This is a genomic window from Psychrobacter sp. 1Y10 (assembly GCF_052259005.1).
Lineage (GTDB): Bacteria > Pseudomonadota > Gammaproteobacteria > Pseudomonadales > Moraxellaceae > Psychrobacter > Psychrobacter saeujeotis.
In genome coordinates, this window is sequence record NZ_JBQQES010000001.1 from 230,686 (window position 1) to 288,356 (window position 57,671).

Consider the following 57,671-nt stretch of genomic DNA (forward strand, 5'->3'; position numbering starts at 1 on the left):
CGTTGCCAACAAATTTAGCCCAGTACCCAAGCCCAATTCTGCGATGCTAAAGCATTGCCTTGGCGCAAGATTAGTCAGTCGCTCAACCAACTGATTGTGTGCCAAAAACACATGACGCGACTCTGCAAGGCCATCGGCATGCGAAAAATACACATCGCCAAACTCACCTGATACCGGCACTTTATTACCCGTATCGTCCATCTGCCAGTTGATCTTGGCAGGTGTGATAGCTGATGCGTGGATATTCGGTGTGGTAGGGTGCTGCATAGGTGTCGTGGCAGCGCTACTATTTTTTGAAGAGGCGTTAGACATAGGCGATCACATTAGAGAAGGCAATAACAAAGAGCTACCAGCGCTCACGGCGGACAAACACCAGCCATGAGATAAAAATACCGACAAGCAAGCTCATCAAAACAGTAAATGCACCGTATAAAAACAATTGACCTTTGCTCTCATAAACCAAAACGTTTACTTGTGTCTGCAAATCATTTACTTGTCTTTGTAGTTGCGCATTGCGACTAAGTAGCGCTTGATTGGCCTCAGATAAGGCTTTGTCTGAAGGCTGAATCTGTGCGGCTAAAGTATTGCTAGCTGACAATGTTTGGTCTGATGTTGACTGGACAGAAGTGTTTTGATTGGTGGCAGACGACGTTGCTACGGAATCAGTATTGCTCACTGATGGCGCCGCATGCGCTGACATGGCGATGAGCAAAAACGTACTAGCCAGGCCATGTTGATAGCGGCGAGTTTTTGATAAGGATATTCGCTGACTCACGACTTTACTACTTTATTCGAGGCGTTATCATCTGCTTTTGGTAAGGTATGGATAAAGGGTCTGATATCCACGTGACTGTATACGCCATCCCGTAAATACGGCTCATCGTTTGCCCATGCTTGCGCTGCTTCTAAAGAGTCAAAGTCAGCGATAATTAGGCTACCTGACATCGCCTCTAAACCGTGCTCGATAGGCGTAGGGCCTGCGATAATAAGACGGTTTTCTTGAATTAACCGCTGTAAGCGCTCAACATGTTCAGCGCGGGTGATTTGACGCTGTGCTGTACTATTGGCGACGTCGTGACCGATGATGGCAAATAAGGACATGACCCTTCCTTTATGAATAGTAAAAATAAAAAATGATGATTTATAATGATAATGTCAATTTGACAATAAGGGTTGGTTATTATCGCAATACTTTTTTATTTTGCAGACTTATCAGTTAAAGCTGGATTTAAATGCTTTTTTAATACCGCAAATTGAGCGACAACAAACACCAGCATAATCGGAATCCAGCCATAGGTCTTAAAGTTAATCCATGCCTCATCAGACATCGTGAATGCCGTGATATAATGTAAAAAGCCCATAAAGGCAAAGAACAGTGCCCAAGCGATAGTAAGCTTTTTCCAGCCACTCATGGTAAGCGAAAAGACCTCTTTCATGGCAAGCTGCATCAAGGGTTTATTAATCGCAGCACTGATAATCAGCGTTAACGCAAAGATACCGTTGATAATCGGCGATTTCCAACGCAGATAAATATCATCACGCAAAAGTAGCGTACCCCCACAAAATAAAATGGTCAGTATTAATACAACCCATTGCTGTTTATCAAATTTGCCTTTTTGACGCACAAAGTGAATAGCATAAACAACGATAGTTGCAATAAGCAAAGCGCCTGCTGCTGCCAAAATACCACTTTGACGAGCAGTAACAAAAAAAGCAATCAAAGGAATGAAGTCTAGTAATGCTTTCATAACAAGTGGAATGTCCAACAAAAACGTAGTGAGTAGTTTACACGTCTACTGAGGCAAAAAAAAGCAATCAACATCATAAACATATTGATAATAAGTATAAGTGCTAGACAATCTTGTTATTGTTTTCTATTAAGCCATTATTGGCCCTTTATAAACCCATATATTTGATCAACATCTAAGGTTAACGTTATGAAAATCGACTTACATTGTCACAGTACCTGTTCAGACGGTACTTACGCTCCAGCAGATGTTGTACAGCGTGCGCACGCAGCTGGTGTCGATGTACTGGCATTGACGGATCACGATACGCTACTAGGTATTGATGAAGCTAGAGCGACAGCCACAGCGTGCGGAATGACACTTATTAATGGTGTTGAAATCAGCTGCGAACATACGCTAACTGGCGGTTATGGCAAAAATAAATCGACCAACAAGATCATTCACATCGTCGGGCTTGATTTTACCGATTTAGATAGAATGCATGCAACGCTACAGCAGCTACAAGACAGCCGTGCCACTCGTGGTCAACGAATTACCGAAAAGCTGAGTGAACTATTAGATACCGACTATGAGGAGCTATGGCAAGCGATACTCGATAAAGCAGGTGGTAACTCGCAAGCGGTTGGACGAGCGCATATTGGTCAGGTGTTGTTTGAGCGCGGTGATGTCAAGACCGTACAAAAAGCCTTTGATAAATATTTGGCCGACAATAAAGCCGCTTACGTCGCGATTGACGCACTTAGTATGGCGAGAGGTATTGAGCTGATTCATGCATGTGGCGGTAAAGCAGTACTTGCACATCCAACGCGCTATCAGCTGTCAGCCACGCGCGTACGTAAGCTTATCGCTGAGTTCGCTGAGCTTGGCGGCGATGCTTGTGAGTTGCCAGCGACCAGTGAGCCGATCAGTACCCGAAGAATGGTTGATCGTAGTATCGCTGAACATGGACTTGTGGCTTCAATTGGCAGCGACTTTCACGGTAGCAATATGCCATGGCGCCGTATTGGAGACGTGCCAACCTTGTCAACTGAACAGCACGGCGTTTGGCAACTTTTTCAACATAGCAATTATTGATTATTGGACAGTTATTAACCATATGTCGTATATAGAGACCATTGACAACAATAATATTGCCAAATGATTTGAAAGTTGCCAAAATCAATAATAAACATACTAGAATTATATAGGTAAGAATTACGTTCACAAAAACGAGTATAGTGCTGCGTCAATCGACGGCTTATTTAAAATTGTAATGCATATCAAATGTTTAAGATTTAAACCAATAAGTATCGTCATCTGCCATACCCTAAGTTCAGTACTAATGTAGTAATCAAGGCATAAGACCTTTGTTACTTTAAACTCATCTATCAGTCTGTTAGCACCTATTTACAAACCACAACGTTTGTATTGGTCTTGATGACAGAATGAACAAATATGCACGTGGTAACGCGTATATGGTTACACCGATATACCGGGCAGGCTACAAAAAACTCTCTCAGATGATTTTTGAGTGGCAAGCTGCGGATAGAGCATCATTGTTAGCCATATTCATCGTGATGGAAATCACCATGCATTGGTTATGGTGTCTGTTTGTTTGGTTACGACAAGAGGCACTAGAGGGCTATGTGGACATGGCTCTCTTGTATCCCATATGGGCTGTTATAACGCTCATAGGGATATTTTTTTGCTGGATGGTAGGTCACTTATCTCATATTAGAGACGACTCTAAGCGCCTACATAATTGGCAAATCGTACTCATTTGTGTATATGGGTTATATATTGCCGTTGTCGTTTTGGTAATGGGTCACAGCAGTTTAGTCTCAGGTGTATCGCTCGTTGGCGGTACGATGCTTGCGATGATGCTAGTACGCCGGCGTTACATTTGGTATGCGTTCTTGATTCAAGTTTATTTGATTGTCCTGATGGCGATTTTGCCTTATTTGGGTGTGACTTTACCTAGCATGCGCCAACTAAATATCCCCTCATTACCGCTTGGTACGTACAGTTATCAAACCTATAGCGAGATGACAAGTATTGAGAATGCGATAGAAGCCACTATTTTTCAAGATGGTACGCTTAGCTGGGATAGTATCAATGAGATTCGGCGCTCCTCAGTATTCTTTTGGCGTGTGACGCATATGTATTTAGCGTTGCCCAAAGCCATTTTTATGGTATATATTTTTAGTACGCTGCTACTAATTTTGGACAATAGCAAAAAACAAATCGTGCAGCATGCCAATCATGATGAGCTGACAGGTCTGAAAAACCGCCGCTGCGGCCTCACTAAAATGCGTCAAACGCTCGCTAAACTCACTAAAAGCCAAGACTATACTGTTATCTTACTCGATTTAGATTTGTTTAAAGGCATCAATGACAATTACGGTCATGATGTCGGCGATCATGTATTAAAAGAAGTTGCAAATATATTGACAGACAAGCTCACTGAGACTGATATTGTCAGTCGTTACGGAGGTGAGGAATTTTTAATTGTTCTGCCTGATATAGCGCATGATCTAGCGATGGCTATTGCCGAACAGCTGCGTTGCGATATTGCTACCCATGTGTTTCAAATAGACCATAATCTAAGCTTTAAGATAACGGCGAGTCTAGGGCTTTATACCTTGACTCATGCTGAGCGCGCCTGCATCAGACAAAGATATGCATCCATAAAATCCAAAGAAACAGTGGCGACATCATCATTATCGAAGCTGCCGACAATTAAGTCTCGTAAGAGCAAACGCGCATCTATACCAGTGTCAGAGCTGCGATATGCTCAGTTGCCTAGTGATATTTGTCAGCGTTTGATTAGAGTCGCAGACAAAGCATTGTACGAAGCCAAAGATCGTGGTCGCAATCAAGTGGTCAGTGCCAACGAGATGACAGTAGCAAAAGACAGCATTGGGCAGTTATACAGCAGTCAAAAAACCAGCGGCCAAAAAACAGATGCATAATCGGTTATGAACAGGATAACTTAGTACAAAGCTACAAAGCCTTACACCTTCGATGATGAGCTGCTTAGCTGTTGTACCAAACCTGCCAGTACACTAGTAGCAAAGCTGCCAGTCGTCAAAGTAAAATTTAATACGAGCGTTTGCTTACCATCTGTTTGTTCCTCTTGCCACGTCCAACGCATCGCTTCAACGGGTAATCGTAGTGCTCGTCGTTGGGCTTTGACGTCGCGTTTTTCTAGACCCACTGCTAGCTGTGCTAATAATGGATTGCACTGTACTATATCGTTTTCGAGCTGGGCTGCTATGCCGCTGACTTTATCGTTACCTACGCCCCACAGCACACCAGTTGGATGAATATCCCCACTGGCAACACGCGCACGTAGCGACTCGTCTACCTCTTCACTAGCAAATATCGAGCCTGAGCCATCTAAGTTAAATACTTCACCGGCAAGTCCTATATTCCAACTGCCGTCGCGGACTCTGGCTGCCAATATCTCATTGAATAGTAAACTACGCGCGGCAGACAACTCCATCGCATGTTGCTCACGCGGTGCACGTTTACGTTTACTCTTTTTTGTTTGCGGACGATCTTTTGGTGCTGGGCGTGCGAACAGCCTTAACGCCTCTGTTATATTATTACCATGCCATCCAAAACGCTGCGGACCAAAGTAATTGGGTACGCCAGTTGCGCTGATATTTTGCAAATGCTGCTCTACAGACGACTTATCGTTAGCTTCCAATTCAATATCTCGCAAGGTGATAATAAATTGATTAGCCCTATGTGTACCGCGATTAAGCTTTTTATTGTGCCAGTGCTGCGTAAGGATGGTGACTGATTCGTTGTCACCGATATCTATTGGTGCAAATTTAGTCTCTGGCAATTGCTTTTTGGGTATCCGCAGGCTAAACCACTGCGTTGTCAGTGCATGGCGGTCTTTGAGTCCTGAATAACCAACATCACGTAATGGAATCTCTGCCCACTCGGACAGTAATTTGGCTAAATAAGCAGTATTTACACCGGACTTTTTGATATGTAACCATAGATGCTCGCCTTCGCCAGTGAAGTCAATCGGCAATATCTCGTTAACGATAAAGTCTGTGTTATATGTTTTGTAGGTTGCCTGCTTTAAAGGTGGCAGTATGGGCTGAGGGAGCTGCTCGGTATCTGTCGCCGCTTTGATATCGAAACTTGCGATATCAAAGCTTGCGATATCAAGCTGCTCGTTATGAGTTGGCTGACTGTCTAAGTCAGATTGAGCTAAGGCAGATTGAGCATTAAAGTTATCTGTCGTTTTTTTATAGTTATCTTGAGAAGTCATAAAGTGGTCTTGTATTTTAATGGTAAGTTTTGGGTTGAAAGGGTAAGGCCAATTAATTAGAGCTAGTAAATATTAATCAGTTACGTTTTGCAACGCAGCGAACGTACAAATAAACAGCGTACGTTAAGTGGGCTTGTTACTATCAATAGAGCTGTTTTTTAAATGTATAGTCGATACAAACTAAAATGGATACAGGATATTATAGTGCGTTACTGGTACAAATTTTCCTCACTTGTTGTGCCTACGCTGACAGAAGCTTTGTAAAAATCATCTTAGTCACGCTCGGTAGTTCGCAGTAACCTTGTCTCTTTTAAAGTATATCGACCATTACGGTACGTTTTATACAGAACATAATTATAACTGTTAAGGATGACCTATGAGCCAGATGAATAACAACCTAGCCGATAATAAAATTCATACCGAGAATATCGTGACCATCAATAAATCTGATATTCCAAATGGTGGCATGAAGTCATATAAACAAGATGATGATAGTATCATTTTAATCACTCGCGATGAGGATGAGTTTTTTGCCTTTGATGGCAAGTGTCCGCATGCTGGCGCAGATTTGGGCACAGGGTTGCGCTGCGGTAGTCGAGTCGTCTGTCCTTGGCACCATGCAACTTTTGACAATCGTGATGGGACGCTATTAGAGCCAGTTGCCATGCGCGGATTGACTCAATATCAGCTGACAGATGAGGGCGAGAGCTTGAGCGTCGATACCTCAGCAAAAATGAATCAAAACTTGATCAATGACAAGCTGATCGATACTCATACTATTATCGTTGGTGGTGGCGGTGCAGGGTTTATGACGGCCAATCAGCTGCGTCATACGGGCTATGGTGGCAAGATTACCTTGATCAGCAAAGAGAATAAAGCCCCTTATAATCGTCCTTTATTATCAAAAGCCTTTTTAGCGGGGAATATGGAGGAAGACAAGCTGTTACTAGGCGGTGCAAAATGGGCCAATGATAACGATATCGATTTACGCCTCAATCAAACGGTTAGCGAAGTACTACCCAATGAGTCTACCGTCGTTATCACCAATGATAGCGGCAATAGTGAGCGACAGACTGCAGATTTTTTAGTGGTAGCGACAGGTGCTGAGCCAAACATACCGCCTATCACAGGAGCTGATTTGGATGGCGTTTATACCTTGCGTAGCATGGAGGATGCCAAGTTGATTAAAGCGGCCAGTCATGACCAGCGTGTGGTGATTGTAGGTACAGGCTTTATCGGTATGGAGGTCGCTTCTGCATTGGCACAAGCAGGTACGCCCGCTTCGATTACGGTGATTGGACAGGACGATCGGGTAATGGGCAATATCGTATCAGAAACTGTGAGCAATGCGTTGATTAAGCTGCATAAAGACAACGGCATAAACTTTGTGTTTAATGCCACTGTCAATAAAATCACTCAAGTTGAAAGTAAGGCTGAGCATCCTAAACATGATAAAACCTTTTCACAAGTAGGCGGTGTGACGCTTGCCAATGGCGAGCATATCGATGCCGATATTGTGATTCTGGGTACGGGCGTGGCACCGCGTACAGAGGTTTTAAACGAGGTGAATGATCCAGATGGTGTGCAAGTCGACAGTCATCTGCAGCTGCGCGATGGGGTTTATGCGCTTGGCGACATTGCAAAAGCATCCGGTCAGATGGGACGTATGCGTATCGAACATTGGCGCGTGGCTTTGCAGCATGGCATGGTCACAGCGGCAGCGATATTAAACGATGATAATGTCAATTCGTTAGAAGCGCGCATTCCTTTCTTCTGGACGATGCAATATGGCAAGAGCCTACGCTACAGCGGACATGCAGCTTCACCAGATAATAATATCTTACTTGGCTCGCCTGACACGCTCGATTATATCGAGTACTACTTCGATGATGAGGGAGAAGATACTCGTGCAAGTGCTGCAAGTACTTTAGGGCGTGATAAAGAGTTGGTCGCTTTTAGTGAGCTGCTGCGTCGTGGTCACGCACCGACGCGCGCGCAGATCAATACTGGATTCGATATTATCGAGCAGGCCCAAGCATTATCGCGCTAGCATTTAAAGGCACATAAGGTTTACTATTAAAGCTGGCTTGGTTATCCAAGTCAGCTTTTTTATATAGCAATAATAAAAGGACACCTTATAAAATGGATAATAACCTTCTAAACAAAGACGCTGTGTTTTTACGGCAAGCAAAAGCGGATGATGTTGGCGCACTTGAGCAGTTATTAAATCGCTGTTATCGAGAAACAGCAGGCTGGACCAATGAAGCCGACTTGGTCGGTGGCATTCGTATTACTCAGTCTGAGCTGGCGAGCATCATCGATAATCCAAAACATTATCTTTTCGTTTATCCAAAAACGACGACTGGCGCTCAGGATGGCGATGAAACTGACGAGCTGTTGGGTTGTATTGCCGTTGATATGAAAATCGACGCTGACGCAAATGAAAAAGCCTATATTGGTATGTTTGCGGTACATCCAGACTTGCAAGGTTGCGGTGTGGGAAATGTGATATTAGAGGCAGCTGAGACTTTTGCAGAGCGGCATCTACAAGGTAATGATCAACCAAGTCGTCTGACCATGTCTATTTTAAGTCATCGCCCCGAGCTATTGGCTTATTATCAGCGCCGCGGCTATCAGTTGAATGGTAACGAGATGCCGTTCCCAGATGACGGCAATAATGGCGAACCAAAGCGTCAAGACTTAGCGTTATTAGAATTAGAGAAAATCGTTAGCTCATAAAGGTTGGCTTTAATTGTATCAGACTTGAGCTAACCCCAAAAATGCCCAAAGGTCATAAACAGCCCAACGCTTAGTAGAATAAATGCCACAATAATTAAACGCTTAAACCAGTTAAAAGCTGGCAGACGCGTGGCATTGTCATCCGACATGAGGTATGCAAACAAGCCCAGCAAGCTTGCCGCTAACGTCATAATCCCAAGGCCAATTGGTAAAATATAGAGGTATACTTGCCACACAGTCATCTCACAAACGGCTTCTATTAAGCGCATCATAGCAGTATCATGATTGTGCTGTCTGTATCTGACACTACACGAAATCAAAAATAGGCAATAAAAAAGGCTATTCCGTCAAGAATAGCCTTTTCATCAATATTATCTATCAAATTAACGCATATATCAGCGCATGGTCACAAACTCTTCTGAACCAGTAGGATGAATAGCGACCGTATTGTCAAAGTCAGCCTTGGTCGCGCCCATCTTGATCGCCACCGCAAAGCCTTGAATCATCTCATCGACACCAAAGCCGATGCCGTGCAAGCCGATGACTTTTTCATCTTCGCCTAAGCACACCAGCTTCATCACGCACTTTTGACGATGCTGCGTCACTGCGCTATACATAGAAGTAAATGTTGAGGTATAGCATTTAATGTTGTCTTTACCAAAGTGATTGACCGCATCAATCTCAGACAAGCCAATCGTGCCAATAGGCGGATGGGTAAAGATAACCGTCGGTATCAAGTCATAAACCAAATGCTCATCGGTTTTGTCATTAAACAAGCGCTCAGATAGTCTACGACCCGCCGCGATAGCAACAGGGGTCAAATCAATGCTGTTTTCGATAATGTCACCGACTGCGTAAATGCCGTCAACATTAGTATTTTGGAACTTATCGACTTTGATTTTACCGTTATCAGTCGTCTCTACACCTGTCACTTCCAAGTTAATACCGTCAGTAGAAGGCGCGCGACCAATCGCCCAAATCAAACAATCTACGGTATCAAGAGCGCCGTCTTTGATAAACAACTCTAAACAGCCATCTTCTTTTTTATGGACTTCCGTTAGTGTGGTATCGGTGTGCAATTGAATGCCATCCTGCTCCATCTCTATCAGCAAGGTCTCCACGATGGTATGGTCAAAGGAGCGTAGCGGCGAGTGTTGACGGACATACAGATGCACCTCAGCACCCAAGCTGTTGAGCACGCCAGCGATTTCAACGGCGATATATCCTGCCCCGACGATGGCTACCCGTTTTGGCAAAGCATTTAAGGCAAAAAAACCGTCAGAATCAATACCGTATTCTGCACCTTTAATATTTGGTTTAATAGGATGACCGCCCGTTGCGATCAAAATATGATCAGCCGTGATATGCTCGCCATTGACTTCGACCGTATTGGTATCGACAAACTTGGCAAAGCCTTTTATCACTTCCACGCCATTTTTGGCCAAGTTATTATCATAAGCGCGGTGAATGTTTTGGATATATTGTTGGCGACTGTTGACTAGCTTTTGAAAATCAAAGCCCTTTAACTCGACATCAAAACCGTAATCAGGCGCATATTTTTCGATGGCTTCGGCCACTTGCGCGCCGTACCACATGACCTTTTTGGGCACACAGCCCCAATTGACGCAAGTACCGCCTAACTGCTCCGCTTCGATAATGGCGCATTTTTTGCCATAGCTTGCCGCGCGATTGATGGAGGCAATGCCGCCGCTACCGCCACCAATGGCGATATAGTCATAATGTTTTGTCATGGTTGAGTCTCTTTAGTCAATGCTTGTGATGAATAATATGAATGCGATTGTTGTTTAGTTTTATTGTGAACTTTACTGTAATGGGTATGAGAGTATATCTTACAAGTTTTTTCATGCTTAAGACGTGCCAAGTAGTATTAATAATCCAATCTCAATTATTTATTTTTCTTGGCGTAGGCTGGGTTTTTAGCCCAGCATTTTACCTAAGTTGAGAGCCAAGGATCAATTTATAAAAGTCTTTAAGTAAAATAGTCACCATTTAAACCCACTTAAACAATGGCGCGCCGTCTATAAAATAATAGCCCGGGAATGGATAAGCCCAGTACCAATCCTGAGGTCACAAATAAGGCTTCAAACAAATACACCATCATTTGGCTAAATAACTCGTCCGAAAAGCCAAAATAGCCAATCTGTACCATGCTGACCATCGCCTTATAAGCGGCGATACCTGGCATCATACAGATGACGCTTGGTGAAATTAACGCTTTGGGCGGTAGGGTATATTTTTTAGAAAAGTAGACGCCCAAAAAGCTGGCAAGCATCGCCCCAAAAAAGCTGGCTACCACCAGATGGATATGTTGATAGACAAGCGCTGTTTTTAGCCCAAAGCCAAACGCAGTCATCAGCAAACACGGCAAAATATAGCGTTTGGGTACGCTGAACATCAGCGTCCAACCAAGGGTAATGATGCATGACAATACTACGGTTTCAATAAACCACATATCAAAACCCCCAGTGCTGTATTTGCAGTAAAACCAGTGCCATCACGATGCCAACGCAGGCGGACAAGGTCAACATATATGTAAACACCGCACGTCCAACCCCAATATTGACATAGCCTTTTAGAATGTCTGAGAAAGAGTTAATCAAAGGAAAGCTTGGCACCAGTAATAGCACGCTCGAGGCAACTGCAATATCAGCATTATTACCAATATCAAAATAGTAAGTCGTTGCCCCAATCAAAGAGGCGATAAAAGCCGTTACGATGACCGTGATAAAGGGATTGAAGTGGTGCTTGGCTAAATAAATGCGGGTAAACATCGCTACCATGCCAGCGATAAAGGTTACGGCGGTAATCGACCAACTGCCACCATTAAGATTTGCAAACGCAGCACAAGATGCACCAACGAATATGCCTACCAGCCACGTTGGATATACTGTCTTATCTAACTCATCAAAGGCACGGGTGGTGCGGTCAGTCAGCTCAGACTGTAGCTTGTCAATATTTCTATCGGCTTCGGTTTTATTAACGATTTGCTGGATTTGTACCAATAAATTGACATTAATGCTTTGATTGATCGTGTCTCTGGTAGTGGTGATACAGCGTTCATTACAGATGGTCGTCAAGGTAATGGCATTAAAATTAAGCGAACATTCGACGCTACTCATGCCCAAAGCAAATCCCAAACGTTTAGACAAGTCAACCACCACGGCAGACTCAGCGCCGTATTGCATAAGAAGTAATCCGCAGCGCACGCATAGTCGAGTGATGCGCTGCTGCTGTACGTAGCTGATAGAGGTCATGGGCGAGATACGTATGTTTGTTGGTATTGGTACGCTATTATAAAGGGTCTAGATGCTGACACGCAGGCATTATCGGACATTATATTTGATGCTACTATAAAGTATAAACTTTTTTGGTAAGGAGTATAAAATGCATATCGCTATCTTAACGCTGACTTTTGCGCTACCGGGCTGTAGCTCATTAAAAGAAAAACGCCAACGCATGGGCGGCTTGCATGCGCGCTTTGGCAATACACCAAGCGTCGCTGTCTGTGAGAGCGATGAGCGTGATCGGCATGATGCCAGCGAGTGGACGTTTGTGATCGTCGGATTATCCAAACGTGAAGTGGAGTCACAATGCAGCCAAATTGAGGAGAAAATAGAACGGACGGTAGATGCGCGGATGATGAATGTTGAGAGAGAGTTTATTTAGGTGGAGTGGTTTTATGTTTGGAGCTAATCTCGCTTTTCGCTTCTATCTGCTCATTGATACGAGGCGAGGGCTACGGTTTGTCCTGTCTCTTGCTCCGCGTAGCCAAGCCAAAACCTAGTCCTCGCAACTCCTCCAATTGAGCAGGATAGCCGCTACAATCGGGGCTAAACCGCTTCTAAAGACTAGTATTTAACTGAAGGCTATAGTTAATATGATTAGGAAAGATTTTCTGTCAAATCATTAGTGCTCTTTAACCACATTCTAATAGGAACTTCACTTCCTGAGCTTTCTTCTATTTTCTCATTTAAAAGCTCTAGTATCCACATCCTCACTTCCTCCTTCTTACCTTCAACTTCGTTAAGTACAGGATGTAGCAAAATAGAGTGAATAAATTGTCTACGATACCTTTCATCTTCAATTTCTGTCCAAATTACTTCTCTTAAAGTGCTTTTATCAATTGATGTAAGAATATCTTCATCATCACCATTCGAAATTCTGTCTTTATAGTATCGTAAAAAAACAGAAGAAATAATATGAGAGTTAACATTGATGGGTCGATAGTTTTCTATACTTTCAACAATAAATTCACGAAATCTTTCATAAGGCTCTATCTTAAAGCGATACCAGTCACCAATAGTTGGCCTTGATTGTGATGTGTTTATCTCTCGTTCAATAAACTGCTTAACGTGATTTTCCAGCTGTTGCGCTAAACCTTTTCTACCACAGTTTTCAAAGATATTACAATAAAAGCTAATATTATTTAGCTCAGACCTTTGAATCTTAGCACATGCTGAATAATATAGGCGTTCACAGAAATTAGGCTGAAGCTTTAGGCTATGAAACTCATTTATAACCTGTTGATGAAATAGGTCATCTTGAAGATTTACTTCTGATAGAATATCTTTTTCTATTAAATATTTTATAGACTCTTCTGATATGTCATGATTATGCAGCATACTTATAATATGCATAGCCCAGTCATCAAATGAGAATAAAGGGTAAAACGGTTCCAAGTGATTTCTGAAGGCTTTAATCTCTTCAGTTTGCATCAAAAAACGATCATCAGACATTTTGATAAAACTTTTGTTTTTATCAAGAAATAAGTCTAAGGTAGCTTTAAAGGAACTCTGCTCGTTATCTAAAATTATTTCTGGTTGAAACTCGTCTATCCAGCGAACAATTAAAAGGTTTTTTAGTATGTACTCTCTACTGGTTTTGCTTAGTGATGTGATGGAAGTAGTAATTTGCTGATAATTATTAAGTACCTTATTATAAAACCTTAAGTTTTTGACGTTCATTGTACGATAGAATAGTTGCATGACATCTAATGCAATATCATCTGTGATAAAAGTCTGTAATATAGCTAAATTATCATCAAGAACAAGAACTTCATCAAGGACCTTTTCTTTATATTCTTGGAATTGCTTGTTTGCTTTAGCGTCATGTAGGATTACAATAACTTGGCAGTTTTTTTCCAACTTTAAATCGTTAATTAAGCCCATAACGTCTTTAATCGGTAAATTGTCTGAGACTCTTTCAATATCATCAATACAGATAACAGTTTTAGATACTAGACTAGATAACATGCTAGTTATAAAGCTTTTTCCTATATTTAGGCTTAAACCATTACCTCCCATTTTAGAAAAATCAACAGTATCTAAAGCTTTATTGAATAATGATTTAGCTCCTTGTAATCTGTCCTCTAGCTGATTAATTGCATGAGTTTTGACAGCAATTTCATATTTTAAAGAATCTAGTGAGTCAATACCAAATAAAGATACATAGGCATACTTTTGCAGCTTAAATTTATTGAGGTTCTTCTGTTTAAAATATTTCCAAAAATATGTTTTTCCAACACCCCACTCACCAGTCAGCGCAATAGCGAAAGAATCGTCAGTATTTATTAGCTCTAAAAGCTTCTTTTCAAGATTTGCTACATTTGCCATCGCTGTTTACCTTACATATGTTCTTAAGCTGATAATGATATTAACACTAAAATAAAACCACAACCCAACAAAAAAGGCCACCCTATAAAGAGTGGCCTTTTATCAATGATCATCTAACAAATACCAGTTATTAGTGACGACCTTGGCCTGCAGGCTTTTCAAACCCTTTCGCACTTAGACACGCATCTATTTTTTTCATATCGCTTTTACTTGGACGACTCTCTTTATTCATTTTTACGCCCGCTTTTTTAGCACAGTCATCCATAGCTTGCTTCATATCGGCGGACATCGCAGGTCTTTGATGGTTGCGATCGCTTGTGCCATTTGATGAGTCGCTTGACGCACAGGCGCTAACGCCAACAGTAGATGCCAAGATAATGAACAATAATTTTTTCATAAAAAGTCCTTAAAGGTTTTAGGGGTGGTATAGGGGTTAGCAGTGTCAATTTGTACGTGTTACCACTTGCTACCGGGTTCTTAACCGGTTATTTATATCTCGTATGCGTCTACGCATCATATTCAACCCTTTAAATATTAATACATTCAATATTTAAGTATCTTTAATAAACATTAAGAAAGGTAACGCAGTGCGCTATAGGTCTTGATACCTATTAATCAATACCTACAGTGTGCAGGTTAGACAAAGCCTGATTCCACCCAAGAAAAAGGCCACCTTATAAAGAGTGGCCTTTTATCAATCATAACTAACGGTATTAACTCACTTCTTTCATCGCTTGCTTAAGCATCGGCTTCAAAAACTCACCTGTATATGAGCCTTTCACTTCCGCGACTTCTTCAGGCGTACCTTCCGCGATGATCAGTCCACCACCTTTACCGCCTTCAGGGCCAAGATCAATCACCCAATCCGCGGTCTTGATGACGTCCAAGTTATGCTCGATGACGACGATAGTATTGCCTTTATCACGTAGCGCATGCAGGATATTGAGCAGTTTATCGATATCATGAAAATGCAGACCCGTGGTCGGCTCGTCCAAGATATACAGCGTCTGTCCGGTATCGCGTTTGGCAAGCTCACGCGCCAGTTTGACCCGCTGTGCTTCACCACCAGACAGCGTCGGCGCAGACTGACCCAAGCGAATATAACCAAGACCGACATCCATGAGTGCTTGCAGACGGCGATAGATCGCTGGGATCGCTGAGAAGAACTCAGTGGCATCTTCAACGGTCATATCGAGCACTTCAGCGATGCTTTTGCCTTTATAGTGAATCTCTAAAGTTTCGCGATTATAGCGTTTGCCTTCGCAGGTATCACACGGCACATACATATCAGGCAAAAAGTGCATCTCAACTTTGATCAGGCCATCGCCCTGACACATCTCACAGCGACCGCCTTTGACGTTGAAGCTAAAGCGACCTGGCTTATAACCACGTGCGCGGGCTTCTTGCGTTTGGGCGAACATTTCACGTACAGGGGTAAAGACACCTGTATAGGTTGCAGGGTTTGAGCGCGGCGTACGACCGATTGGACTTTGATCGATATCGACCATTTTGTCCAAATGCTCAAGGCCGCTGATACTTTCATGCTTATCTGCAATAAGGGTAGAAGCATTATTTAACTGCGTGGCGGCGATCGGCATTAAAGTACGGTTGATCAAGGTTGATTTGCCTGAGCCTGAGACACCAGTGACACAAGTCATAATGCCAACGGGTATGGTCAAATCTACATCATGTAGGTTGTTGCCGGATGCGCCTTTTAGCTCAATCGTCATCGGGACTTGCTTGGGCTTGGCTTTACCTTTAACTTCCATATCGATGGTTTTAGCTTTATGACGAATGCTTGGAATCTCGATTTTTTTCTTACCAGACATATATTGTCCAGTTAGTGATTCTTTATTGGCCATGATGTCATCGACCGTACCCTGAGCGATAATATGACCACCATGGACGCCCGCACCGATACCGATATCGATGACATGGTCGGCTTGACGTATCGCATCCTCATCGTGCTCGACGACAAGGACAGTATTGCCCAAATCTCGCAAACGAGTTAAGGTTTTGAGCAAGCGATCATTGTCACGCTGATGCAGACCAATAGACGGCTCATCAAGTACATACATCACGCCCATAAGCCCCGCACCGATTTGGCTGGCAAGACGGATACGCTGCGCTTCACCGCCTGATAGCGTCTCGGCAGAGCGGGCAAGGGTCAGATAGTCAAGTCCGACGCTAACAAGGAAGTTTAAGCGCTCATTAATCTCTTTAAAGATCTTTTCTGCGACTTCCCCTTTATGGCCGCCAATCTTCAGCGTTTTATAATAGTCAGCGGCATCACCGATAGAAAGCTTAACGATTTCAGCGATAGTATGCTCGTCAACGCGGACATTACGTGAGATCTCATTCAAACGCGCACCATCGCAGACGTTACAGGTAGTATCAGCCAGATACTTTGCCAGCTCATCACGCACAAGGTTACTTTGGGTTTTGGCATAACGGCGCTCTAGATAAGGCAGCACGCCTTCAAATGGAACAGTTTTGTTGGTCTTACGACCACGCTCATCGGTAAAGTTAAAGGAGAGCTTTTCCTTACCTGAGCCATGCATAATAAGGTCCTGTTGCGCTTTGCTCAGGTCTTGCCAAGGCGTATCCATATCAATGTCAAAATGCTTGCAGACAGTAGAGAGCAGACCAAAATAATATGCATGACGCTTGTCCCAACCGTTAATTGCGCCTTGGTTGAGCGATTTTTCATGATGGGTAATCAGTTTTTCAGCGGCGAAATATTGACGTTTACCCAAACCATCACAGCTTGGGCAAGCACCGTATGGATTGTTAAAACTAAACATCCGCGGCTCAAGCTCAGGCACTGCTCGATCACAGACAGGGCATGAATGCTTGGACGACATGACTTGATTTTTATCGCCACCTTCTTTTGGATTGCCATCCATAAAGTGCAGCGTAACCAAACCTTGACCCAAGCGCAGGGCAGTCTCGAGACTTTCAGCGACGCGGTTACCTAAGTCATCACGGACTTTAAAGCGATCAACCACAACCTCAATAGTATGTTTTTTCTTTTTATCAAGCGTTGGTAGCTCGTCTGTATCATAGACATCACCATCGACTCGCACGCGCACAAAACCTTGCCCAATCAGCTGCTCAAGCAATACGGTATGCTCGCCTTTACGCTCACGAACCACTGGCGCTAAAATCATTAGCTTGGTATCGTTTGGCAGTGCCATGACTTGATCGACCATTTCTGTCACCGATTGTGCGACCATCGGCTCACCATGTTCAGGACAGTATGGCGTACCGATACGCGCATAGAGCAGGCGTAGATAATCGTAGATCTCAGTAATCGTACCGACTGTTGAGCGTGGGTTATGGTTGGTTGATTTTTGCTCAATGGCAATAGCAGGAGAGAGTCCCTCAATGCTATCGACTTCTGGTTTTTCCATTTGTGAGAGGAACTGACGGGCGTAGGCGGACAGACTCTCGACATAGCGACGCTGTCCTTCAGCATATAGTGTATCAAAAGCCAAAGATGACTTTCCTGAGCCGGATAAGCCAGTAATTACCACGAATTTGTCACGTGGAATATCGAGATCAACGTTTTTTAGATTGTGAGTGCGTGCGCCGCGTATTGCAATGTGGTCATTTGCCATCGGTTACAGGTTTCCTATTTACTAAAAGCGTTATTAAAAAAACTATGTGCGTATGGTTATAAAATCTAAAGTAAGTGATATATAGTAAGCTTTAAATGAAATCGGTATGTTAATAGCCATAGGCTACTTCATTTAAATACAATACGTTTAATGATAAGTTATAAAGTTTTATAGTGGTTGTTCATAAAAACAGCTGTATCAACTGTGCATTCACATGTTATGTCATTCTATTTATAAAACCATTAATGTTAAAAATTGACAAAAGTCTAGATTAAATAAAATTAATGAAACAGTTACTTGTTGGCTAAGTTTTTGTTATTTTCTGATATTTATGTCAGTTTTAAAAACAGTATCAGGTAATCAGTTAATATTTTAAAAAATAGACTTGCGTTAAAGATATATGAGTAAATTCATTCATCAGTAGATCGCATCTATGTTTTTAAGCCTTTTTTAAGCGCTGGGCAATACAGATTACGATAACATTGCTTACATATATGAAGTTTTTCTATTTAGGGAGTTTTTTATCATATTTTGTATGACGTTTTACTTTATTGTCATTCAGATGACATTATTCAAGGTATGACTGCGCATTAGATGCACTTAGTAACAAAACTGTCTAGTAAAATAAGCAAGTTGCAAATAGCAGCCTATAGTTGATTGTCTTTTGAAGAGGGTTAACTATAGGGCACGTTATTGAAAAGGTAAAAGTTTCGGCAACCAAGTAGCGAATGTTTTATACTGTGGGGCTTGATTGACAAGTGAAGCTGATCGCATGAGCCTGTATCAATGGCGCTACATAATCGACAGTCAGATAAAAAGGTCAGATCAGCGATGATAATATCAGTGAGGCAAGTATGAATAGCGTAGAAAAACGAGCAATTCTCGGGGTCGGTGGTATATTTGCCTTGCGGATGATTGGCTTGTTTATGATTGTGCCTGTTTTCTCTGTATATGGTGACAACTATGCGCATGCCACGCCGTTTTTGATTGGTTTGGCCGTTGGTATTTATGGGCTTGGGCAAGCGATTTTTCAGATACCGATGAGCCTTGCTGCCGATAAATTCCCGCGTAAGCCGATTATCTTTTTGGGTCTGATATTATTTGCTTTGGGCGGTATCATCGCGGCCAACGCGACAGATATTTATGAGGTTATTATCGGCCGGGCGCTGGCAGGGAGCGGTGCGGTCTCGGCGGTGCTGATGGCATTGTTAGCTGATGTGACACGAGAAGAGATGCGCACCAAAGCAATGGCAACGATGGGATTGACCATCGCCACCTCCATTATGCTCGCTTTTGCCTTTGGCCCACTACTGGTGGGTTCGCTTGGTATTTCAGGCCTGTTTTGGCTGACATCGGGTTTTGCGGTTTTAGCAATGATGCTACTTTTTGTCATACCGACGCCGCTACGTGTGCTCAAGCATAATTTAGACAATAAATCGATTGGTCAGCAGTTGGTAAGCGTGTTAAAAATTGGCGATTTAAACCGTTTGCATATCGGTATCTTTGCCCTACATTTGACCATGACAGCGATCTTTGTGATTTTACCGCACCAGCTCTCTGACGTATTAGGTCTATCAGTACGTCAGCAGGGCTTGGTGTATTTGCCGCTATTATTTATCGGCTTTGCCGTGGCCATTCCCTTTATTATCATCGCCGAAAAAAAACGTAAAATGCGTCAAGTATTTTTGGGCGCGATTGTCTTGATGACGGCGGCGCTTGCATTATTGGCCTTGGGCAGTCAACTGGGAGTCGGGATTATCCTAGGTTTGTTGTTCTACTTCATGGGTTTTAATTTACTTGAGGCTACCATTCCGTCTTGGATATCTAAGCGCGCGCCAGTGGCAAATAAAGCGACGGCAATGGGACTTAATTCGTCCAGTCAGTTTTTTGGAGCTTTTGTTGGCGGGGCCATGGGCGGCTTACTATTGACACAGCCAAATTTATTGGCGTGGGGCATACTAGCACTTATTATGGGCGCAGCTCTGCTGATCATTATTCCGATTGCGCAGCCGCCTTACTTGTCGAGTACGACCGTTACCATCCCCAAAAATATCGACATACAAAATTGGTCGCGGCAGGTGTTGGCAGTAGATGGTGTCGATGAGCTGGTCGTGATGGCAAAGGAGCAAGTAGCGTATCTTAAGCTAGACAAGACCCAGCTGACAGATACTTCGCGACAAGAGCTGTCGCATTTGGCACAAAGCCCCCTAGATATTTAAACAAAAATTGGTTAAAGTAAAATCAAATTACTGATAGTATGAATTGGTTTCAATCAATAATAGCTTGTACGATTCATTAAATTATTCATAAGTAAAAGGACGGTATCATGCGCGGAGTTAATAAAGTTATCATTATCGGTAACCTTGGAGCAGACCCTGAGGCACGTCAATTTAACAATGGCGGTAGCGTGACCAATATTTCGGTTGCAACGTCAGAGCAATGGACAGACAAACAAAGCGGTGAAAAAAGAGAAGCGACAGAGTGGCACCGTATTGCTTTATTTAACCGTTTAGGAGAGATTGCCGCGCAATATCTTCGTAAAGGCAGTAAGGTCTATATTGAGGGCAGTTTGCGTACGCGTAAATATCAAGATCAAAATGGCCAAGATCGCTACATTACTGAAATTCGTGCTGAACAAATGCAAATGTTAGATGGCGCAAGTGGTGGTCAAGATAACAATAACTTTGGTGGTCAAAACCAAGGTGGCGGCTATGGTAATCAGGGCGGACAAAACAACCAAAACAACTTTGGTCAACAAGCCAATAATCAACAAGGTGGTTATAATCAGGCGGGCGGCGTAGCAGCCCAAGGTGGCCAACAAAACAGCTTTAACAATCAAAGTGCACCTGCTCAGCAAAACCAGTTTAATCAACCAAATCAAGCGCCAACACAAAAACCTACGGCAATGCCAGATGGTCCTGTCGATGATGACATTCCATTCTAGGATATACCTGAACTAATAGGGTAGAAAAACAATAAAAAGAGCCTATATCGATAGGCTCTTTTTAATGTGCGATGTTTTTTATAGGTGTTTCAATTTTAAAAGAAAATAGTGTCACTTTAATGAAGCTTTTATATCATCACGAAGTGTAAGGTATAGATTAGCCAAGAAAAAATAATACAAATAAAATATCATGACTAAATGATTAAATGTCTAACGCATGGCCTTATCTCAAACCAATCGTTTAAACCTGATATCAAAACTCACTGTTTATATGAGAAATAGTAAGAATACAGAATTACTATCCTAAATAAACTTATGTCTATAAAAAATTTTTTATGTAAGATATAGTTATTGTATAAAAATACGACTTTTCATGTCTTCATGACAATGTCATACCTAACTATTAAAAAACTTGAACAATATTATTGATATTTATTTATTCATTAAACAATAAAATTATGTTAATCTCGCACAGTTGCTATCGCTAGTTAATCAGACAGCGAAAATTATCACATAAATCAAATCGATCTATTTTGTTTCTGGTTTGATGGGTAATTTCAAAAGACAATAATAGTGTTAAAGCAGTATTGCTAAATACCTATCCTTCGCTTAATAGGTTGTAAAACCATATTGAGCTTATCTCTATTTTTAAGACTGAGGTTATTATGAATAAGAACAAGACAATTGATTTAGATAATCTAGATGTAGACGAGCTACGTGCTATCACTGAGAATGCCCAACAACTTATTACCCAAAAACAGCATCAGCGTTTATATGATGCGTATATGCAGTTTGAAAAAATCGCGGAAGATAGTAATAGTACAATTGAAGAAGTCTTAAAAGCTGGTGAGAAGTTAGAAAAGAAACGTAGTATTAAATATCGTAATACTGACAATCATCAAGAAACTTGGACTGGCCGTGGTCGTAAGCCTACATGGTTGGTGGATGCATTGGCAGCGGGTCGTGATCTTGAAGATTTTGCTGTATAAATCTACTTTAATCTGACCATGTGTTTATAGTGAATGTGATTATTATATTGCATTAATTGTACGAGCTATTTATAAACGAGTTATATAGTAGAGCGATAATACCACTCAGCTGATTAGATTCTAAAAACCAGTATCTTTGCTTAAAGATACTGGTTTTTTTGCTGTCATCTATAGGTAATAGTTTGTTATCATAATATCATTTTTACCTCCAAGAAGAGTAATCTAACTGTGTCCAAAGCATCTGCCTCGTCTCATAAGCGTCCCCGTAAGCTGTGGTGGCTGGTTGGATTTGTTTTGTTTGCTCTATTTGCGTTGTTGCAAATGCCAGCATCTTGGGTCGTTGAGAAGTACGCTCCTGATTCAACTTATGTACAACATGTTTCAGGTAATCTGTGGCAAGGTTCAGCCATTTGGCAACTACCAGTAGCGACTGTGCCACTGACGGGGTCTGCTAAGTGGTCTTGGCAGCCGTGGCAACTATTACTGGGTAAAATAGGCGCTGATGTTAATATTACTACGGGACAAACCCGTCTTGATGGCCAAGTCAACATAGGGCGTCACTCTTGGCAGGTTGATGATATGAGCGGCAAGATTGCTTCTGATACGCTATCTAGTGTGGTTGATTGGCAGCTGCCAAATACGCCCATTCAAGTAAATGCCGTCTCATTGCACCGCCAATCAAGCTCAAAAATGACTGGCTTTACAACAGCAGATGGTCAGCTCACTTGGGTAGGCGGCGAAGTTGGTTATCCAAGTGGTGGCAAGGTGTTTTATATTACGATGCCAGCAACACGTGCTGAGCTAAATACAGAACAGAAAAACGATAAAAATTTGCTGCATATTAACCTATTAGACAATCAAGATAAGCGCTTAGGGGATCTATATCTCGATGGTGATAACATGTTAGATGTGAGCCTGACGCAGCGATTGTTAGAAAATATGCCTGAATACCAAGGGCAAGCACCAAAAGATACAGCGGTAGTAAGTGTTCGCCAACCACTGCTGACAGGTTTGGGGGCGCGTTAAATGACAAGTATTCCAGCACGCCTAAAGCCAGTGGTAGACAACTTAAACCGATTTTCGGTATGGCTACTATTATTGGCACTTGGTTGGCTAGCTTGGACTGCCGCGCGCCTATTATGGTTGATATTAGCGCCACCTACTGCGCCTGCATTGCAGGTACAGCCATTGCAGAATAATGCCGCATCCAATATCGATAACAGCAGTTTGTTTGCAATATTCGCCGATCCTGAGCCTGTTGTCGCTGCTACAAAGCCGCCGCCTAATGTAAATTTAAAAGGGGTGCTATTGGCGATACCAGAGAGTATGTCATCTGCATTATTGGATGTAGAGGGCGAAGTTAAAAATTACCGTATTAATGAAAGCTTGCAAGACAGCGGGTATATACTGGTTGCTGTCGATTGGAACGCTGTCGTTATTGCTGATGCTAGTGGCAGGGAGACAGTCATTAGCATGGAAGATGCAATGCCACTTGATCAAAGCGATATGATAGCAGGGAATGTAAGCAATCAGCGCTTGCCAAGTAATGAACCGGTCGATGACTTGCAGCCGATGCCATTACCTAATGCAATACCGAATGACAATGTTGTCAATGCGGCTACTAGCTTCAATGATGGCTCTGACAGTGACTCAACAGACAGTGATTCTACAGATGATAGCAATGGTGCCAGCCCAAGCTCAGCTATTGATGAAGCTGTCACTGCATTACAAGACAGCCCAGCCAGTTATTTGAGTCGCATGGGGGTGATGGCAGCTGGTGAAGGCTATCAAGTCACCGCTGCAATGCCAGCTGGAATACGTAATCGATTGGGGTTAGAGCCGGGCGATCGAGTACTTAAGGTAAATGGCCAAAACATCGGTAGTGATCCTACACAAGACGCTGGTTTGTTGAAGCAGGTACAACAATCAGGCGAAGCTCAGATTGAAGTAAAACGTGGAGAGCAAGTGATTACGATTCGTCAGCAGTTCTAAGGGATTTGATGGTATTTAAATAATACGGTTTGCTCTAACCACCATTATCTCGACCATATAACAATATTGTTAGCGCTATATTAGCAACGTTTCAGTTTACAGTGAGTGATATCACAATGGGTAATGATAACCATGATAAGTTTTTATAAATTTTCAGTAACACCTCTACGTCATTCACTGCAGCGTTTGCTGTATATATGTCGGCCATTGTGTCTAGCACTGCCGTTATGGGCGGCAACGTTTGGGTTTGCCAGTGCTGAAAGCTGGAAGGTAAATTTGCAAGACGCAGACATTAAAGCTTTTATTAACGAAGTGGCAACGATTACCGATCAAAACTTTGTCCTTGATCCGCGTATCAATGGCAACGTCACTGTGATTTCTAACAAGGCGTTGTCTCGTGATGAGATTTATCAGCTATTTTTGAGTGTCATGCAGGTCAATGGCATTGCAGCGATCGACTCAGGAACGACGATCAAGCTCGTTCCTGATAATATCGCAAAGCAGTCTGGTGTCGAAGTTGATCTGCGTGGTGATAGCGTGGGTGAAGCCTTGGCAACTCGCGTTATTTATTTGACCAACACGCAGGCCGCTGAAGTACTAGGCGTTATTCGACCACTGATGCCGCAGTCTGCTCATGCGGCTGCCGTGCCTGGTGTCAATGCACTGGTATTATCTGATCGCGCTGATAGTTTGAATCAGTTAACCACCCTAATTCGTGATTTGGACAACAATGTCAATGATAGCTTACAAGTCATACCACTGCGCCATGTAGACGCTGAGCGTATGATGGATCTCATCAGTGCTTTGGTTTTAAGTGCAGGTGAACAGGCACAAGGAGGCGGCAATCAGCTCAAAGTGATCGCTGATACTTCTAGTGACAGACTGCTGGTCAAAGGTAGTCCTGAGATGATTGCTAAAGTGCAAGAAATGGTCAATCAGCTTGATACCACGCCGTCACGTCGCTTAAGTGGCTTACGAGTCTTTCGCTTAAAGTATGCAAGTGCTGGTCATATCGCAGAGATGTTACGCGGCTTACTTGCCAATCAGTCTATTAATAGTACTGGGGCGACATCGACCTTAGAGTCAGCCTCACTAGATAGTGCTAGCAGTACAGGTAGTACGCTGGGCAATAATAGCAATGATACATTAAATGGCAATAGTTCAACTGGAGCTAATAACTCGGTGTCAGCTTCTGCGTCCAGCTCAGGCGGGACAGGCACCAGTACTGGCGGTCGACCCTTTAGCATTATCGCTGATGAGACGCAAAACTCCGTTATTGTCAATGCAGCTCCCGAGCTTATGTTTGAGATTGAGACGGCCGTCAATCAGCTCGATAATCGCCGTGCGCAAGTGCTTATTCAAGCGGCTATCGTTGAGGTCTCAGGGGATGATGCCGCCCAACTCGGTGTACAGTGGGCGCTTGGCAATGCGAACAGCGGCTATGGAGTGGTGAACTTCAATAACGTTGGCGCAAGCGCGGCATCACTTGCAGGCGCGGTACTGTCTGGAGGCGCGTCAGGTATTAGCTCTGCGGCAGGCTCTATTGCTGGTGCGTTACTTGGTATTGGGGATAGTAGTACAGACAGTGATGGAAATACACAGTTCTACGGCGCTATTTTACAAGCATTAGACTCTTCTACCAGTGCTAACTTATTGTCCATGCCTTCTATTTTGACTTTGGATAATGAAAAGGCCAGTATTTTGGTTGGTCAAAACGTACCATTTGTAACAGGCTCTTATACAACCAGCGGTAACTCGTCTGAAAATCCATTTCAAACCATCGACCGCCAAGATATTGGTATCAATCTTAATGTCATTCCACATATTGGTGACAATGGCACGGTACGCTTGGAAGTCTCGCAAGAAGTATCTTCGGTCGTACCCGGTAGTGTCGGTAATGCCAGTGGGCTTATCACCAATAAAAGTTTAATCAACACCACTATTTTAGCGGATGATCAACAGACCATCGCGCTTGGGGGTTTGATGCGCGACAACACGACCAGCAACCAACAAAAAGTCCCAGGTTTAGGTAACGTGCCTATTATCGGGCGGCTATTCCGCTCTGATAGTGATAGCACTCAAAAGAGCAATTTGATTATATTTTTACAGCCAACTATCCTACGTGATGGTGGTGCAGTTGCAAGTGTCACTGAGCGCAAATACAATCAGATGCGCGTACTACAGTTGGTCATCGATAAAAATGGGACGATCAAACAGCTGCCACTTAGCGGCACTGAAGGCTGGGATGGTAAGGTTGATGCTAACTATGAATTGATGCCACTAAACCCACTTGTACCCAAGCGCGATCAAAAGTCAAAACCTACAGCGCAAGGGTTTACTAAGGTAGATGCTCCAAGTGCAGGCATTAAGACATATCCGTTAAAGCGTTAGAATATAGCGGTTAAGTTTGTCGTTTGGCTATCTACAACTGCGATAGACAGACATAAAAGTGGCGGGAGTAAAAACGATGAATAAACAAAAATGGCTGACATTAGGCATTGTCGGGACGGCTTTATTGCTACTACCAAGACGTAGCAGCTGGCAACAGACTCCCCATGCCAAAGAATTATCAAAAAAAGACTATTCAAAAACCATCAATCCTCAGCATACAGACTTGCAATATCAAAACTGTGACAAGGATTAATAAAGGGTTAAGAAACAACTTTTATACTTGTACGATTTTGATACTTGCACGCTCTTTATACTTGCATATTATGCTCAATATAATGCACCTAATAGACAGTTTAGCGGCGCAACATACTTCACCAAAGCGGTACATCACACGCTGTATTACAGTTTTGTATCAGCATATAGATACAAAGCTGCTAAACATTCAAAATTAAAATACTCTATTATCATAATCACCTAACTGCTTACGCAGCACATATTTACCAACCATTAAGAATCAACTATAAAGACGGATTATGTTTCATACAAATTCACATCTAGCGCTAGATCATACCCCACTGCCTGCTATATATCCTCTGATCGATACTCATACTCATTTTGATGCGCCAGTCTTTGATGGTGATAGACAGTCACAGACGCAGCAGGCTTATATGCAGGGTGTTCGGCACTTGGTGTTAGTGGGTTATTTGCAGCGATATTTTTCTAGACTCTATGAGACGCAGCAGACAATCGAGCAGATGCATCTGTCTAAGGATAAGGATAAAACTGATCGTAGAGACGTGTATCCTGTAGCGCACATTGCACTTGGCTTACATCCTTTTTATATCGAACAGCATACCGACGCGCATCTATCTAGCATGGCGCAAATGGTCCAAGAGCAGCGCCCGTTAGCAATTGGCGAGATAGGGTTAGATACTTATACGGATGCCATGAAACGACCTGAGGTTTTTGCTAAGCAAGCGCGTTTTTTTACAGCGCAACTGGATATTGCTGTGTTACATAAGCTTCCTGTCATGCTGCACATTCGTAAGGCTCATGCAGAGGCATTGGCGTTATTAAAGGCACATAGCTATGATGCGCATAAATTAGGCGGTATTGCCCATAGCTTTAGTGGCGGTGAGCAAGAGGCCAAAGCTTTTGTTAAATTGGGCTTTAAGCTTGGTATTACTGGCCAAATTACCAACCATAACGCCAAAAAGCTACGCCGTGCTATCAAAGCTGCTGTTGATAGTTATGGCATAGAGTGTTTAGTCCTAGAGACTGATTGTCCTGATATGATGCCTATGATGTGTCAAAAAGCAAAAGACACTCAACTAGACAGTCAATCAGCCAATCAATCAACAGCGGGACAAAGTCCAGATAACGAATGGTACGGCGCAGACGGACACAATCGTAACGTACCTGCTAATTTGCCTTGGGTATTGAAAGGTCTAAGTGAGTTGCTTTCTGTAGAACCTGCAGTACTTGCACCTCAATTGTGGCAAAATAGTTGCAATGCCTTGCAAACTTCTTGGCCTTACCCTAAATAAGACATGAGCAATTAAAAACGTCAAGAATATCAAAAGACTATTGACCATAGTGTCATCAATCATCAGAGCTTCTCATTCATTATGAATCAACAAATGCAACTCACAAAAACCGAGCAAAAATCGGCCAATACTGAATCGACTTTAGAACATGGCACACTAAATGCAACGACTCATACAGTAAGTGAGGTTGTCAATACAGATTTACAATATGAGCGACGCTTTCAGGGGACGCAGACATTGTATGGTATGGCAGCATTCGATGTCTTTGCTGCAGCACATGTTTATGTGATTGGAGTGGGCGGCGTAGGCTCTTGGGCTGCTGAAGCATTAGCGCGTACCGCAGTAGGCAATATTACGTTAGTTGATTTAGATGTATTGGTGGCTTCCAATGTCAATCGGCAGCTACCTGCGCTTGATAGTACCTTTGGGCAAAGTAAGATAGCAGCACTGGGCGCACGTTTGCAAGAGATTAACCCAAAGCTCACTTTGCACTTGGTAGATGACTTTTTAACAGTTGAGAATGTCTCTACATTATTACCCAATCGGAGTGAGGCAAAAGCTGCCGCAGCTGAGCAAAGGCCGATTGTGATATTGGACTGCGTAGATGATATGAGTGCCAAACTGGCTATTGCATTACATTGCCGTTTTAATAAGCTAAAGCTCGTTTGTGCAGGTGGGGCAGGGGGCAAGATAGACCCTTCTCAGATTACAGTCAGCGATCTAAAGGACAGTTATCAAGATCCATTGTTAGCGCGGTTACGTAACAAGCTGCGCCATGAAAAAGGCATCAATAGCGCTCTAAAAGATAAATTCGGTATTAGGTGCGTATACTCAACTGAGCCGCCGCGCGTAGACAAAAGCTGTCAGACAGGCGGGTTACAATGTGGCGGCTATGGCTCTGCAGTCGCGGTAACCTCTGTAGTGGCAATGATTATGGTTAGTGAGGCATTACAAATGCTGAGCAAACAAGCTGGGGTCTGACCCATTACTTCTTATTAACTTGGAGACGGTTTTGTCTATTCATACTTATCCGCTGGCGTTAGATGAGCATTTACGTATCGCTAAGCTACATGAATACGACGTGCTTAACACTTGTAATGAGCCTGCATTTTCGCGTTTGACTGAACTGGTTAAATTGTTCTTTGGTGTGCCCATGGTGGCTATTACTTTCATGGATGAACACGTACAGTATCTAAAATCGCCGCATGGATTCGGTGATTTATGTACGACCAAGCGCGGCGTGGCGATTTGTAATTACACAGTATTATCTAATAGTGTTTTTACTATACCAGATCTATCACTTGATGAGCGTTTCGTCGACAATCCATTAGTGACAGAAGACCCTCATCTACGTTTCTATGCAGGCGCGCCAATTACTCTAACAGAGGAGAACAAGACGTATCATTTAGGATCACTTTGTTTGTTCGATACCAAGCCCAACAATACATTTGATGACGATAAGGCTAGACTGCTTTTACAGTTCGCTGAAATGGCGGCAGATGCATTGCAGTTACAAAAGAATCAACATCGCGCCAAACATGCCAATCAAATGAAGTCTGAATTTTTGGCAAACATGAGCCATGAAATACGCACTCCCATGAATGGTATTATTGGTATGGTTGAGATGCTTGACGATACTGATTTGAACGTTGAGCAAAAAGTCTATGTCGACAACATAAAACTGTCAACAGAGCATTTGCTTGCGATTATTAATGGCATCCTAGACTTATCTAAAGTTGAGTCAGGCAAGATGACTGTTGATGACATACCTATGGACTTGTCATTATTATGTGATGAAGTTGTCAGTTTATTTGCGGTCAAAGCTCGTCAGCGTGGACTCATACTGGACTACAATTATAGTGAAAAACTATCGCCTTATATGCAAGGTGATCCTGTAAGGCTAAAACAGATTTTGGCTAATCTAGTTAATAATGCGATTAAGTTCACTCGTGAAGGTGGGCATGTCAGTATTAATGTCACTCATGCGCCGCATTGTAAAAAGGGTGGGTGTAGAAGCTTAGGTGCAAAAACAGATGAGATCATTTGCCATGATATGACGGTCTGTATTGATATCAAAGATACAGGCGTTGGTATTAAGCCTGAATCACTGGATGCTATTTTCGACGCTTATAACCAAGCAGACAAATCTACCCATCGCTTATACGGTGGTACAGGTCTGGGTCTGTCTGTTTGCAAGTCTTTGGTTAATTTGATGGGCGGACATGTTTGGGCAAACAGTGTCGTGGGAGAGGGAACGACGTTTAAGGTATTGTTACCTCTAAGGTCTATAAGCCAAGAAAAGTATGATGACTGGCAACGCTCAAACATCATAGAGATTAGTCCCAATTCTGAGTATTCTGGTCATATATTATTGGTTGAAGATGATAATGTTAACGCTATGATTGCCAAAAAAGCATTGTGTAATAATGGGCACAAGGTCACTCACGTGACTGACGGACAAAAAGCCATTGATCAGTTTTCAGCACACCCGCGGCGCTTTGATGTGATACTTATGGATCACCATATGCCGATCATGGATGGGATACAAGCAACGATCAAGCTGCATGAGATTTATGACCCAAAAACATTACCACCAATCATTGCGCTAACGGCAAATGCTATGGATGGCGAGCGCGAAAAATATCTGAAAGTTGGCATGCAAGACTATTGCACCAAACCTTTTAAAAAAGAACAGCTCAACGCGTTGGTACAGTATTGGCTTATGCACCAACAAGCAACAAAAAAACAGGTCAGTAGTAGAGACCTAAAAGAGTCATCATAGCAGATAGCTGCCGGTATCAAGTATCGAATAGCAAGTAAAAATCTGATAGTAATAATAAAAAAGCTCGACCATTGTTATGATGGTCGAGCTTTTTTTATAGGTCTGACGGTATCAGCTAACTCGAGTTTGATAGTCACCTGTGCGCGTATCAACGCGAACGATTTCACCTTGCTGGACGAATAAGGGTACACGTACGACTGCACCTGTCTCTAAAGTTGCAGGCTTACCACCGCCGCCTGAAGTATCACCGCGTACACCAGGATCGGTTTCGGTAATCTGCAATTCAACGAAGTTTGGCGGTGTGACTGACAATGGCACCCCATTAAACAAGGTAATCACGCAAAGCTCGTTACTGTTGTCTTTTAACCATTTTGGCGCATCGCCAATAGCCGCTTTGTCCGCTTGTAGCTGCTCAAAGCTTTCAGGGTGCATAAAATGCCAAAACTCACCATCATTATATAGATAGTTCATTTCAGTATCCAACACGTCGGCCGCTTCTAAGCTATCACCTGATTTAAAGGTTTGCTCGAGTACTTTACCACTACGAAGGTTGCGCAGTCTAACGCGGTTAAAAGCTTGGCCTTTACCAGGTTTGACAAACTCATTTTCAAGAATGGCACAAGGGTTGCCATCAAGCATGACTTTTAAACCGGCTTTAAATTCATTGGTAGAAAAACTTGCCACAAGAGACTCCTAAGGGTTGTAGTAATTATATTGATAGGTTACTGATTGATTATCGACGCGTTGCCAAACCTGACACGGTGTTACTTATACTGGAATACCTATCATATGGGCCAAAGTCTATGAATGGCAAGGGTAAATAGGTATAAACCATAATGTTTGCTTGGCATGCTTTGATAGTACGCTGATTTACAGCGTATAATGTCGGTTTTTAGGCACACGCATTAGGTTGTCATGATAAACCATTTAATCACACAAAAAAACTGGCAAACACAACTATCTGAAGCAATCACATCGATAGATGAGTTACTAGAGATACTCAACCTTGAGACGATTAAAGCGCAAGTTTATGCCCCAGCGCACTTTCCTTTACGTGTCCCGCGTGCCTTTGTCGCCAAAATGGCGGTGGGTGATGTGCACGATCCTTTATTAAAGCAAGTGTTACCAGACAGACAAGAACAAATCGCTGTGACAGGTTATATCACTGACCCCTTGGCTGAAAACGACCAAAATCCAATTAAAGGTCTGCTACATAAGTATCAATCTAGGATACTATTAACTGTGACGGGTGCGTGCGCCATCCATTGTCGTTACTGCTTTCGTCAGCACTTTGATTATAACGCCAATATGCCAACTTCCACCGAACACTTAGCGATTGCCTCCTACATTAAAGAGCACCCTGAGGTCAATGAGGTTATCTTAAGTGGTGGCGACCCATTGAGTGTTTCTAATCGGCGACTATTTGCTTGGCTTGATACCTTGGAGGCGATACCGCAACTGACCACTATTCGCTTGCATACACGCTTGCCGTTAGTGATTCCTGAGCGCTTAGATGATGCTTTGCTAGATCGCTTTAGTCAAAGTCGCTGCAACATCGTGATGGTTGTTCATTGCAACCATGCCAATGAAATTGATACGAACACGGCTCAATATTTGCAGCGTGCACGGGTCGCTGGTATTGTGCTGTTAAACCAAGCCGTATTATTAAAGGGTATCAATGACAGTGTCGCGACTCAAACTGCCCTCAGTCAGCGTTTGTTTGCAGCAGGTGTTTTGCCTTATTATTTACACGTACTCGATAAGGTCTTAGGCGCCGCTCATTTTGATAACGATGAGCAGTCCGCTGTTGACTTATATTGGTCGTTGTTGGCTAAGCTTCCTGGGTATCTTGTGCCAAAATTGGTAAAAGAGTTGCCAAACAGACCATTTAAGGTGCCAATTGATATTTATAAAGACAGTCAAGGTATGCAGGATAGTAAGTTGTGGTAATATGTTTTGCTGAACATTAGTAGCGCTCTGTAACGCACATACACACAAGTAATATCGCGACTGTTCATTTGAGAATAGAGGTTTTACTAAAGAGGGCTTATGATAACGTTGTCAGATTTTCAGGATCATCTATCACATAAAGCACCACTAAAACACTCTTCGCGTAAATATGGGGATGGACAAGAACAGCAGCTGCGTCGATGGGCAGCAAGTTTACCAACACAAACTGAAACTCAGCAGGCCGTGCAAATAGAGCAGGTGTTGACTGAGCTTGCCGCAGCAGACTTAGATGACAAACTACGTCTTAAGCTTTTGACCATTGTTGCTTGTGCATCCGAGCGCTTGATCACCTCTTTGCACAAGCATTATCATTATGAGTTAGGAGCGCTTAGCAAGACGCAGCGAGTATATGTGGATCAAGTCAAATCACTATACTACTCGACCATACTGGCCTACGACAATATCATACAACGCAAGAGTCTGACTTTAACTAATCAGAAAAGCCCAGCGACAGGCCGAGGTTGGACGCGTTTTTTGACGTTAGCTAAAACATCACCGCTTGTTTTGGCCGCAGCTATTTACCAGTCACTCACCATTTATGAAAAATTATTGAGTGAGCACAACGTATCTTACCAACCATCACCACCACACTTATGGGCTGCGTTTAATGAGCTATATGACCTAGCTTGTCAGATAAATGTGGCACATACTGATTTGAGCACGCAAGTAATTGCCAAGCAGGCACATAGTATTCACGGCTTATATGTACAGATTTGCTTGCAGAGTTTATTGAATGTCCGTGCCATGCGCCGCTCCAATATGCTATTAATCCAGCGTCTACTACCGTTATGGGCAACTCATGTCCATGCTGCTATCGAGCCGCAGACTGAGACGCGTATCTTTGTAGACTTACAAAGCGGCAGTCCGCCTGATTATCTCACTGCCAGCTCCGCTATCAATCCCTATGAAGCGCACCATCGTTGTCTATTTATCGAACTTGGACCATTGATAACATACTTACAGCAGCGCAAGCAGGCGTTGGTTGATAGTAATAACGCTGCGATTGAATATCAGCTGGTTAATAAAGTATTAATGGCCATGAAACATCGTTATGTCGAGCGAGCAATGACATTACCGACCAAGTATCATACAAGACAGCGTGCAACTGTCATTGGTGGTTTTAATAACATTCATTATAAAGTGGCTGGTGCAAAGAGCTTAGTAGACTTGATAGCTGCTAGAGAGTTGGCAGTTGAGCAGCTGCCACGCTATGATACACAGCCCAAGAAGGGCGATACACAAGGTGTCCTTGAAGTAGAGGTAATTGATAGCACAGACATAGCATCACAGATGAGAGTCTTACATTTATTGTCTCCAGAATATTTAGTGGTGCCACTGTCAAAGACAGATGATGAGGCGACAGGACAACGATCAAGCTTGCTCAAAGCGGACATATTAGACGCCGAGACGGACAGTAGCGACACACTTAATACAGCACCGCCACCACTTAGTTTTATGAGTCTGTTATTGTTGCAATATTCATATAATGACAGCAAGTGTAAATGGTCAATGGGTATGGTACGCTGGCTCAATCTCGATAATAAACCTATTGAGGTTGAATGGCAGGTACTTGGGCATGTACTGACAGCTTGCGCTTTACGTTTGGATATTAGAGACCATCGTGGCCAAGGCTTTATGCCAGCTTTTATGGTGGCTGGCGATGAGAGCTTACAGACAGAGTTTAGCATTATAGTGCCTTCTCATCATTTCCAAACCAATGACAAAGTCATGCTGCGTATTAATGACAAACAAAAAACACTCTGTTTACAGCAATGCTTACTAAATAGTGAAGAGTTTAGTCAGTATAAAGTGATACAGATTTAGCTGGATAAGATTGCTACAATCAATACTTTTATACAAAATTAAGCATTGCTCAAGACCAATCGTAATCTAGTATACTGTCACGACGGTTATAAGAATAAAAAGGCCTATTATGCGTACCAAATCTGTCCTAAATCTCCTAGTTATAGACGAAGATCAGCTTTATGCCGAGCGTTTAGTCAGCTTATTATCTGCTTACTACGATGAAGTTAATCTTGGGTTTTTGGATGATAGAGAGGAGCTACTAAAGTCACTACGTCAACAGTGGGACGTCTTGGTATTTGGGCGCGCCTATGACTTAAGCTTCACCGATGTCGTTGGTATCGTGCAAGAGCAAAACCTTGATCTCCCCATCATTGGTCTGATGAGTGATGAGATGGCGAGTACTGGTCGTAATGACGATGGTTTGCCCTCAGTCATAGATGGAGTGATGGTAAAGGCTTTACTAGCAGATAAAGAAGTACAAGTGGTAATGGCAATCTGCCTACAACATGCCAATTTGCGTAGCCTACGACAGCTTAATAGCTTGCGTCATGTACTCTCCGAAGCCGAGCAGCGTGCCAATATTTTAATCAAAAACTCTAAGAGTGCGGTTGCTTATATCGATCAAGGCATTCATATTTTTGCCAACGAGCCCTATTTAAAGTTGTTTAACTTTGAGTCGATGGACGATATTATTGGTCTGCCAGTTATTGACTTTATTGCCGGTAAAGATAATGTCAAAGGTTTTAAGGAGTTTTTACGTCAGTTCGATAAAGGCCACCGTGAGCAAGTTGAATTTAACTTTGACAGTAAGCGTATGGACGGTAGTACTTTTGAGGCAAAGCTACAACTCGCTGTCGCTACGCTAGATGGTGAACCAGTCACCCAGATTATCATTCAACAAAACAATAATAACAGCGCTGAGATTGCCAAGCGTTTGGCAGCAGCAGAGCGTCAGGACAGCTTGACAGGACTATACAACCGCCGCGGCTTTGAAGAGCGTTTTGAAGCCTTGCACCAATCGGTAGTAGCAGGCAAAGCGCATGCAGCCTTATTATATATCCAGTTAGATAATATCGGTAAAATCAGTAGTAGCTTAGGCTTGCAAGGGGTGGATACGACCATTCAGCAAGTGGCTCGTATGCTTGAGCAAACGGTAGCAGAGGGGCACATTAGCCGCTTTAGTGACACAGCATTTACAGTGTTAATTGAAGATTTGTCCTCTAAAGCGCTGGTCGATCTTGCTGAGAGTATCCGCCAGCATATCAGCGATATGCTTATCGAAGTCGATAAACGCACAACCAGTACGACTGTGAGTATTGGTATCGTCAAAATAGAATCCAATGCTGCTGAACCGCAAGTCTTGTTTGATCGTGCAGTTGATGCGATCAACCATATCAGAGTTGAAACGGCAAATCAGGGCAACGCTTATCACTTGTATGATCCAAGTGAGCATGCAAACAGTGATGATAGCGCTTTAGCTGAATATCTAGTCAGCGCGATCACCCACAATCGCTTTGAGCTATTTTTTCAGCCAATCTATGATATTAATCAAGATCGTAGTGACTTCTTTGAAGTTTACCTGCGTCTACCATTAGCCGATGCTGAAAATACGGTACTGACACCTGACAAGTTTATGACAGTCGCCAAGACGCACCACTTACGCGAAAAAATAGATCGCTGGATATTAATCAATGCCTGCAAACAATTAAATGAGGTGCGCAAGACTCATCCTGAAGCGCGCGTGTTGATACAATTGACCAGCGCGTCATTAGTTGATAAAAAGCTACCAAGTGTGGCCGGCCAGTTGATAAAAGCGGTGGGGGGCGTATCTGGGGCATTGACACTACAGTTTAATGAGCAAGATGTGGCCAATCATCTGACGATTGCCAAATCTCAGTTTGCTGCTTTAAGCGATATAGGTTGCAAAATAGGTATTCATAACTTTGGTACTTCTGCAAAATCGATTGAGATTGCTGAATTTGTAGCGCCTGATATGACGCGCCTTGCACGCGATTATGTAAATGAGATTAATAAACCTGACAATTTAGAGGCGATCAAATCTTTAATCGTACGCACTAATGAGCTTAATATTGATGTATTGATGCCTTATATTGAGGAGGCTGCTACGATGTCGGTATCTTGGAGTGTCGGTGCGCGTTATTTGCAAGGGTATTATCTAGAAATGCCAAGTAAAGCAATGAATGTCGTCTAAAAGCTCTCTATGTATCTTAAGCCATTTACTATTTGCTTAAGATAACGGCGGTACGTTCAACAAAGATCTTTTTTGAGATAAACTTTTTTACCTTACTGCTATCATAGCTTTGCAAGGAATGTATCCTAGCCGCACTATATCGATTTTAAAATAAATCGAGGATGGCTTATTACTCAGTAATTAAGTACTCATGTAATGTATCAATCTACGCTTGTAAGCATACCACCATTTCTAAAATACCATCGTACATCTGCTATTATTTCGTTAGGCTGACCAAACCTTTTCAATCCATAGATATAAAGAATATATAAACATGCCGATCAACGCCAATATTTCATTCAGTGGTACATTAATTGCAGGGCTTGTGTTGACGATCCTGACAGTGCTTACTGCTTGTGAGCGCACCCCGCCTGATTATCGTGATCCTGTTACCCTGCCAGTGTATAGCGCAGGAGACGCTGATAATGGTGCTATCATCTATGAAGAAGCTTGCGGCCAATGCCATCAGTTAAGTCCAGGAAGCAATAAAAAAGGCCCACAATTGATGAATATATATGGGGCACCAGCAGCTGAACTAGAAGACTATGACTACGGTGCAGCGCTAACTAAATCAGGCTGGGTATGGGATGCAAAAACTTTAGACCCTTATATTGCTGATGCTCAAAAAGCAATGCCGGAGTCAAAAATGCTGTCAGACCCGATGCCAGATGCTAGTGAACGCGCTGATATTATCGCTTACCTATCTACTTTGCGTATGGCTGCTCCTGCTATCGATAGCGATGGAAAACCCATAGATACTGAGCATACACAAATGAGTGATGAGCCAGTTGAGATAGAAGACGGCGTAGAAAATCAACCTGCAGCCAGTTTCTAATCACAGCAATTATTCAAGCTTGGTTTGTTTTCAACTTTATTGCTTTTTATAGTTACTATATTTAATAGAGCGTTTTTACTTGTCGTTTTTATCTTATTAAAATAGGTGTATTGGCTATTACTGACCACTCCAAACGAGTCAATGTGTCAATATTTCAGTACGCACTAATACAGTCGGTAGTTTATTATGCACCAAAGCCATGCTTACGATGTCGCATCTCACACAGATACTGTATCTCCATTAGAGTCAGACGCTGTCTTAAAGGATTCAAACGATGTTACTGGCGATTATTTAGCCAATCAGCGTCAAGTGGCACAATTGCTTGTTCAATTAAATCAAATCGTGCTTGATAAGCCGCAAGTGGTCAAGCTGGCACTGAGCTGCGTGCTGGCAGATGGACACCTGCTCTTACAAGATCTACCTGGTATGGGCAAAACCACATTGGCTCAAGGGCTGGCACAGTTACTGGGCTTGTCATACAATCGTGTGCAGTTTACCAATGATATGCTGCCAGCAGATATTTTAGGTATGAGTATCTATAACCAGACTACGCAGAGTTTTGAGTTCCGTAAAGGGGCGATCTTTACTCAGTTGTTACTTGCTGATGAAATCAACCGTTCTAGTCCAAAGACCCAAAGTGCGTTACTAGAAGCGATGGAGGAGCATCAAGTCACCCAAGATGGGCAGACTTACCGTTTACCTCAACCATTCTTCGTCATAGCTACCCAAAACCCAATGCAACAAGCAGGCGTATATCCTTTACCTGAATCTCAGTTGGATCGATTTTTGATGTGTCTGTCGCTTGGTTATCCTTCACCAGCTGCCGAGCGAGAACTACTACGAGGTCAGGATCGTCGTGAGTTGCTTGCAAGCTTACATGCGGTGCTTGAGACAGATGCTGTATTACTTGCACGCCAAAGTGTTCAACAGGTGTATGTAGCAGATGTCGTATTGGATTATCTACAGCGATTGGTTGCAAAGACTCGAGTTAGCCAAGAATACCATGGACTGTCACCTCGCGGTGTATTGTCGCTACAGCGTGCCGCTCAGGCTCATGCCTATGTCTCAGGTCACCAAGAGGTCACACCAGAAGACATTCAAGCTGTTTTTGCTGCGGTTACAGATCATAGGTTAGGCCAACGATTTGTGCCATCGCACATCGTTGGCGGGCAAGGCTCACAGACTATTGCTCAGCGAATTATGCATGAGGTACCAGTAATTGTTTAAACTAAGGTTTGAGCGCACGCTATAGTGTAACCATAATGATAAGACAGTTATGACTTTATTACCACGTACCTTATTACCACGTACTTTGACTCAGCCAATAACGCAAGCCTTGGCGCGCTGGTTTGCCAAACGTGCTCCTAAAAGTGACAGTGCTACTCTTAATTTGCGCAACGTCTATATTTTTTTCCGACGTGAAGGGCTACTTTTTGCCATACTATTGATAATTACCTTTATTGCTGGTATCAATTACGGTAATAACTTGGTTTTGGGGCTTTGTTTTTACCTTATTAGTATATGGCTGATTAGCTTTCATGTGACCTTTTTGCACATATCTGGCCTGCATGTTCAATTGTTAGAAGTCACTATGGCAGAAGTAGGGGCGCCAGTCTGGGTGACCCTGCAAGTGCGTAGTGAGAGTCGCCAACCAAGACGACAATTGATGTTTAGGTTTGAGCAACATCAATTGGACAATCAAGAAAATAGCGAGCATGAATATAAGCGCAACAGCAAGCGTAGCCGTAAATTGCTCAACAACGATCCCAAGCTGCAGGTACTGCTACCACGCGTACAAGATGAACAAATTATTCGTTTACCTATTATGACCTATAAACGTGGTCAGCTTGAGCTTCCTAAATTAACAGTCAGTACGGTTTATCCACTTGGTATTATGCGTGCCTGGTCGTACATCTATTTTGCGCGTACTGCTTGGGTCTATCCAAAACCATTGGCTTTTGACTGGCAGACGCAATATGTAACTGCAAGTTTAGACGACTTGCCGACAGGTGGGCAATATAGTCAGCACATTCAAGGCCAAGACGATTTTGAACGTCTTGATAGTTATATTGAAGGTGAATCACTAGCCAGAGTCTCGTGGGCGCATGTGGCACGTGGGCAGGGGATGCTTACCAAGCATTTTGCCGATTCTATCGGTCATGAGCAGAGCCTCAATTATGCCGATATGCCAGCTGCCTATCATGAACAAAAGCTTGCGCAACTGGCTCATGGCGCGATCACGCTTGGCAGTCTTGGAGTGCCCTTTACCATGCAACTGCCTAACGAGAGCCATACAGAGTCAACGATTGGACACAGTGAGGCTTTTGCGCAGGCGTGTTTACTACGATTGGCACAGTCATCATGATTGACTCTAAGCACGCTCGCAACCCTTCTTCTAGCCTATCTTTGCCTAACTCATCTGCTTTTGCAGCGGTAACCTCGCCTGCAAGTTTTGAGAATCTGGCATTGGGAAATACTGCTAACAATAGCCATGACCCAAACAGAAAATGGTACAGCAAACTGCTAGCGCTACCGGCTTATTATTGGGTGTTGCTGACTCAAATTCTCGTTATATTTCCCCATGCTGTTCATCTGCCGTTATGGTTAATGCTCTTTGCTTTAATCACTATCATTGCCCAATTGCCTCACATTAAAGCCAAGTTTAGACAGAGGTTTAAGCAGCTTCGCCATCTCAAACGCATGTATCAAAGCATACAAATGCTTGGGTTTTTATTAGGATTGGTAGGCTTGTGGTTGACCTATAACACAAGCTTTGGTCTGGATATGGGTGTGGCTTTTTTAGTGCTGTGCTTGATTAGTAAGCTTTGGGAATTGTATAAACGCCGTGATGCTTATGTAGTGTTGAATTTATCACTGTTTGTGCTCGCTGCACTATTTTTAATGGATCAAGGATTGGTCACTACTTTAGAGGTCATCATAGGTACGATTGTCATCTTGCTAGCATTTATTGCGCTCAATGATGACGGCAATATACGCGGTGATGGACGCCTGCGTACACTTGGTATATTAGGGGTAGGGGCATTACCGTTATTAGTGGTGCTGTTTTTGTTCTTTCCGCGTCTGCCGCCACTATGGTCAGTGCAATTATCAGGACAACAAGCAACTACTGGTGTCTCAGACAGCATGTCACCTGGCGATTTTGCCAGTCTGAGCCAATCCACTGCACTGGCTTTTAGAGTTGAATTTGCAGATAAACGTCCACCGCAAAGCGATCTGTATTGGCGCGGCTTGGTATTTAGCGATTTTGACGGTGTGACATGGCAACCGAATCGTAGTAGCCGGCAGCAGTGGCAGCCAGCGCGACAAATTCCTGTATGGATTGAGCGTGCGATTGCTACTGTTCCTAATAGTGTGCAGCTTGCACCCGATAAGTATGAGATACTTTTAGAGCCAACCCAGCAAAACTGGCTATTTGGGCTTGATTATCCATTTACCCAGCGTACAGATGTCAGTATCACATCGGAATTTACTTTATTAAAAGACAGTCCGGTGACCCAGCAGCTACGTTACAACGTCCTGCGTTTTGCACCCATGCGTATCGATCCTGTACTTGATGAGGATTCACGTCGTATTAACGTGACACTACCTAAAGATGGCAACCCACAAGCACGTGCACTTGCTCAGCAGCTGTTTGCGCAATCGGGTTCAGATCCTGTGCGCTATATGCAAGCACTTGAGCGCTGGATTAATCAAACAGATTTTCGTTATACATTATCGCCGCCACGGCTAAATGATAACCGCATCGACGAGTTTTTGTTTGATACCAAAGCTGGGTTTTGTGAGCATTATTCTTCAAGCTTTGCTTTTATGATGCGGGCGGCTGGCATTCCTGCGCGCATTGTGGCTGGTTATCAAGGCGGCGAACCAAGTCGCAGCGGTGACGTGTGGGAAGTACGTCAGATGGATGCTCATGCATGGACTGAAGTGTGGCTTGAGGGACAAGGATGGGTACGTATTGATCCGACTGCATTTGTGGCACCAGAGCGTGTCGAGCAAGGAATGGACGCACTGTCTCAATCTCAAGGAGCAGCGTTGTTTGGCGATGGAGCAGGGGCGCAGATTAGCTATCAGCAGTATCAGATGTTACAAACGTTGAGGCGGTTTTCTGACCAAGCCAGTTATTACTGGCAAAAAGACATTGTCGGCTATGATCAAGACAAGCAAGCAGGCTCATTATTAAAATGGTTCAACATCAGCTCAGTTATGCAACAAATCGTTTGGTTAGCTGCTGGTGCCATCACAGTGATATCTATAGTGACATTTATACTATGGCAACGACGACGGAAGCGTTGGCACCCAGCAGACTTGCCTTTAATCAAGTTATCTAAACGACTAGGTAAAAAGGACAAGGCACTCGCTCGCCATGATTATGAAGGACAACTAGCGTGGCTTGAGCGGCTAGTAGATAGCCTTACAGAGACTGATAGTCGGCTTGTCACCGACAATCTCAAACTAACTCAACAGTATGTCAACGATATTAAACAGGACTATCGGCAACTACGTTATGGGCGACTGAGTACGCTTGATGTAAGTCATGCTAAATATCAGCAAGTACTTAAAAAGCTTAAAGAGAATACGCGCAGATTGTCATAAATATGAGTATTGCTATGGTTTTAGATACAGAACTAAGAACCATAAAAAGAATTTGACGATGAAATAGTGCTTATTTAAAAATAACTTCTGGTTTAGAGAGAAAACACTTGCAAAGTCTCAAAAACTTGCTAAAATGCTCAACCTAAATAGGCGTATAGCTCAGTTGGTTAGAGCGCTACCTTGACATGGTAGAGGTCGCTAGTTCGAATCTAGTTACGCCTACCAGATTCGAAAACCCCAATCTTTTTGATTGGGGCTTTTTTTATGCCTGTAGTATAAGGGCTGTAGCGAAAAGATAACATTTGGAATCTCTATTATTACTCTTGTTGAGCCCTCTATTAAAATGATCAGAAAATTGATGGTGACCAAAACGTGACTAGAGCTCAAAGGCTATTAGAATTAAATCTCTCTTTTTGACCTCTACTCTAAATTCTGAATGAAGGTCTATTTCTTAAAGCTTTCTGCTTTATTTTCTTCTACATATTCAAAAATATCTCCTACCCCTACTTCAAGATATTCACAAAGCTTATCTATAGTGTCGAAATCAATTCTTGATGACTGATCATTATATATCATATGCAAAGTTGTTTTGCTCACTCCTGTCGCTCGTACGGCATCCGCTACTTTTAACCTTCTTTCAGCTAATAAAGTAGGGAGATGGTTAACTATGACCCTAAAACTCCAACTATCTTCTATATCATATCAATGAGTATTTTTCCCACTACACTAATATTTACTACTGGCTCAAAAGTAACAGTCATAACTTGGTTACCTTTCAATAAATTTCATATCTGTTCATAACGACATATAATAAATGCGTATCTGAGTAACTGTTATTGGCACAGTACACTGTTGCTCTTTTAGCATCTCGTGCTCACCCTCATCAACTTTAAGATGAAGTTTTAGAAGCCTCACTTCTTCATGTGTACTCATAACTTCAGGATCATACTACTTTGTTCATACGAGTTTGTCTTGATTGACCTTATTATTCCAGTTGGATAGAGTCTGGATGACGATGCTAAGCTACTTTGAAGTAGCTAGAGTAATGGGTGTTCTGACTTTATTAATTATATTGAAGTCCGATTAATCTACTTAGCTTAACAAGTTTAACTCTACGGTTTTTTCAGTATAGCTTATACGACATTTTGCTGTAGCTGACGTATAAGTATGATTTTACTTATGTCACACACAAGCTGACTGAGATATTAAAATAGATAAAAAATCTCATCGATGAGAAGGCCAAATAAACTTACTGTAATCAGTCCGATGACATCAGAGCTCAGCTACTATTTAATTTAATGATATTGCTCGATGAATAAGGCTATCCACCTATTAATTCGAAAGTGGTGGACATAAGGATATTGAACAGGCTAAGAGCTTTAATAAGAGCTGGATCATTTATACTCATGCATAACTTAGTATGATTTTTTCAGCTTAAAAATGCGGTAACAGTGACTTAACGATAATATCAGGGATGTCTACTTAGCTTGAGTAAATCGTTGTTGAATATAGTCGGGGCGGTTTATTTTTTTCAGTATAGTCCCCTCAAGACGTTAACCATATTTTAATAATTTAAATTTCTCAAAATACTAAGAAATAAGAGAACCCTCTATATGGCTCTCTTATTTCTTTAAATGATTTGACTATTAATTATTATTTTGATTGTATTTAAAGTTAAACTAAATCAATCTTTTTAAATATTACTGAGTACTTTTGGTTTGTCTGATGAGCTTGTAGGCATTTTGAATTCAATACCAGCTTTTTTAAACAGTTTTGGATATGCCACCAAAGCCATTGTTGAGTTTTTAGCAATACCAGTGATATCTCCTACTACTCCTTTAGCCTCAACCAAAGACATTCCTGTATTAGTCAGGCTTCTTGGGTTTGCTATTAAACTCCTACCTACTTGTTTAGCGCCTACCGCCAATTCACGAGCGGTTAAGCTTGCGATTACAAAGTTTGTCGCAGAGTCCAACAAATGCTGCTTCTGCTTCGCATCCAAGGCTGACAGCTTAGCTACTGTTCCTGCTTCATCTTTTTGAGAGGCTTCTAAAACTGTATTAGTTAATACATCAATTTGTTTTTGATAGGCTTCTTTTTCTTTTAGATCAGAGGTCATATTCAGGCTGTTCTGTTTTGCTTTTAATTCATCTGAATCTTGTTTACTTGCGAGCAATGAAGCTAAAGCAGTACGGCTTTGAGTAAACATTTCATTGGTTACTTTAGCCTGCGTGAAGAAACCATTGATATCCATATTTGAAGACGATACGCCAGTCACAGATTCAGATAATGACGAGGCCATACTACTCAGTGACCCAAAACCTGCATAGACGCTTGATGCTCCCATTGAAGCTGCTACTGCTAAAACAATTGCAATTTTTTTCATACCTTGTTATCCCTATTGTGAATAATCGGCTTTTTGCACGATTTGATTTAAAATTTTTGGTAAAGCCTCAAACATCTGAATGTTATACATCTCATTACGATGCTGATGGTCTATACCCTTTAACCTAACTTCTTGTTGCAAACCATAAGCCCCTATTTTTTCAGACCTCTGGTTGAATATGCGTGTCCCACTGGCCATAACCAATGTAGCCTCGCAATTACTTTTGTCTGCATTACATTGCACACTATCTGTCTTCAATTCAATCTTAAGTACTGGCTGTAAACATTCATCTGTCGGAGTATAAAAGTTAACTTTCATATCTTTTTTAAACCCAGCATTTTCAGTCATATTAACGACTGAGTCTTTCAGTAGGGTTTGTCCTTTAAAACCTGAACCTGTCGCATAGAATGGTCGTTTCGACTGACTAGCAAAAGTGTGATAAATCAAAGGGCCGAAACCATAAAACGGAATTTCACCAGCTTGTTCGGTATGTAAGCTTGGGCATAAAACACGCGCTTGCTTTGAGTCTCCCACTGGCGCAGAACTATCAAGCAAAATTCTGTCTCCAGAACGCACGGGTAGACGATCATTACTATTGACAGGGAAATCGAGTTGCGCGGTAACGCTCCTACCTTGACGTGCCAAAATAGTCGCTTCCCATGTTGGAATCAGAATATTACGTCCGGCGGCCTTATCTGAATGATATACATGGACTTTCATTCCTGTACTTAAGCGCTCCCCTGCATCATCAATGGTGATTTTATGATTATTGGAACTTAAGACTTTCAGATCAGAACGAGTAAATTCAACCCCTTTTTGAAATTGTTGACCTAATTTCAAAAGTGCGTTTTTCAACACAACTTCTTTACGCGCTTCTAGAGAAAACCCCATACCGTCTGAAACCATGTCTTTGATATCATCTGTTGCTCGTGCTGAGTAGATCACGCGACCAGAACGATCAATCATTTCAGCAAAAACCTCACTATGAAAAACCTGTTGCTGGGTGATTTTCCCAATTCTCTGTTGATAAGCGATTACTGGAATGACGTTAATCCGAATAAAAAATTCAGGTAACTCACGTTGGTTGATGTCTTCACTTTGTGCTAATGCCGTCTGTTCACCAATACTTTGCGCCATAGCACTATAACGTCGATTGACTGGCGTCAAAGTAAAGGAGGCTTGCTCACCTACGGCATCAGAAAAAACTTGTTCAATTAAATCTTTTGATTCGCCTTGATAAGTCAGTACATCAACCACTAATGCTTTAGGCTTATTCATAGCCTGACGGGTATCAGTTGATATTTTACTAAAGCGCTTAGTACGACCCTGCATCAATATCGGCACAGCCACAGCATAATCACTATCCGCATGTACCACACGAATCAGATCACCTTCTGTTGAACTCAGTTCATCTTGTACAGTAATTCCTTGTTTAAAGCCTTTATCTAGAACCAAGTAAGATTTCCATCGATCAATCACTTGAGTCTCAATCTCAGAAATTTTCAACTTTGACTTTAACTCTCTAGTTAATTGCGTAGTCAATGTCAGAAACGTGCTTTGAAACTTTTGTTTTATGGCGGCTTTTGTTGCAGGGGAATCAATATCGGTAGCCAGTACTTGAATAGGCTGCGATAATGTTGCACTGTCACTATAAATGACCTCGCCTGACAACACATTCGTAAGCTTTAAACTCAAGGTGACTGGCAAAAAAACCTCTGCTGTCGAATCCTTTTTTACTATATATTCGCTCGCGCGTAAAACGTCTAAAGAGGCTACATAAGTACGATGTTTAGTGTTTTGTAAAATGCTATCGACAACTTGGTCACCGAAACCTTGTGTTAAACCTTGTACAAAAAGCTGCTCGGCTTGTTTGCGAATACTTTCATTGCCAATTGCTTGGCTAAAATCACAAACAATAGAAGAACCATTTGCTTCATACTTGCTAGAATCAGCACGACAACCTTGCTCCAACCCAAAAATACCTTTTGATGGGTAGATTTGAATATTCGCATTTGCCCATGCCGATACAAGCATCGGTATCGCCAAACATAACGCTTTGAATTTTATTTGCACTGAATACCACCCATGCACAGTGTTATCGTATTTCCAGCTTGTAGGCGCTCGGCGCTCGATAGCGTCGGGCTTACTTTACGTAGCGCTTTCGCCAATTCTCCACTGATTGGCTTTTTACCTTTATAGGTCAGGGTCATCTCAACCAACTTGCCATTTTGAGTACGAATATCAATATTTTCAGCGCCACTCATCTCGTCCAAAGCAATATACAAATCATCCCCGAGACGTGAAGTCACAATGCCAGAAGCACTTTTGAGGAAAACAGTAATTTCTTTACCATACATGACTCGATTTTTTGCATACCCTAAAATCTGTGGTCCAACTTGGCTAACTGCTAATTCACCCAATTTTTTTGCTACATTGGTACGGCAGGAATCTGTGGTCGCACCTGTCGAAGACTCTGTACGAGTTTCCCCGCCCATTAGCGTTGAATCATCTACTGAGTAAATCTTAAAACTTACAGCACCATCGCAGACAAATTGACCGGTGGCAGATGAGCGACCACGATCATAAATATAAGAGCTACCCGCCATAAACCAGTCGGCTTTTTCTTTACGCGCGGCGATGACTAGCTTATTAAGCTCTGCATCACTCATGAGTTGTTGAATGGTCATACTACGACCGTTTAAGTACTGACTTCTAAAACGATCAGAATCAAGCAACCGCAAATCATAGCGAGAGGCCGCACTTGCTATAGCGTTTAATGTTTGATTATTTCGCTCAGCTTTAGTAGTGGGTGTTTGATATTCCACATATTTCACAAAATTTTGAATATCATTTTGGCGTTCAGATTGGCTATATTTTGCCGACTCATTGGCATCGTAACTGCTTGAAGAGGCTGATCTACCTGAATTATTATGGCTCGATGAACGGCCAGCAACACCTACGCCTGCTCCGTAATAATTACCATAGGCATAACCCGAGGCGGCAGATGAACGTCCTTTTGAAGCATAAGAATCTGACGCCTTAGCTTTTGCACTCTCACTGGATTTATAACTTGCATTTTCATCATAGCTATAGCTGCCATCTGAAAAATAAGAGGTGAACTCTTTGACTGGCTTAGAATTGTCTTTTGGTACGCCAAAGTATTCATCCATCACAATCATAATCGGACTGGTTCGACTGTTTTTCTTCGCCAATCCTAAATCATTGAGAATTGAGCGAAATTCTTGGTCATCTATTTCCAGACTCACTTGAGTGACCAATTCATTATTGGTATTAGTATTACTGCCTCTGTTTAGCACATAACTACTGTCAACTTGTTTAACAATGTCATCTAAATACCGACCTGCCTCATCCATCGCCTGCGGACCATTGATACGCTTAATGAGAGCAGTGACCGCATCTGTTTTTGCATTCCTGAAGGCTTGATTACGCGTGCCATTTAGATTTTTTTTCATAATCGGTGCAGCACCTTCCCCATTCGCTTTAATGGTTTCAGCATGACCAACTTGAGTAGCTAACAAAAACAAAAGCGTCAATATAGCCTTTTTCATAATCCATCCTCTTAATTAGAATCTCTAGCTGCTTTTATAATTTTTTATTAAATTTCAAATTTAGGACTTACTCGACAACTGTTTTTGTTATGGATTAAAATCGGTTGCTATGCCGCCTTCGTAAGTTATAAAACTAGAACATTATATACAAAAAAATAAACTTTCAGCAAACTATTGTTAACATTAAAATCTGCAAATAGTTCTAATTTGTTGATTTTTAATAAAATTCTTTTAAATATCCAATAGTTTGTTCATAGTACGAGGTTATGGCGATATTGTATAAGCCGTACACATTATCTTAGTCAGCGAAATATATTCACAATAAATTGTTTATATATCTCGACTTAATACAATAGACTTAACGCCATTATGGATACTTGCTAGAGGATAAGGAGGCTATATTAGGTGAGCAAAGGAGGATAGTTCATTCGTTGTAATTTTTTGAGAATCAAGAAGATGTAGATCAGGAAAATTTTTATGGTATTCCCCATAAAATTTTACAGAAGTTAGAACATAACTTAGTTAGTAGTGACGTCATTACTTATCTGCAAACTTAGAGCTTGAGTAAATGAAATACCATTATAATTAAAGCTCAATCTCATAACTCGTACTACGCCCAGAAGCCTCAGACTTTTGCAGCATGCCCTTCTCTACCAAATCATTGATATCACGCAGTGCTGTATCGGCTGAGCACTTCATCATTGTCGCCCATTTCTTAGTCGTGAGCTTGCCATAAAAGTCAGTCAGTAAAATATTGAGCATTTTTACTTGGCGCACGTTCAAGGCTTGCTCTCTATGTATCTGCCAAAATTTTGCTTTGCTGAGTATCTTATCTGTCGTCTCAAGCGCTGATAGCAATGCTTGCTCTAGCGTTTGCAGAAACCAAGCTAACCATTTAGTTATATCAGTATCGCCTTTTTGTGTACGTTCCAATATCTTATAGTAATCATTGCGCTGTTTGAGAATTTGTGCGGACATGCTATAGAAGCGTTGATAACTCTCATCACTTTGCGCTAACACTCTTTCCGTAATAGCGCGTGTTAGCCTCCCATTGCCATCATCGAAGGGATGCAAGGTGACAAACCACAAATGAGCGATACCTGCTTTAATAACTAGATCTATAGTCTCATGCTCATTTGATGATGTATTGAACCATGATAAAAATCTTTCGAGCTCATCTTTTAGCTTATCGGCACTTGGCGCGACAAAATGCACTTGCTCACGACCATAGCCTCCAGAGATGACTTGCATAGGCCCTTGACTATCATCACGAAGCGAGCCTGCTTTAATACGATAAAGCCCACTATAGCCGTCTGGGAAAAGCGCTCGATGCCACCCTAGTAAATCATCTAATAATAACGGCTTCTCATAGTGATAGGTTGATTCAAACATCATTTTCACCACTGCATCTATTTCACGAGAAGCAGCAGGCAGATTGCTATTGTCTACACCTAAATGCCGGGCAACAGAAGAGCGTACTTGCTCGATATTTAATTCCTCGCCCTCTATCTCAGAGGTTTTGACGATCTCCAAGGTCACTGCATCAAGCTGAGCTTCGACATTTAAGTCAAAGCCTAAAGTTGAGAGTTTGCCGAGCAGTCTTCCTTGTAATATCCGCACACGACTAACGAGAGGCAATAGCGTTTTGTCCGACCACTGCCATTGAGTCCAGTCTGATTTTTCATGAATATAGGTAGTATGCTTCATTATCTTCTCAAAAGTATGCGGTGATTAATGCATTTATTCTCCGCATATTATGCATGGATTAAACAATCTATTCAACGCATTTTGCTTTTGCATTCGTTTATTCAATCAAGTTTAGTCCTATTAAAATATGCAAATACGATTGGGTAATCTACTATAAACTGTTTTATTGATAGTAGAGTAGAGGTAAAAACACTAAAAAAATATAGTGACTAAAATCGTGTTAAATTTTAATTTACATCAATAATTATTGCTTTATAATAAACATACAATACTTGCAACCCTTTAAAATTAGTAGATACAAGTTAATAGTCATTTATAGCAGTTCGTTGACCTACTTTGACATGGTAGAGGTCAGCAGTTCGAATCTGCTTATGCCTACCAAATTCGAAAGTCCCAATCTTATGATTGGGACTTTTTTTGTCTGTAAGATATGGGGTGTAGTGGGAGAGCTTCTACTTTTATAAAGAAGATAATGTATGGTGCTACGGCTAACGCAATCTTGATAAGAATAAAGTTACCAATATAGTGTCGTTTGCTGTTGTACTTACATTGCTGGATTTGATAATTGGGAGACGATTGTCCCTTCTTAAGGCCATACAGTGGTTATATTAGGGATATGTTATTTATAAGATATACAATAACTCAGCCTAGAAAAATGATGGCCATACTAAAAGTACAACCACCATAGCAAAATATTTCAAGAAAAGTAGCAAAACCTAAACGGCTGGTCTAAATTTTCTGCGATAGAGTTTACGTATTATTGGCATAAATACCATCAAGATAGCCAATATCCATAGCACTATCGAAATATTACTACTCCATAGGATACTCAGCTCGCCTTGAGATATAGACAAAGCGCGTCTTAGATTATCTTCCATCAACTCGCCTAGTACATAGCCCAAAATAAGCGCTGACAATGGGAAGTTTGTTTTGCGTAAAAAGTAACCGAACACGCCTAGCGCTACCATAAATACTAGGTCGAAAGTTGTGCTGTTGATAGAATAAACACCAATGAAACTAACCGCTGCGATAGACGGTATCAATATATAGTTTGGCACATCAAGTAGTTTGGCAAAAAAGCGTACTAAAGGGATGTTCATTACGAGCAAAATAACGTTACAGATAAATAAAGAGGCAATTAAGCCCCAAACGATATCAGGCTGCTCAGTAAATAACTGTGGACCTGGCGTAATATTATATAAGGTTAGTGCACCCATCATAACGGCTGTCGTACCAGAACCTGGCACACCCAAAGTCAGCATCGGTACAAATGAACCACAGGCTGAAGCATTGTTCGCAGCCTCTGGAGATGCCAAACCTCGAAGATCACCTTCACCAAATTTACCAGTTTCGCCAGCAATTTTACGTTCACTGGTATAAGTCATAGCACTAGCGATAGTCGCGCCTGCGCCTGGCAGAATACCAACAACAAAGCCCATAACACCACTACGCAACATCGCACCTAAGCTGAATAACAGCTCTTTTAAGTTAAATAAACTACGCTTACCTTGCTCGACAACTTTTTGCCCAGTAGAGGTTCTTTCAAGCAAGATTAGAATCTCACTGACACTAAAAAAGCCAATCACAATCGTGGTAAATTGAATACCATCAGACAGATTCACCGAGTCAAAAGTGAAGCGGTACACGCCAGTAACGGCGTCAACCCCAACCGTAGCAAGACCCAAACCAATGAGCGCTGAAACGGCTGTTTTAATAGGTTGATCACCAACTAAGCCACTCAAGCAAGTGATGGCAAATACCATGAGTACAAAATATTCAGCAGGACCAAAAGATACTGCCCAGTTAGCTAATAGTGGTGCAAACAGCACTACACCGATAGTAGCAATAGTAGCCCCAACGAATGAAGCCACGGCTGATATTGATAATGCAATACCTGCTTTGCCTTGTAAAGCGAGAGGGTTACCATCCAATGACGTCATGACAGCAGCAGCAGATCCTGGGACGTTTAGCAAAATCGCAGAAATACGCCCCCCATATTCACAACCCAAATAAACTGCCGATAGCAAAATTAGCGCACTCTCTGGAGGTAAGCCAAGCGCAAAGGCAAAGGGAAGTAATATCGCCACGCCATTAATAGGACCAAGTCCAGGCAACATACCGACCACGGTACCTATAAAAGCACCGACCAGGGCTATCATCAAGTTTTCGGGTGTAGAGGCGACAGCGAAGCCATGCATTAAAAAATTAAAGGTTTCCATAATAGCTATCCCATTATCCCTGATAATAATCCAAGTGGTAACACGACATCTAATACCATGTCGAACAAAACGTATAAGGCGATACTGATCACAATTGAAAAAATCAGGCTCTTAATAGGATTACCAGCAAATAATAGACCGACTGCGAAACACATGAGTATGGTTGCAAGGATAAAACCTAAAAATTCAAATATCAGACTATAAACAGTCAATGCAATGATGCACAAAATTAGATTTCTAATAACGGTTTTGTCGTAACCTAAAATAATTTTTTTGGTAAAACGAGCGGGGCGAAAAGCAATCACTAAAGTCAGAAACGCCATAAGGGAGAAAATCAGAATAGGATAAGGGCGAGGTCCTATAGGATCATAAGCGATAGGGGCAACATAACTCATAGCCAAATAGATTAAAAATAAGCTAAATAATGCCATTAGCCCAGAAAATAAACGTTCCATCGTCATAAGGAACACTCCTTGCGTTTTGAGGCAAAAAGGCTAACAACTGCATACATTGTTAGCCTTTGAAAAATACTATAAATGCTTAGTATTTAGTCCATGGTTATTGGGCTTCAACAAGACCGTATTCAGCCGACAACTCGCGCAGCTCACCAGTACGCTTGTATACGTACTCTTGTAGTTCCTCACCAGTCATAGAGAATGGTAGTAACTCTTGCTGCTCGCGTATTTCAGCAAATTTTGGATCAGCAAGGACATTATCAAAAGTCTCTTTCCACCAGTTATAAGCGCTAGGGCTCACATCCGGACCCATATAGTAACCACGAACCACCGGCCAAGTGACATCGTAGCCTTGCTCTTTGGCAGTAGCAATATCGCTCATACTGCCATCTAGTCTCTCATCTGCAAACACAGCCAACACGCGTAGTTTACCAGCACTAGCTTGTGGCATTAGCTCTGCAATACCGGCACTAACCGCAGTGATATGATTACCCATGACCGCTGTAATTGCCTCACCGCCACCTTCCATTGCGACATAAGTCATATCACTAGGATTGACCCCAACTGCTTTGGCTAACATAGCAGTTTGCATCCAGTCCTGACCACCAACACTACCGCCTGCACCGAAGCTGACTGACTTTGGATCTGTTTTTAGAACTTCAACCAAATCGTCTAAAGACTTGATGTCTGAGTCAGCATTTACAGCAACAGCGCCATAATCGGTACCAACACCTGCAAGCCATTTCACGTCTTTTTCCGTAAATTTACCAAATTTACCTTGCGATAAATTCAGAATAGAACCAGTAGAGAAGGCAATAATGGCATCTTCATTGTCGCGATCATTAGCCACAATCTTGTTATACGCAACAGCGCCTACGCCGCCTGGCATATAGGTCACGCGCATAGGATCTTCTAGAATACCAGTCTCTTTTAAGCCCGCTTGAGCAAGCTTACAAGTCAAATCAAAACCGCCACCTGGTTTTGCTGGGGCAATACACTCTGGACGTGAAGGCCCAGTAAACTCGCCCGAGCCATCTGTCGCAGCTGCATCTGTGCTAGCCGTTTCGTTTGCGTTGTTACAGGCTGCCAGGGATAGAATAGATAGGCCAAGAGCCAGATAGGAAAGCTTTTTCACACGACACTCCTTGTGTGTATTTGCACACTCAAAATTCAATAGAATTCTGATCAAAATAATCAATTATTAACGCTTGAAATTATGATCAGATTAGAAAAGTTACTAGGCTTCATCAAAATATGTTTTTTTAACACTGCATAAAAGTAACAGAATACTTTAGAAATGACAAGAAACATATGTATGTCTGTATGAATTTTATTGTATTATAGAGAGGCGTAAAGCTATTTACTATCGTTTTCATCAATACCTTGCAGTAAGATATAGAAAAAATTTTGATAGGTGTTCTTGTTTATAAGCCTTTAGAATATGAGCTGGATTACTAAAATGGCTATTATTCCAACGCTAATATCTAGAGGTACAGCCTTAAATAGTAGGGAACTAAAAAGCTTGTTTTTTTCTATAACGACTTGCGAGGCGCCTAACATTAGACTACCTCCTGATGAGAAAGGAGAAAGTGATGAGCTTTGTGCGCCCACAACAATACAGGTAAATAGTAATAAAGGGCTTAGTCCAGAGGCAACGGCTAAGGGAAGCACTATAGGAAATAGAGTAGGAGCAACGACGCCAAGTGTACTAGCAAATACCGACATAATAGCGCTGATAACGAAGACCAACATCGGTATTAACCAGATAGGAACGTTGGTACTGAGCCATTCTGTCAGCTCGTAAATGACACCGACTTCTACGCCGAGGCGAATCAACATACCGACGCCACAAATCATAATGAGCGTGTTCCAAGGTATGAGTGCAATCACTGCTTTTTCATCACCCAACTTTAAAAATAGGCTGATCAAAGCAAAAATAACAGCGATAAAACCAATATCAATCCGAGCATTCAAAAACTCAATCGCCGATACTTGCGGCATGAGTAGATTGAGAATGGGCACAATAAGCACAGTAGCTATCATGATAAAAATAAGCACAATAGATTTTTTTTGTTTACTATCAAAAGGCTCTGGCACCGTCGTTTGAATCGCGATTTTACTATTTTTGGCATTGAACAAGCTATAGCCGCCCAGTAGAATCACAGGTATTACAAAAGTAGCGGCAAACACTCCTAAAACATAAGTAAAGCTATTGTCATTGGCAACCCCTGCATCGCGCATCAGCTCCCTGAAGATAACCCCACTTTGTGAAGTGATAAAGTTAGCACCAGCGAGCGCGCCATAATTCACAGATAAGGTCGCAATGACAAGATTTAGGTTAGTGCGTTTAGACAATAGCAGAATCATAGGTGCCATCGTGGCCAAGACAGTGTAATAACCGGCGCCTAAGCCTGCCACGATCGTAGCAACAAAGAATATAACTAAAGGCAAGAATTCTGGAAAATGGCGACACCTATAAATTAGATGACTAGACAGCTTTTCTAAAGCGCCGTTAGCAAGAGGAAAGTTATAAAAGAGGGTCACAGCAAAGATCACAAAGAAGATTTTGAGTGGCCATAGCTCAATAATCTCATAGGCCTTTAGTCCCATACCAAAACAACCGATCAGGTAGGAAAATGCAATAGCAAACAGACCAATATTGATCTTAGTGGTATAGCCCAAAATAATACATATCACTATGGCTGCTAGAATATAGAGAGTCACGGCTTTTCCTTGGTCCTAACAGTAGATGTAGATCTATATAAAGTTTATAGATTAAAGAACATGACCAAGTATCGGTAAATAGCTTTCTACACTAGAAAACCGTCCATCTTCAGAATCATATCTAATCGCATAGAATGATAACAAAAAAGGTAACGTGAATTAGATAAGATTGACTGAAAAATTTAGCTTAGCGCTAATATCAAAGTGATTAACATGAAAATGGTTTAGAGCTTAAAAAATAACTGCGCACATTCTTCTTTTTAAAGTAATAAAAACGTTTTAAAAAGTTGAGAAATTTAATAAAAATTCCATAATGGTGAATAAATGATAGATAATTTCAAGAATTTTAAAATGCCACGATATGAGCAGGTAAGATGGCACATACAAACGTTACTAACAGAGAGTAAATGGGACGAAAACACTCCTTTACCTAGTGAACAGGAATTCGCTGATAAGTACCAAGTATCGGTAGGAACCGTGCGTAAAGCGGTTGAAAAACTTGTCGACGAAGGGGTTTTGATAAAGCAGCAAGGTAGAGGGACTTTTTTAAAACGCCCAGATTTCGGAAGTTCATTATTAAGGTTTTTTAAGTTCCGTGACAAAGAATCTGGTTATGTAACGCCGACCGGTATCATCAAAAAAATCATGGTGATAGAGGCTATCGATGATATTAATCAAAAACTAAATATAGGTAAAAATAAGGCGCTAATTTATATAGAGCGCGTTCGTGTTGTCGAAGATGACGTGTTACTGAGTGAAAAAATTTGGCTACCTAAAAGCCGTTATGAAGCTTTTGTAACCTTAGAGCCCGAAGGTTTTGAGAACCTTCTTTATCCGTTTTACTATACAAAATGTGGTCAGTTTGTGTCATCTGCCGTTGAGACCTTGTTTTTCATAACCAATCACATCGATCCTTATTTGGACAATACTAAGCAAGAAAACTTAGTGAAGGTATGCCGTATTGCTAAGAATTTGGAAGGTGATCCTATTGAGTATAGAGAGTCATTTGGACTGGCAGAGAAGTTCAGTTATGAGATCAATATCATCTGATAGCTACGGTGTGTGAGTAGTCAAGCCAAACAACATAGGATGCCCAATGGGCAGTATTCAATAAGTAAAGAGCTAACTCACAGCTGATGAAGACGCTTACCCTAGGTTTAGATTATTTATTAGAACAGCACATTGACGTTTCTTATAATCATGATGAGACCACTGATTACCATTAGCATGAGCAGCATTATCCTAAACTGACTAATACTCATTCCTGTCAAAAAGCGTTTGCCAATGACATTGCCAACGACCGCACCTAGTCCTAATACGAGACCATACACCCAAAGTTTGACAGTAAATACGCCAAAAAAAGCGTAGCTACCGATTTGTACGATACCTACAAAAAAAGAGTTAGTAGTTTTGGTGGCAATCAGCTTCTCTTTTTCTAGTCCAGCATTCATATAAAAAGGGTTCAGAATAGGACCAAGACCGCCCACCAACGTGCTCATAAAAGCAATGATAAAACCTAACGGTATAAAGCCTGCTTTTGGCATATCAAAGGTTTTATCTACTTTACCAAATTTATATTGGAAGATAGTAGATACTAAAAATACCCCAACCAATAACTGAATCCAGCCAGCATCTAAACGACTAAAGACCAGTGCTGCCAGCCATGCTCCTACGATGGCACTTGGTACATAGTATTTGGTCAACGACCAATCAATATCATTCCAGAATAAATAAAGCCGTGAGGCGTTACTAATAAGGGTAGCCAAATTAATGACAGGGGGCGCAACTGCTGTCCCTATCATCGAAGAGGTAACTGGTATCAGCAACATGGCACCGCCACCACCAGATACAGTAGAGATGATAAAAGCAATCATACCAGCGGCAAATAAGCCTACTAAGTGCCAGTTTGGTATAGTCTGTAATATATTCAAAACGATAGACACTATGAAATCCTATTTCAAGCATTACACCAATTGATGATTTTTAATATAATCAATGTACGGCATTATGTTGTTTAAGAGTAGTTGCTTGACCTACCAAATTCGAAAGCCCTAATCTTTATAATTGAGGCTTTTTTTGTCTGTAAAATATGGGTTGTAGCGGAAAGTTCTTTCGTGACACTCTATGATAATAAAAATTTATTTATCTTTAAGACATCTAAAAAGTTAAATAATACTTTGTACTGCATACCTTAGTTATACAACAGCATTCCTTACATTAATATCGCTACCTGCAAATCCCATTAAAAACTCCTTTTTACAACATTTTATTTTCTTACTCATGACAAAAACCTAAACAAGCAATTAACCTACAAATTTATCTTTGCAGTTTTCTCAGCGAATTCAAATTTCAGGTGCATCGGTTTAGTTATATATAAAAGATAAAGGGTATATGAGGGGTATTATTGTCAAAAATATATTCAAATTGTTTTCTGGTCATT

Annotated in this window: 46 protein-coding genes and 1 tRNA gene (1 of these 47 running past the window's edge); 24 read left to right on the plus strand and 23 right to left on the minus strand. The window is 41.9% G+C overall.

The features are described 5' to 3' along the window. From mnmC to ACTXGH_RS01030, 4 genes are all read right to left on the minus strand, one after another. On the minus strand, positions 1 to 312 hold the start of the coding sequence (gene mnmC, locus ACTXGH_RS01015) for an FAD-dependent 5-carboxymethylaminomethyl-2-thiouridine(34) oxidoreductase MnmC (RefSeq protein WP_439295721.1). Its footprint begins 1,788 nt before the window's first position; 312 of the gene's 2,100 nt are visible here — the first part of the coding sequence; it begins with the start codon at positions 310 to 312; its stop codon lies beyond the left edge, outside the window. Between the two features lie 34 nt (positions 313 to 346). Continuing rightward, on the minus strand, positions 347 to 775 hold the full coding sequence (locus ACTXGH_RS01020) for a hypothetical protein (protein ID WP_439295720.1): 429 nt from the start codon (positions 773 to 775) through the stop codon (positions 347 to 349). Beyond that, positions 772 to 1,101, minus strand: coding sequence for a YciI family protein (locus tag ACTXGH_RS01025; RefSeq protein ID WP_439261817.1), 330 nt, complete (start codon positions 1,099 to 1,101; stop codon positions 772 to 774). Before ACTXGH_RS01025 ends, ACTXGH_RS01020 begins: the two co-directional genes overlap by 4 nt. Positions 1,102 to 1,196: 95 nt before the next feature. Further along, on the minus strand, positions 1,197 to 1,748 hold the full coding sequence (locus ACTXGH_RS01030) for an inner membrane-spanning protein YciB (RefSeq protein ID WP_299217503.1): 552 nt from the start codon (positions 1,746 to 1,748) through the stop codon (positions 1,197 to 1,199). Positions 1,749 to 1,937: 189 nt separating this feature from the next. Between ACTXGH_RS01030 and ACTXGH_RS01035 the strand changes: the two genes are divergently transcribed. Beyond that, a complete protein-coding gene (locus ACTXGH_RS01035; protein ID WP_439295719.1) occupies positions 1,938 to 2,822 on the plus strand; it encodes a PHP domain-containing protein in 885 nt (294 codons plus the stop codon). 350 nt (positions 2,823 to 3,172) lie between these two features. Then, the gene (locus ACTXGH_RS01040) at positions 3,173 to 4,699 is read left to right on the plus strand and encodes a GGDEF domain-containing protein (protein ID WP_443561654.1); all 1,527 of its coding nucleotides are present in this window, start codon (positions 3,173 to 3,175) and stop codon (positions 4,697 to 4,699) included. Positions 4,700 to 4,740: 41 nt separating this feature from the next. On the opposite strand, the gene truD is transcribed toward ACTXGH_RS01040, so the two are convergent. Next, entirely contained in the window at positions 4,741 to 6,018 is a 1,278-nt protein-coding gene (gene truD / locus ACTXGH_RS01045) for a tRNA pseudouridine(13) synthase TruD (RefSeq protein WP_439295717.1), read from the minus strand. A gap of 376 nt (positions 6,019 to 6,394) precedes the next feature. Between truD and ACTXGH_RS01050 the strand changes: the two genes are divergently transcribed. Together ACTXGH_RS01050 and ACTXGH_RS01055 are read left to right on the plus strand one after the other, a co-directional pair. After that, the gene (locus tag ACTXGH_RS01050) at positions 6,395 to 8,068 is read left to right on the plus strand and encodes an FAD-dependent oxidoreductase (RefSeq protein ID WP_439295716.1); all 1,674 of its coding nucleotides are present in this window, start codon (positions 6,395 to 6,397) and stop codon (positions 8,066 to 8,068) included. A gap of 92 nt (positions 8,069 to 8,160) precedes the next feature. After that, positions 8,161 to 8,757, plus strand: a complete 597-nt coding sequence (locus tag ACTXGH_RS01055) for a GNAT family N-acetyltransferase (RefSeq protein ID WP_439295715.1) — start codon at positions 8,161 to 8,163, stop codon at positions 8,755 to 8,757. A gap of 29 nt (positions 8,758 to 8,786) precedes the next feature. On the opposite strand, the gene ACTXGH_RS01060 is transcribed toward ACTXGH_RS01055, so the two are convergent. The 4 genes from ACTXGH_RS01060 to ACTXGH_RS01075 form a co-directional block, all read right to left on the minus strand. Further along, positions 8,787 to 9,029, minus strand: a complete 243-nt coding sequence (locus ACTXGH_RS01060; protein ID WP_439295714.1) for a hypothetical protein — start codon at positions 9,027 to 9,029, stop codon at positions 8,787 to 8,789. Between the two features lie 123 nt (positions 9,030 to 9,152). Beyond that, complete coding sequence (gorA, locus tag ACTXGH_RS01065) at positions 9,153 to 10,508, minus strand: glutathione-disulfide reductase (RefSeq protein ID WP_439295713.1); 1,356 nt, start codon at positions 10,506 to 10,508, stop codon at positions 9,153 to 9,155. Between the two features lie 269 nt (positions 10,509 to 10,777). Next, the gene (locus ACTXGH_RS01070) at positions 10,778 to 11,230 is read right to left on the minus strand and encodes a threonine/serine exporter family protein (RefSeq protein WP_068037441.1); all 453 of its coding nucleotides are present in this window, start codon (positions 11,228 to 11,230) and stop codon (positions 10,778 to 10,780) included. A gap of 1 nt (position 11,231) precedes the next feature. Then, positions 11,232 to 12,032: a threonine/serine exporter family protein gene (locus ACTXGH_RS01075; protein ID WP_439295712.1), complete on the minus strand. Its 801-nt coding sequence runs from the start codon at positions 12,030 to 12,032 to the stop codon at positions 11,232 to 11,234. Between the two features lie 130 nt (positions 12,033 to 12,162). On the opposite strand from ACTXGH_RS01075, the gene ACTXGH_RS01080 reads away from it, so the two are divergent. Next, complete coding sequence (locus tag ACTXGH_RS01080; RefSeq protein ID WP_439295711.1) at positions 12,163 to 12,444, plus strand: DUF503 domain-containing protein; 282 nt, start codon at positions 12,163 to 12,165, stop codon at positions 12,442 to 12,444. Between the two features lie 215 nt (positions 12,445 to 12,659). Here the strand turns inward: ACTXGH_RS01080 and ACTXGH_RS01085 are convergent, their stop codons facing one another. The 3 genes from ACTXGH_RS01085 to uvrA all read right to left on the minus strand — a co-directional run bounded on the left by ACTXGH_RS01085 (position 12,660) and on the right by uvrA (position 18,010). Continuing rightward, positions 12,660 to 14,390, minus strand: coding sequence for a hypothetical protein (locus ACTXGH_RS01085; protein WP_439295710.1), 1,731 nt, complete (start codon positions 14,388 to 14,390; stop codon positions 12,660 to 12,662). Positions 14,391 to 14,520: 130 nt separating this feature from the next. After that, the gene (locus ACTXGH_RS01090; RefSeq protein WP_439295709.1) at positions 14,521 to 14,787 is read right to left on the minus strand and encodes a hypothetical protein; all 267 of its coding nucleotides are present in this window, start codon (positions 14,785 to 14,787) and stop codon (positions 14,521 to 14,523) included. A gap of 316 nt (positions 14,788 to 15,103) precedes the next feature. Beyond that, complete coding sequence (gene uvrA / locus ACTXGH_RS01095; RefSeq protein ID WP_439295708.1) at positions 15,104 to 18,010, minus strand: excinuclease ABC subunit UvrA; 2,907 nt, start codon at positions 18,008 to 18,010, stop codon at positions 15,104 to 15,106. An 854-nt stretch (positions 18,011 to 18,864) separates the two neighbouring features. Here uvrA and ACTXGH_RS01100 point away from each other — a divergent pair. The 10 genes from ACTXGH_RS01100 (at position 18,865) to ACTXGH_RS01145 (ending at position 30,655) form a co-directional block, all read left to right on the plus strand. Then, positions 18,865 to 20,229 carry an MFS transporter gene (locus ACTXGH_RS01100; protein ID WP_439295707.1) on the plus strand — a complete coding sequence of 455 codons (1,365 nt, stop codon included), beginning with the start codon at positions 18,865 to 18,867 and terminating at the stop codon, positions 20,227 to 20,229. A 107-nt stretch (positions 20,230 to 20,336) separates the two neighbouring features. After that, positions 20,337 to 20,954, plus strand: a complete 618-nt coding sequence (gene ssb, locus ACTXGH_RS01105) for a single-stranded DNA-binding protein (protein ID WP_439261793.1) — start codon at positions 20,337 to 20,339, stop codon at positions 20,952 to 20,954. A gap of 665 nt (positions 20,955 to 21,619) precedes the next feature. Further along, positions 21,620 to 21,943 carry an H-NS histone family protein gene (locus tag ACTXGH_RS01110; protein WP_439295706.1) on the plus strand — a complete coding sequence of 108 codons (324 nt, stop codon included), beginning with the start codon at positions 21,620 to 21,622 and terminating at the stop codon, positions 21,941 to 21,943. Between the two features lie 228 nt (positions 21,944 to 22,171). Next, the gene (gspN, locus tag ACTXGH_RS01115; RefSeq protein WP_439261791.1) at positions 22,172 to 22,969 is read left to right on the plus strand and encodes a type II secretion system protein N; all 798 of its coding nucleotides are present in this window, start codon (positions 22,172 to 22,174) and stop codon (positions 22,967 to 22,969) included. Beyond that, positions 22,970 to 23,935 (plus strand): type II secretion system protein N, encoded by a 966-nt coding sequence (locus ACTXGH_RS01120; protein WP_439295705.1) that lies wholly within the window; start codon positions 22,970 to 22,972, stop codon positions 23,933 to 23,935. Positions 23,936 to 24,067: 132 nt separating this feature from the next. Further along, the gene (gspD, locus tag ACTXGH_RS01125) at positions 24,068 to 26,326 is read left to right on the plus strand and encodes a type II secretion system secretin GspD (protein WP_439261787.1); all 2,259 of its coding nucleotides are present in this window, start codon (positions 24,068 to 24,070) and stop codon (positions 26,324 to 26,326) included. Between the two features lie 76 nt (positions 26,327 to 26,402). Continuing rightward, positions 26,403 to 26,579, plus strand: coding sequence for a hypothetical protein (locus ACTXGH_RS01130; RefSeq protein WP_439295704.1), 177 nt, complete (start codon positions 26,403 to 26,405; stop codon positions 26,577 to 26,579). Between the two features lie 280 nt (positions 26,580 to 26,859). Continuing rightward, positions 26,860 to 27,873: a TatD family hydrolase gene (locus ACTXGH_RS01135; protein WP_439295703.1), complete on the plus strand. Its 1,014-nt coding sequence runs from the start codon at positions 26,860 to 26,862 to the stop codon at positions 27,871 to 27,873. Between the two features lie 246 nt (positions 27,874 to 28,119). After that, positions 28,120 to 28,854 carry a tRNA threonylcarbamoyladenosine dehydratase gene (locus tag ACTXGH_RS01140; RefSeq protein WP_299217996.1) on the plus strand — a complete coding sequence of 245 codons (735 nt, stop codon included), beginning with the start codon at positions 28,120 to 28,122 and terminating at the stop codon, positions 28,852 to 28,854. A gap of 31 nt (positions 28,855 to 28,885) precedes the next feature. After that, on the plus strand, positions 28,886 to 30,655 hold the full coding sequence (locus ACTXGH_RS01145; protein ID WP_439295702.1) for a GAF domain-containing hybrid sensor histidine kinase/response regulator: 1,770 nt from the start codon (positions 28,886 to 28,888) through the stop codon (positions 30,653 to 30,655). 111 nt (positions 30,656 to 30,766) lie between these two features. On the opposite strand, the gene efp is transcribed toward ACTXGH_RS01145, so the two are convergent. Continuing rightward, a complete protein-coding gene (efp, locus tag ACTXGH_RS01150) occupies positions 30,767 to 31,339 on the minus strand; it encodes an elongation factor P (RefSeq protein WP_299217444.1) in 573 nt (190 codons plus the stop codon). 231 nt (positions 31,340 to 31,570) lie between these two features. On the opposite strand from efp, the gene epmB reads away from it, so the two are divergent. The 8 genes from epmB (at position 31,571) to ACTXGH_RS01190 (ending at position 42,396) form a co-directional block, all read left to right on the plus strand. Continuing rightward, complete coding sequence (gene epmB / locus ACTXGH_RS01155; protein ID WP_439295701.1) at positions 31,571 to 32,605, plus strand: EF-P beta-lysylation protein EpmB; 1,035 nt, start codon at positions 31,571 to 31,573, stop codon at positions 32,603 to 32,605. A gap of 99 nt (positions 32,606 to 32,704) precedes the next feature. After that, on the plus strand, positions 32,705 to 34,489 hold the full coding sequence (locus ACTXGH_RS01160; RefSeq protein WP_439295700.1) for a hypothetical protein: 1,785 nt from the start codon (positions 32,705 to 32,707) through the stop codon (positions 34,487 to 34,489). A gap of 109 nt (positions 34,490 to 34,598) precedes the next feature. Next, positions 34,599 to 36,683 carry an EAL domain-containing protein gene (locus ACTXGH_RS01165; protein ID WP_439295699.1) on the plus strand — a complete coding sequence of 695 codons (2,085 nt, stop codon included), beginning with the start codon at positions 34,599 to 34,601 and terminating at the stop codon, positions 36,681 to 36,683. Between the two features lie 313 nt (positions 36,684 to 36,996). Beyond that, positions 36,997 to 37,557, plus strand: a complete 561-nt coding sequence (locus tag ACTXGH_RS01170; protein WP_439295698.1) for a c-type cytochrome — start codon at positions 36,997 to 36,999, stop codon at positions 37,555 to 37,557. A 186-nt stretch (positions 37,558 to 37,743) separates the two neighbouring features. Next, the gene (locus ACTXGH_RS01175; RefSeq protein WP_439295697.1) at positions 37,744 to 38,784 is read left to right on the plus strand and encodes an AAA family ATPase; all 1,041 of its coding nucleotides are present in this window, start codon (positions 37,744 to 37,746) and stop codon (positions 38,782 to 38,784) included. 49 nt (positions 38,785 to 38,833) lie between these two features. Continuing rightward, the gene (locus ACTXGH_RS01180; protein WP_439261770.1) at positions 38,834 to 39,922 is read left to right on the plus strand and encodes a DUF58 domain-containing protein; all 1,089 of its coding nucleotides are present in this window, start codon (positions 38,834 to 38,836) and stop codon (positions 39,920 to 39,922) included. Next, a complete protein-coding gene (locus ACTXGH_RS01185) occupies positions 39,919 to 42,171 on the plus strand; it encodes a transglutaminase family protein (RefSeq protein ID WP_439295696.1) in 2,253 nt (750 codons plus the stop codon). The genes ACTXGH_RS01180 and ACTXGH_RS01185 overlap by 4 nt, the downstream gene beginning before the upstream one ends. A gap of 148 nt (positions 42,172 to 42,319) precedes the next feature. Continuing rightward, positions 42,320 to 42,396, plus strand: a tRNA-Val gene (locus ACTXGH_RS01190). Positions 42,397 to 42,615: 219 nt separating this feature from the next. Here the strand turns inward: ACTXGH_RS01190 and ACTXGH_RS01195 are convergent. From ACTXGH_RS01195 to ACTXGH_RS01235, 9 genes are all read right to left on the minus strand, one after another. After that, on the minus strand, positions 42,616 to 42,867 hold the full coding sequence (locus tag ACTXGH_RS01195) for a helix-turn-helix domain-containing protein (protein WP_439295808.1): 252 nt from the start codon (positions 42,865 to 42,867) through the stop codon (positions 42,616 to 42,618). Positions 42,868 to 43,864: 997 nt separating this feature from the next. Further along, the gene (locus ACTXGH_RS01200; protein WP_439295695.1) at positions 43,865 to 44,557 is read right to left on the minus strand and encodes a hypothetical protein; all 693 of its coding nucleotides are present in this window, start codon (positions 44,555 to 44,557) and stop codon (positions 43,865 to 43,867) included. Positions 44,558 to 44,569: 12 nt separating this feature from the next. Beyond that, positions 44,570 to 46,630: a hypothetical protein gene (locus ACTXGH_RS01205; protein ID WP_439295694.1), complete on the minus strand. Its 2,061-nt coding sequence runs from the start codon at positions 46,628 to 46,630 to the stop codon at positions 44,570 to 44,572. Then, positions 46,621 to 48,126 carry a hypothetical protein gene (locus ACTXGH_RS01210; protein WP_439295693.1) on the minus strand — a complete coding sequence of 502 codons (1,506 nt, stop codon included), beginning with the start codon at positions 48,124 to 48,126 and terminating at the stop codon, positions 46,621 to 46,623. Before ACTXGH_RS01210 ends, ACTXGH_RS01205 begins: the two co-directional genes overlap by 10 nt. 585 nt (positions 48,127 to 48,711) lie before the next feature. Continuing rightward, a complete protein-coding gene (locus ACTXGH_RS01215; RefSeq protein WP_439295692.1) occupies positions 48,712 to 49,833 on the minus strand; it encodes a Fic family protein in 1,122 nt (373 codons plus the stop codon). Positions 49,834 to 50,549: 716 nt separating this feature from the next. Continuing rightward, positions 50,550 to 52,052 (minus strand): tripartite tricarboxylate transporter permease, encoded by a 1,503-nt coding sequence (locus ACTXGH_RS01220; RefSeq protein WP_439261768.1) that lies wholly within the window; start codon positions 52,050 to 52,052, stop codon positions 50,550 to 50,552. Positions 52,053 to 52,057: 5 nt separating this feature from the next. Then, positions 52,058 to 52,513: a tripartite tricarboxylate transporter TctB family protein gene (locus ACTXGH_RS01225; RefSeq protein WP_439261767.1), complete on the minus strand. Its 456-nt coding sequence runs from the start codon at positions 52,511 to 52,513 to the stop codon at positions 52,058 to 52,060. Positions 52,514 to 52,610: 97 nt separating this feature from the next. After that, positions 52,611 to 53,642, minus strand: coding sequence for a Bug family tripartite tricarboxylate transporter substrate binding protein (locus ACTXGH_RS01230; protein WP_439295691.1), 1,032 nt, complete (start codon positions 53,640 to 53,642; stop codon positions 52,611 to 52,613). Between the two features lie 299 nt (positions 53,643 to 53,941). Then, the gene (locus ACTXGH_RS01235; protein WP_439261765.1) at positions 53,942 to 55,231 is read right to left on the minus strand and encodes an SLC13 family permease; all 1,290 of its coding nucleotides are present in this window, start codon (positions 55,229 to 55,231) and stop codon (positions 53,942 to 53,944) included. 324 nt (positions 55,232 to 55,555) lie between these two features. Between ACTXGH_RS01235 and ACTXGH_RS01240 the strand changes: the two genes are divergently transcribed. Then, positions 55,556 to 56,281 carry a GntR family transcriptional regulator gene (locus ACTXGH_RS01240; protein ID WP_439295690.1) on the plus strand — a complete coding sequence of 242 codons (726 nt, stop codon included), beginning with the start codon at positions 55,556 to 55,558 and terminating at the stop codon, positions 56,279 to 56,281. 119 nt (positions 56,282 to 56,400) lie between these two features. Here ACTXGH_RS01240 and ACTXGH_RS01245 read toward each other — a convergent pair whose 3' ends face one another. Further along, on the minus strand, positions 56,401 to 57,174 hold the full coding sequence (locus ACTXGH_RS01245) for a sulfite exporter TauE/SafE family protein (RefSeq protein WP_439295689.1): 774 nt from the start codon (positions 57,172 to 57,174) through the stop codon (positions 56,401 to 56,403). Positions 57,175 to 57,671 lie beyond the last annotated feature (497 nt).

What these genes read in the sequence shown, in the direction of transcription:
- truD (WP_439295717.1), bottom strand. Translation starts at nt 6,018, where the DNA reads ATGACTTCTCAAGATAACTATAAAAAAACGACAGATAACTTTAATGCT.
- ACTXGH_RS01040 (WP_443561654.1), top strand. Translation starts at nt 3,173, where the DNA reads ATGAACAAATATGCACGTGGTAACGCGTATATGGTTACACCGATATAC.
- ACTXGH_RS01090 (WP_439295709.1), bottom strand. Translation starts at nt 14,787, where the DNA reads ATGAAAAAATTATTGTTCATTATCTTGGCATCTACTGTTGGCGTTAGC.
- ACTXGH_RS01185 (WP_439295696.1), top strand. Translation starts at nt 39,919, where the DNA reads ATGATTGACTCTAAGCACGCTCGCAACCCTTCTTCTAGCCTATCTTTG.
- ACTXGH_RS01035 (WP_439295719.1), top strand. Translation starts at nt 1,938, where the DNA reads ATGAAAATCGACTTACATTGTCACAGTACCTGTTCAGACGGTACTTAC.
- ACTXGH_RS01135 (WP_439295703.1), top strand. Translation starts at nt 26,860, where the DNA reads ATGTTTCATACAAATTCACATCTAGCGCTAGATCATACCCCACTGCCT.
- ACTXGH_RS01140 (WP_299217996.1), top strand. Translation starts at nt 28,120, where the DNA reads ATGGCAGCATTCGATGTCTTTGCTGCAGCACATGTTTATGTGATTGGA.
- ACTXGH_RS01075 (WP_439295712.1), bottom strand. Translation starts at nt 12,032, where the DNA reads ATGACCTCTATCAGCTACGTACAGCAGCAGCGCATCACTCGACTATGC.
- ACTXGH_RS01225 (WP_439261767.1), bottom strand. Translation starts at nt 52,513, where the DNA reads ATGACGATGGAACGTTTATTTTCTGGGCTAATGGCATTATTTAGCTTA.
- ACTXGH_RS01215 (WP_439295692.1), bottom strand. Translation starts at nt 49,833, where the DNA reads ATGAAGCATACTACCTATATTCATGAAAAATCAGACTGGACTCAATGG.
- ACTXGH_RS01050 (WP_439295716.1), top strand. Translation starts at nt 6,395, where the DNA reads ATGAGCCAGATGAATAACAACCTAGCCGATAATAAAATTCATACCGAG.
- ACTXGH_RS01170 (WP_439295698.1), top strand. Translation starts at nt 36,997, where the DNA reads ATGCCGATCAACGCCAATATTTCATTCAGTGGTACATTAATTGCAGGG.
- ACTXGH_RS01130 (WP_439295704.1), top strand. Translation starts at nt 26,403, where the DNA reads ATGAATAAACAAAAATGGCTGACATTAGGCATTGTCGGGACGGCTTTA.
- ACTXGH_RS01100 (WP_439295707.1), top strand. Translation starts at nt 18,865, where the DNA reads ATGAATAGCGTAGAAAAACGAGCAATTCTCGGGGTCGGTGGTATATTT.
- ACTXGH_RS01220 (WP_439261768.1), bottom strand. Translation starts at nt 52,052, where the DNA reads ATGGAAACCTTTAATTTTTTAATGCATGGCTTCGCTGTCGCCTCTACA.
- ACTXGH_RS01180 (WP_439261770.1), top strand. Translation starts at nt 38,834, where the DNA reads ATGACTTTATTACCACGTACCTTATTACCACGTACTTTGACTCAGCCA.
- ACTXGH_RS01080 (WP_439295711.1), top strand. Translation starts at nt 12,163, where the DNA reads ATGCATATCGCTATCTTAACGCTGACTTTTGCGCTACCGGGCTGTAGC.
- ACTXGH_RS01070 (WP_068037441.1), bottom strand. Translation starts at nt 11,230, where the DNA reads ATGTGGTTTATTGAAACCGTAGTATTGTCATGCATCATTACCCTTGGT.
- ACTXGH_RS01085 (WP_439295710.1), bottom strand. Translation starts at nt 14,390, where the DNA reads ATGGCAAATGTAGCAAATCTTGAAAAGAAGCTTTTAGAGCTAATAAAT.
- gorA (WP_439295713.1), bottom strand. Translation starts at nt 10,508, where the DNA reads ATGACAAAACATTATGACTATATCGCCATTGGTGGCGGTAGCGGCGGC.
- ACTXGH_RS01175 (WP_439295697.1), top strand. Translation starts at nt 37,744, where the DNA reads ATGCACCAAAGCCATGCTTACGATGTCGCATCTCACACAGATACTGTA.
- ACTXGH_RS01120 (WP_439295705.1), top strand. Translation starts at nt 22,970, where the DNA reads ATGACAAGTATTCCAGCACGCCTAAAGCCAGTGGTAGACAACTTAAAC.
- gspD (WP_439261787.1), top strand. Translation starts at nt 24,068, where the DNA reads ATGATAAGTTTTTATAAATTTTCAGTAACACCTCTACGTCATTCACTG.
- ACTXGH_RS01165 (WP_439295699.1), top strand. Translation starts at nt 34,599, where the DNA reads ATGCGTACCAAATCTGTCCTAAATCTCCTAGTTATAGACGAAGATCAG.
- epmB (WP_439295701.1), top strand. Translation starts at nt 31,571, where the DNA reads ATGATAAACCATTTAATCACACAAAAAAACTGGCAAACACAACTATCT.
- uvrA (WP_439295708.1), bottom strand. Translation starts at nt 18,010, where the DNA reads ATGGCAAATGACCACATTGCAATACGCGGCGCACGCACTCACAATCTA.
- ACTXGH_RS01160 (WP_439295700.1), top strand. Translation starts at nt 32,705, where the DNA reads ATGATAACGTTGTCAGATTTTCAGGATCATCTATCACATAAAGCACCA.
- ACTXGH_RS01110 (WP_439295706.1), top strand. Translation starts at nt 21,620, where the DNA reads ATGAATAAGAACAAGACAATTGATTTAGATAATCTAGATGTAGACGAG.
- ACTXGH_RS01240 (WP_439295690.1), top strand. Translation starts at nt 55,556, where the DNA reads ATGATAGATAATTTCAAGAATTTTAAAATGCCACGATATGAGCAGGTA.
- ACTXGH_RS01025 (WP_439261817.1), bottom strand. Translation starts at nt 1,101, where the DNA reads ATGTCCTTATTTGCCATCATCGGTCACGACGTCGCCAATAGTACAGCA.
- ssb (WP_439261793.1), top strand. Translation starts at nt 20,337, where the DNA reads ATGCGCGGAGTTAATAAAGTTATCATTATCGGTAACCTTGGAGCAGAC.
- ACTXGH_RS01055 (WP_439295715.1), top strand. Translation starts at nt 8,161, where the DNA reads ATGGATAATAACCTTCTAAACAAAGACGCTGTGTTTTTACGGCAAGCA.
- ACTXGH_RS01030 (WP_299217503.1), bottom strand. Translation starts at nt 1,748, where the DNA reads ATGAAAGCATTACTAGACTTCATTCCTTTGATTGCTTTTTTTGTTACT.
- ACTXGH_RS01200 (WP_439295695.1), bottom strand. Translation starts at nt 44,557, where the DNA reads ATGAAAAAAATTGCAATTGTTTTAGCAGTAGCAGCTTCAATGGGAGCA.
- ACTXGH_RS01210 (WP_439295693.1), bottom strand. Translation starts at nt 48,126, where the DNA reads ATGAAAAAGGCTATATTGACGCTTTTGTTTTTGTTAGCTACTCAAGTT.
- ACTXGH_RS01060 (WP_439295714.1), bottom strand. Translation starts at nt 9,029, where the DNA reads ATGATGCGCTTAATAGAAGCCGTTTGTGAGATGACTGTGTGGCAAGTA.